The organism is Nostoc sp. FACHB-152 (assembly GCF_014697475.1).
Taxonomy (GTDB): Bacteria; Cyanobacteriota; Cyanobacteriia; order Cyanobacteriales; family Nostocaceae; genus Nostoc_B.
In genome coordinates, this window is sequence record NZ_JACJRV010000060.1 from 1 (window position 1) to 42,972 (window position 42,972).

General features: G+C 40.5%; 39 protein-coding genes. 15 read left to right on the forward strand and 24 right to left on the reverse strand.

Going from position 1 to position 42,972, the window contains the following annotated elements; translation table 11 throughout:
- Window positions 1-193: 193 nt before the first annotated feature.
- The 15 genes from H6G76_RS26950 to hsdR all read right to left on the reverse strand — a co-directional run bounded on the left by H6G76_RS26950 (window position 194) and on the right by hsdR (window position 11,415).
- Window positions 194-742 carry a Uma2 family endonuclease gene (locus H6G76_RS26950; protein WP_190708023.1) on the reverse strand — a complete coding sequence of 183 codons (549 nt, stop codon included), beginning with the start codon at window positions 740-742 and terminating at the stop codon, window positions 194-196.
- A 379-nt stretch (window positions 743-1,121) separates the two neighbouring features.
- Window positions 1,122-2,642, reverse strand: a complete 1,521-nt coding sequence (locus tag H6G76_RS26955) for a restriction endonuclease subunit S (protein ID WP_190708026.1) — start codon at window positions 2,640-2,642, stop codon at window positions 1,122-1,124.
- A gap of 117 nt (window positions 2,643-2,759) precedes the next feature.
- Window positions 2,760-2,936 carry a hypothetical protein gene (locus tag H6G76_RS26960; protein WP_190708029.1) on the reverse strand — a complete coding sequence of 59 codons (177 nt, stop codon included), beginning with the start codon at window positions 2,934-2,936 and terminating at the stop codon, window positions 2,760-2,762.
- Window positions 2,937-2,953: 17 nt separating this feature from the next.
- The gene (locus H6G76_RS26965; RefSeq protein WP_190708032.1) at window positions 2,954-3,352 is read right to left on the reverse strand and encodes a type II toxin-antitoxin system VapC family toxin; all 399 of its coding nucleotides are present in this window, start codon (window positions 3,350-3,352) and stop codon (window positions 2,954-2,956) included.
- Window positions 3,349-3,600, reverse strand: a complete 252-nt coding sequence (locus H6G76_RS37310) for a DUF2281 domain-containing protein (protein WP_242056532.1) — start codon at window positions 3,598-3,600, stop codon at window positions 3,349-3,351. Before H6G76_RS37310 ends, H6G76_RS26965 begins: the two co-directional genes overlap by 4 nt.
- Before the next feature lie 31 nt (window positions 3,601-3,631).
- The gene (locus tag H6G76_RS26975) at window positions 3,632-3,847 is read right to left on the reverse strand and encodes a hypothetical protein (protein WP_190708035.1); all 216 of its coding nucleotides are present in this window, start codon (window positions 3,845-3,847) and stop codon (window positions 3,632-3,634) included.
- Between the two features lie 14 nt (window positions 3,848-3,861).
- The gene (locus tag H6G76_RS26980; RefSeq protein ID WP_190708037.1) at window positions 3,862-4,263 is read right to left on the reverse strand and encodes a type II toxin-antitoxin system VapC family toxin; all 402 of its coding nucleotides are present in this window, start codon (window positions 4,261-4,263) and stop codon (window positions 3,862-3,864) included.
- Complete coding sequence (locus tag H6G76_RS26985) at window positions 4,260-4,520, reverse strand: DUF2281 domain-containing protein (RefSeq protein WP_313934840.1); 261 nt, start codon at window positions 4,518-4,520, stop codon at window positions 4,260-4,262. The genes H6G76_RS26980 and H6G76_RS26985 overlap by 4 nt, the downstream gene beginning before the upstream one ends.
- 30 nt (window positions 4,521-4,550) lie before the next feature.
- Window positions 4,551-4,955: a PIN domain-containing protein gene (locus tag H6G76_RS26990; protein ID WP_190708042.1), complete on the reverse strand. Its 405-nt coding sequence runs from the start codon at window positions 4,953-4,955 to the stop codon at window positions 4,551-4,553.
- Window positions 4,952-5,194, reverse strand: a complete 243-nt coding sequence (locus H6G76_RS26995; protein ID WP_190708046.1) for a DUF2281 domain-containing protein — start codon at window positions 5,192-5,194, stop codon at window positions 4,952-4,954. The genes H6G76_RS26990 and H6G76_RS26995 overlap by 4 nt, the downstream gene beginning before the upstream one ends.
- Before the next feature lie 51 nt (window positions 5,195-5,245).
- A complete protein-coding gene (locus H6G76_RS27000) occupies window positions 5,246-5,656 on the reverse strand; it encodes a type II toxin-antitoxin system VapC family toxin (protein ID WP_190708049.1) in 411 nt (136 codons plus the stop codon).
- Window positions 5,653-5,883, reverse strand: a complete 231-nt coding sequence (locus H6G76_RS27005) for a DUF2281 domain-containing protein (protein WP_190708052.1) — start codon at window positions 5,881-5,883, stop codon at window positions 5,653-5,655. Before H6G76_RS27005 ends, H6G76_RS27000 begins: the two co-directional genes overlap by 4 nt.
- Window positions 5,884-5,953: 70 nt before the next feature.
- Complete coding sequence (locus H6G76_RS27010) at window positions 5,954-7,423, reverse strand: N-6 DNA methylase (protein ID WP_190708055.1); 1,470 nt, start codon at window positions 7,421-7,423, stop codon at window positions 5,954-5,956.
- Window positions 7,424-7,551: 128 nt separating this feature from the next.
- Complete coding sequence (locus H6G76_RS27015; protein WP_190708058.1) at window positions 7,552-7,932, reverse strand: endonuclease domain-containing protein; 381 nt, start codon at window positions 7,930-7,932, stop codon at window positions 7,552-7,554.
- A gap of 153 nt (window positions 7,933-8,085) precedes the next feature.
- The gene (hsdR, locus tag H6G76_RS27020) at window positions 8,086-11,415 is read right to left on the reverse strand and encodes a type I restriction-modification system endonuclease (RefSeq protein WP_190708061.1); all 3,330 of its coding nucleotides are present in this window, start codon (window positions 11,413-11,415) and stop codon (window positions 8,086-8,088) included.
- A 655-nt stretch (window positions 11,416-12,070) separates the two neighbouring features.
- Here hsdR and H6G76_RS27025 point away from each other — a divergent pair.
- Window positions 12,071-13,051 carry a CHAT domain-containing protein gene (locus H6G76_RS27025; protein ID WP_242056533.1) on the forward strand — a complete coding sequence of 327 codons (981 nt, stop codon included), beginning with the start codon at window positions 12,071-12,073 and terminating at the stop codon, window positions 13,049-13,051.
- Between the two features lie 124 nt (window positions 13,052-13,175).
- Complete coding sequence (locus tag H6G76_RS27030; RefSeq protein WP_190708064.1) at window positions 13,176-14,168, forward strand: hypothetical protein; 993 nt, start codon at window positions 13,176-13,178, stop codon at window positions 14,166-14,168.
- A 74-nt stretch (window positions 14,169-14,242) separates the two neighbouring features.
- Here the strand turns inward: H6G76_RS27030 and H6G76_RS27035 are convergent, their stop codons facing one another.
- The 3 genes from H6G76_RS27035 to H6G76_RS27045 all read right to left on the reverse strand — a co-directional run bounded on the left by H6G76_RS27035 (window position 14,243) and on the right by H6G76_RS27045 (window position 19,328).
- On the reverse strand, window positions 14,243-15,742 hold the full coding sequence (locus H6G76_RS27035) for an ABC transporter substrate-binding protein (protein WP_199337546.1): 1,500 nt from the start codon (window positions 15,740-15,742) through the stop codon (window positions 14,243-14,245).
- 32 nt (window positions 15,743-15,774) lie between these two features.
- Window positions 15,775-17,433 (reverse strand): serine/threonine-protein kinase, encoded by a 1,659-nt coding sequence (locus H6G76_RS27040; RefSeq protein ID WP_190708067.1) that lies wholly within the window; start codon window positions 17,431-17,433, stop codon window positions 15,775-15,777.
- 173 nt (window positions 17,434-17,606) lie between these two features.
- A complete protein-coding gene (locus H6G76_RS27045; protein WP_190708069.1) occupies window positions 17,607-19,328 on the reverse strand; it encodes a trypsin-like peptidase domain-containing protein in 1,722 nt (573 codons plus the stop codon).
- A 754-nt stretch (window positions 19,329-20,082) separates the two neighbouring features.
- On the opposite strand from H6G76_RS27045, the gene H6G76_RS27050 reads away from it, so the two are divergent.
- Entirely contained in the window at window positions 20,083-20,973 is an 891-nt protein-coding gene (locus H6G76_RS27050; RefSeq protein ID WP_190708071.1) for an alpha/beta fold hydrolase, read from the forward strand.
- A 250-nt stretch (window positions 20,974-21,223) separates the two neighbouring features.
- Window positions 21,224-22,243: a serine/threonine-protein kinase gene (locus H6G76_RS27055; protein WP_190708073.1), complete on the forward strand. Its 1,020-nt coding sequence runs from the start codon at window positions 21,224-21,226 to the stop codon at window positions 22,241-22,243.
- Here H6G76_RS27055 and rimM read toward each other — a convergent pair.
- Both rimM and H6G76_RS27065 read right to left on the reverse strand, forming a co-directional pair.
- The gene (gene rimM / locus H6G76_RS27060; protein WP_190708075.1) at window positions 22,226-22,888 is read right to left on the reverse strand and encodes a ribosome maturation factor RimM; all 663 of its coding nucleotides are present in this window, start codon (window positions 22,886-22,888) and stop codon (window positions 22,226-22,228) included. The genes H6G76_RS27055 and rimM overlap by 18 nt on opposite strands.
- A gap of 61 nt (window positions 22,889-22,949) precedes the next feature.
- Entirely contained in the window at window positions 22,950-24,233 is a 1,284-nt protein-coding gene (locus tag H6G76_RS27065) for a valine--pyruvate transaminase (protein WP_190708078.1), read from the reverse strand.
- A 307-nt stretch (window positions 24,234-24,540) separates the two neighbouring features.
- Between H6G76_RS27065 and H6G76_RS27070 the strand changes: the two genes are divergently transcribed.
- Window positions 24,541-25,650: an S-(hydroxymethyl)glutathione dehydrogenase/class III alcohol dehydrogenase gene (locus H6G76_RS27070; RefSeq protein ID WP_190708081.1), complete on the forward strand. Its 1,110-nt coding sequence runs from the start codon at window positions 24,541-24,543 to the stop codon at window positions 25,648-25,650.
- Between the two features lie 743 nt (window positions 25,651-26,393).
- Complete coding sequence (gene clpB / locus H6G76_RS27075) at window positions 26,394-29,012, forward strand: ATP-dependent chaperone ClpB (RefSeq protein ID WP_190708083.1); 2,619 nt, start codon at window positions 26,394-26,396, stop codon at window positions 29,010-29,012.
- A gap of 181 nt (window positions 29,013-29,193) precedes the next feature.
- On the opposite strand, the gene H6G76_RS27080 is transcribed toward clpB, so the two are convergent.
- Complete coding sequence (locus tag H6G76_RS27080; protein WP_190708085.1) at window positions 29,194-30,027, reverse strand: Rpn family recombination-promoting nuclease/putative transposase; 834 nt, start codon at window positions 30,025-30,027, stop codon at window positions 29,194-29,196.
- A 110-nt stretch (window positions 30,028-30,137) separates the two neighbouring features.
- On the opposite strand from H6G76_RS27080, the gene menB reads away from it, so the two are divergent.
- Window positions 30,138-30,971, forward strand: coding sequence for a 1,4-dihydroxy-2-naphthoyl-CoA synthase (gene menB / locus H6G76_RS27085; protein ID WP_190708088.1), 834 nt, complete (start codon window positions 30,138-30,140; stop codon window positions 30,969-30,971).
- A 214-nt stretch (window positions 30,972-31,185) separates the two neighbouring features.
- Here menB and H6G76_RS27090 read toward each other — a convergent pair whose 3' ends face one another.
- Window positions 31,186-31,500, reverse strand: coding sequence for a hypothetical protein (locus tag H6G76_RS27090; RefSeq protein WP_190708091.1), 315 nt, complete (start codon window positions 31,498-31,500; stop codon window positions 31,186-31,188).
- An 889-nt stretch (window positions 31,501-32,389) separates the two neighbouring features.
- A complete protein-coding gene (locus H6G76_RS27095) occupies window positions 32,390-32,932 on the reverse strand; it encodes a DUF721 domain-containing protein (RefSeq protein ID WP_190708093.1) in 543 nt (180 codons plus the stop codon).
- A 140-nt stretch (window positions 32,933-33,072) separates the two neighbouring features.
- Here H6G76_RS27095 and H6G76_RS27100 point away from each other — a divergent pair, with 140 nt between their 5' ends.
- From H6G76_RS27100 to uvrC, 8 genes are all read left to right on the forward strand, one after another.
- Complete coding sequence (locus H6G76_RS27100) at window positions 33,073-34,323, forward strand: hypothetical protein (protein WP_190708096.1); 1,251 nt, start codon at window positions 33,073-33,075, stop codon at window positions 34,321-34,323.
- A 153-nt stretch (window positions 34,324-34,476) separates the two neighbouring features.
- On the forward strand, window positions 34,477-35,184 hold the full coding sequence (locus H6G76_RS27105; RefSeq protein ID WP_190708099.1) for a PspA/IM30 family protein: 708 nt from the start codon (window positions 34,477-34,479) through the stop codon (window positions 35,182-35,184).
- A gap of 168 nt (window positions 35,185-35,352) precedes the next feature.
- On the forward strand, window positions 35,353-36,138 hold the full coding sequence (locus tag H6G76_RS27110) for a PspA/IM30 family protein (protein ID WP_190708103.1): 786 nt from the start codon (window positions 35,353-35,355) through the stop codon (window positions 36,136-36,138).
- Window positions 36,139-36,312: 174 nt separating this feature from the next.
- The gene (locus H6G76_RS27115; RefSeq protein WP_190708106.1) at window positions 36,313-36,648 is read left to right on the forward strand and encodes a co-chaperone YbbN; all 336 of its coding nucleotides are present in this window, start codon (window positions 36,313-36,315) and stop codon (window positions 36,646-36,648) included.
- Between the two features lie 68 nt (window positions 36,649-36,716).
- The gene (locus H6G76_RS27120) at window positions 36,717-37,916 is read left to right on the forward strand and encodes an LL-diaminopimelate aminotransferase (RefSeq protein ID WP_190708109.1); all 1,200 of its coding nucleotides are present in this window, start codon (window positions 36,717-36,719) and stop codon (window positions 37,914-37,916) included.
- A gap of 233 nt (window positions 37,917-38,149) precedes the next feature.
- Window positions 38,150-38,512, forward strand: a complete 363-nt coding sequence (locus H6G76_RS27125) for a hypothetical protein (RefSeq protein WP_190708111.1) — start codon at window positions 38,150-38,152, stop codon at window positions 38,510-38,512.
- Window positions 38,513-39,319: 807 nt separating this feature from the next.
- Window positions 39,320-39,742 carry a response regulator gene (locus H6G76_RS27130; RefSeq protein ID WP_190708113.1) on the forward strand — a complete coding sequence of 141 codons (423 nt, stop codon included), beginning with the start codon at window positions 39,320-39,322 and terminating at the stop codon, window positions 39,740-39,742.
- Between the two features lie 363 nt (window positions 39,743-40,105).
- A complete protein-coding gene (uvrC, locus tag H6G76_RS27135) occupies window positions 40,106-41,986 on the forward strand; it encodes an excinuclease ABC subunit UvrC (protein WP_190708114.1) in 1,881 nt (626 codons plus the stop codon).
- A 16-nt stretch (window positions 41,987-42,002) separates the two neighbouring features.
- Here uvrC and H6G76_RS27140 read toward each other — a convergent pair whose 3' ends face one another.
- The gene (locus H6G76_RS27140; protein ID WP_242056534.1) at window positions 42,003-42,947 is read right to left on the reverse strand and encodes a hypothetical protein; all 945 of its coding nucleotides are present in this window, start codon (window positions 42,945-42,947) and stop codon (window positions 42,003-42,005) included.
- Window positions 42,948-42,972: the final 25 nt, after the last annotated feature.

Sequence of the window (42,972 nt, forward strand, 5' to 3'; positions counted from 1 at the left end):
TTTTGGCGTAAATCTAGGGAATATGCTTTCACTTTTATCCTTAATTAAGATACACAGCTTTATTTGATTGAGTGTACTTCATTAGATAGGGAAACGCTATAAGGGTGTAAGGGTGTAAATAACAGTAGAGTTGAATCCTTGACTTTGATGTATTTCATGACCTTAAGGCTTAAATTGTATCAGCCATACTTCACTAACCTAGCAAACGAGCAACTTCAACCACTATACTAGGCAACGCCAGTGGAGTTAACGTACCTGTAGAAACGCGCACAACTGACTGATATTCTCCATTCTGTGCATTTCGATGCACCCACAACTGGGTATTGACTATATCCAATACCCAATAATATTGAATCCCGCCTTTGGCGTAGAGCTTGGCTTTTTCGTCTAAATCGTAAGCTATTGTAGAATTTGATACCTCAATTAGCCAATAAATGTCCTCTGGTTCAGGATGGCGTTCATCGTAGCGAGATTCTGGGGGAACCACTACGCAAATATCGGGTTGTGGTTCACCATACTTGGGCAATGTAATTGGTGCTGCTGAGAAGATGACGGCACTATCGCCTAGCAATTGTTCTAGATACTTCACACCTCGTCGATACGTCGCTCGATGAATCGGCAGTTCTGGAGCCATTTCTAAAACCTGCCCATCAATCAATTCTACCTGTCGCCCTGCCAGCAAACCGCTTGCGATCATCCGATGATAGTCTTCTACTGTCCAGTGGATGAGTGTTCTGGTCATGGTAACTGTGTAATGGCTTGGCTCTCTTCATTGTAGTTTCGTAGGGTGCGCTCTAGACACACGGAAATAACAAATGCGTTGGCGTAGCCCGCCGTAGGCATCGCCGAAATAACAAATGCGTTCACCGAAATAACAAATGCGTTCGCCGAAATAACAAATGAGTTCGCCGAAATAACAAATGAGTTCGCCGAAATAACAAATGAGTTCGCCGAAATAACAATTGCGATCGCATGATTGCAACAATTTAGCTTTATCACGCCAGCGTAACGCACTACAAATCTTTGGGAGATGAAGTTTTTTTGACTTGTATGTATACCTTAGCTTTGGTAAGGGGAGGGGTGTACCTCATTTACTTGCGAAACGCTGTATCTCTATCCTTTTATAGTCCTGGTATAGTTCCTTGACCTTCGACTGTCTTGCGCTTGCGCTTACTTGTACGATCGCTTTTTGGTTTGCTGTTGTTTAATTTTTCCCGTTCGGCTCGGATTCGTGCTAGTAATACTGATGCAGGTTCATCATCTGGGTCTTGGGGGACGAGTTCACCCCGGAAAGCTTTGGCAAGGATGGATTGATCTATTTGTTCTAAATTTGCTTTGGCTTTCTGATATTCTTGTTCAACATTCTCAATAGCTTGGAACAGATTTTCTATTCTTAAAACAATTTCTTTTTGTTCAGAATGAGTAGCAACAGGTACTTTAATTCTACTCAATGCTGTAAGGCTAACTAGGGGTTGAGAAGTACCTGTAGATAGTTCCGTAGCTTGTTCAAATACAAAGTTTGACCTTAATGCGTATAGTAAGTAAATAGGATTGATTAGGCTACATGGCTTCAATAATGCCATATTTCTCTGGAAATAAAATTCAATATCAGTATCAATTAATGCTGGAATACCATAAGAACCAACAACAGAGTATAGTATGTTTCCTCTCTGTGGTTTTTTGTATTCTGGAATAGCTTTGTAATAATCCTCAGATACCCGTCGCGTATTACTAAAATCTAAATTGCCAGTACGGATGTTTGTGATATCTAGTAAGGGTATTCCTTCAGGAACTTTAGGGATCACCTGATGATCTCCGTCAGTAATAACCTGACATATATTTGATAAACTAGACCATATCCAATTATTAGGTAGAGAAAATAAATCAGGAAGTTCATCCACGTTTCTCTTTTTTCTCTGCAAAATCTCTTCTTTTATCCTCTCCAGCAAAACTGAAGCAGGTTCAACATCTGGGTTTTGTTCGCGCCAATCTGCTGTTAAATCGCCTCGGAAGGCAGCAGCGAGAACTGATTGACGGAAGCGATCGCACAACTGAGGTATACTGTCGAGTGCTTCCTTCGCTTTTTGAGTGCGATCGTTCAACTCCTCAATTTTGGTAACAATCCGCTTTTGCTCGTTGAGTGGTGGAAGAGCAATAGAGCCATTTAATAGCTTTGTTGGAGAGGTATGTGTAACTAAAGTTCCTGTAGCTGTTGTATCAACGTGTTTCTTAAAATCAGGATTAAGAATACCATATCGTAAATATTCACGACAAATTTCATTCAAAAACGGAACTACTAATCCTATTCGCTGATTGTGTAACACTACTTCTTCACTACGTAGAATTGCGGCAACACCAAGAATTAACTTCTTTTGCGATAAATCAGTCATCACAACGAGTAAGTCGCCATTATTCAAAATCCACTGTTTATCGTAGGAGCCACTCAAACGAACAACTCTTTTGTTTAAAAAGTCAAGCTGACCTTGTTCCGTAAAGTTCCCTGGAGTTAGAACAATAGGGCCTGTTTCACCAAAGTCTTCTGATTTGAAAGCGTAGCCATGACGAATTTCACAAACGTCCCCTAACTTTATGTAAATCCAACCTTCAGGCAATTCTGTTAATTCGTCAATAATGCCAACCAATTCCGTTAATCCTCATCCTGTCCTAAAAACAAACCTTCTAAATCCTGATACCCACTAACAACACGCACAATTTCAACACCTTCCTCACGTAGAAGCCTTTAAGCCTACAAATGTTAATCATTCGCCAGCTTGAGTGCGTTTTTGTTGCAGCTTTTCGCGCAACCTTTCAAATACATCTTTTACATCCAGTATCTCACCCCGTTCAGCCGCCTCAATTCCCACCTGAATTTTCTGCTGTAATTCCTTAAACTTTCCTTTATATAACTGTTCCCATTCGTCAAATGACAATTTCATTTCTTTGCTCAACTTTCTTACTCCCAATCTTCAATCTGTAACCCATTCACTCTACTAAACTCACGTACATTATGCGTCACTAAAATTAAATTATTTGATATTGCAATAGCAGCAATTTGTAAATCATAAGGGCCAATCGGCGTACCATTAGCTGCTAACTCAGCCCGAATTGTTCCAAAAATCGTAGCTGCTGCATCATCAAAAGGTAAAGATATAAAATTATTGAGAAATGCTTCCTGTAAAGCCAAAGTCCTTACAGGATTATTACTACGCATTGCACCGTATAATAGTTCACCTTTCACAACTGAACACACAGCAACATCTTGCGGAGATAGCATGGTTAATCGTTGTCGCACACCAGACATAGGACGATTTAGATAAACAATGCAAGCATTAGTATCTAATAAATAAATCAATCTAACTGCTCCCTTTGTTCATACTCCCCTTGGGGATATCTTTGAATAGGGTCATCAGCTAAACAACCAGCCGTTTGTTCAAAAAAACCTGGAGGCCAGCCTTTACCTTTAAGCGTAGGATTTTGAATTTCTTCTTTCCCTTGGGACTTGATTCTGAAGTGAAGAAACTCCACAAAATCTAAAACTTCTTCTTGTTTATCTTGAGGAAGAGAACGCCAGTGTGTTAATAATTCTTGCTCTGCACTCATTACTATTCACTCACTAAGATTACTCATGTTTCTATTCTAAAGTTCGCATCCCCACGGAAGAACTCACAGCCTCTGCTGCTTCTTCACCTTCCAGCAATATCATCTTTTCGCGCAACCTTTCAAATACATCTTTTGCATCCAGCACCGCACCCCGTTCAGCCGCCTCAATTCCCACTTGAATTTTCTGCTGTAATTCCTTAAATCTTCCTTTATACAAGTGTTCCCATTCGTCAAATGACAATTTCATTTCTTTGCTCAATTTTATTGCTCCCAATCTTCAAGTTGTAACCCATTAACTCTACTAAACTCGCGTACATTATGCGTGACTAAAATTAAATTATTCGCTATTGCAATAGCAGCAATTTGTAAATCATAAGGGCCAATAGGTGTACCATTAGCAGCTAACTCAGCCCGAATTCTTCCTGCTATCCTTGCCCCTTTTGCATCTAAAGCTAGAATAGTAAATTGACTAAAAAAACGTTGCAATATTTCTAAATTTCTCTCTTGTTGAAGACTACGGTAAGCCCCATAGTACAGTTCTAATTGGGTGATTGTAGAAATTAAAATATCTTCTGGTTCTTGCGATGCCAAACGATTTGTTACCGCAGCACTACTATTATTGATTAAGCGGATACAAACATTTGAATCAAGCAGATAACTCAAAATAGAGCCTCCCTCGTTTCATATTCTCCCTGCTCTGGTCTTTCTAAGGGTTCTCCTACCCAACCGCCAATCACCTCTTCAAAAAAACCTGGCATCCAGCCTAATTTTTCTGGTGATTTTTGCTCAGTTTGACCTTTTTTGTCAAAATCGTTCTTTTGTGATTTAAACTGTAAAAACTCAATAAAATTTAAAACCTCCTCCTGTTGTTGAGGGGTTAAACTTTGGATAATTTCAAAAATAGATTTTTGCTTTTCCACGGATTGAGGCATAATTAAAAATCCTCCTAATTAATCAAAAATAGAAACTACAGTAATCCCAGTAACGCGGTGCATAGGTTTTGTTCTTTTCTCGGTTGTGATTAATTCCTCTGCACTAACTGACATCGCCGCAGCTACATGAAGCGCGTCCATAGCTGCTAAACCATACTGAGAAGCAATTTGATAAGCCTCTTGAACAATATAGATCAAATCATTTGCCCAGTAAGTAACATCACCAAAAAACTCTTCATAGAATTGCGCTTCTTCTGTTTGCTTGTTATAAATCGCTTTGGGGCTGACCTCCAATTTAACAAATTCACTAGACGCAAATTCTCGTTCGGAATCTTCTAATATTTCAAGGGCTTTATCAGCAATTGCACCAACCCCACTTGCTGCACTGAGTAGCACTCCTGAATCAATATATGTTATTTTCATTCTTCACTACCTTGTAACCCACCTCTGCGGCTGGCAAGTTCTTTTTCTATTTCATCTTTATTTAATAAAGGCTTACCAGAAGCAACAATTTTAGAGCGAAGTTCTCGTAAGCGTACTCCCAAGGGAAGTTTATTTGCAGAGTTTTTTAAATGAAGAAATTCTACAAAATCTAAAACTTCCTGTTGTTTATCTTGGGGAAGAGAACGCCAGTATGTTAATAATTCTTGTTCTGCACTCATACAATTTCTTCTCTTTTTTCAAAATCATCTTTAATAATCAACAATCTACAGTTACATAGGTACTTTTTGATATCCAGCTTGAAAAAAGTGTTTATCAAAAGTTAATACTAATTGAATATTTAAACGATTCATAACTAAAAATGAAATACAATCAGTTAAAGAATAAGATTTATCATCATGTTGTTGGAAGTATTGCCAACCTTCAAAAAACAACGCTTCATCAACCTGAACTATATCAACAATTGCGCTATTAATTAGACGATTTCCTACCTCAACCGCTTTATCATGACGATTGCGACTATTGAAAAAAGTTACTATTTCATCAAATACATAAGATGAAATTACCAGTTTTGGCGAAGATTTTATTAAGCCTTGCCAATACTGTGTTGCAATTTGGTGATACTGCTCATCTACTAATTCAAGAGCAATTATAAAACTCGTATCTAAAAACAGAATTGTCATGAGTCAGAAGTATAAATATATAAATCATGATTTTCTGCTGCATCAGTAACACCAAGTTTAATTGGCTGAGAACCTAAACCTAAAATAGGATCTGATTCTGGCAAAGATTTTGTAGTATTTTTTTCCTGAAATTTTTTGTATAAAAACTCTGTAAAATCTAAAATTTCTTGTTGTTTTTCTAACGGTAAAGCTTCAAGTTTTTCAAGTACAGATTGTACAATGCTCATAATATATAATCCTCTCAATTCACATAAATTATATTCATTTTCTCGATTTTCTGCCTTCTATCTCATATTTCTATTCTAAAGTTGGCATCCCCACAGAAGAACTAACAGCCTCTGCTGCTTCTTCCCCTTCCAGCAATATCATCAAGGCTTCCATCTCCTTGGTTGCTATTCGCAGTTTCTCCATAATCTCAGCAGCAATCACTTCTGGCTCAGGTAAATTATCGCCTGATTGCAAACTTTCATCCCGTAACCAAGAAATATCCAGGTTTTCATTACGTTTTTCAATATACTCCCGCGTAAAGCAGCGAAAACGCCCATCTTCACCCAAATCTACACGGGGACTATTGCCATTGGGGTCATCGCCATAGCATTGCTCAAATTGGGAGAAATGCTCACGAGTTAAAGGATAACGCTTACCAAAACTGGGCATATTGGTTCGCATATCATAGAACCAAACTGCCTTGGTGTTGCCTTTCTCGGTTGTGCCACGTTGGAAAAATAAAACATTCGTCTTTACACCCTGGGCATAAAATATACCTGTGGGCAACCGTAAGATTGTATGCAAATTACACTTATTCATCAAATCAGCCCGAATCGCTCGTCCTTGTCCATCCTCAAACAGTACGTTATCGGGTAAAACCACAGCCGCCCGTCCCCCTGGCTTGAGTGACCTGTATATGTGCTGCAAAAACGCCAATTGCTTGTTTGAGGTGGGAAAAGTGAAATCATCTCTGGAAGGTAAACCACCACCTTTTTTTGTGCCGAAGGGCGGATTAGTAAGAATTACATCGGCTTTGGCTAATCGCTGTCCTGTTGGAGAAAGAGTATCACCTAAATCAACTGCCCCCTCGATTCCGTGTAACATCATATTCATCAACAGCAAGCGGTGAGCATCCTGCACCAACTCCATGCCATAAAACGCCTGATGCTGCTGAAAAGATTGCTGGGCTTCTGTCCATTCAAAGGGATCATGGTATTGACGAATATAGCGATCGCCTGCAATCAAAAAACCCCCTGTACCCGCAGCAGGGTCTTGAATCAATTCTCCTGGTTGCGGCTTGATCAGGGCAACCATGCAATCAATCAAAGGTCTAGGGGTAAAATACTGTCCCGCACCAGATTTTTTCTCATCGGCATTTTTCTGGAGTAACCCTTCATACAAATCGCCAAACTCATCTCGATGCTCGGAAAACCAGTCAAGTTCGTCAATACTGGTGACTAACTTTTTGAGAATGCGCGGTTGTTTGAGAGAAGTTTGAGCATTAGCAAAAATCGCCTGTACTCGCTGCGAAGAATCCTCAGAACCCAACATGAGTAACAGCGACCTGTAAAATGTTAGCTGTTCAACTCCATCCCTACTAACCAAATCAACCCAGCGATAACCCTCTGGTAATTGCTTTTCCGCTCCCGTCTCCTGTGCCATCTTCAAAAATAGCAGATAGGTTAATTCTGTAACATATTGTAGGTATGTAACACCATCATCGCGGAGAACGTGGCATAGATTCCAAAGCTTTTGAACAATATCGGAAGTGGCTGGCATATATATAAATTTATGGCGTTTATACAAGTCAAATTACCCCCCTTAATCCCCCCTTGGAAAGGGGGGAAATTGTCCCCTCCCCTTTACAAGGGGAGGGTTAGGGTGGGGTAATTCGAGGAATGGTAGGCTTAGGGTGGGGTAACTTCCCTCAACATACAAATAACTTCCCTAATTTTATCCACCACACCATCAATATCTTGATAAACTTCCTGATTAGTAAATCTCAAAATCCTCGTACTTTTTGATTCTAAAAATACTTGGCGATCGCGGTCATATTCGGGGACTCCATCTTGATAGTGACTATCACCATCGATTTCTATAGCAAGCCTCAATTCCGAAGAATAAAAATCAATCACAAATCTTTCAATACTGTATTGTCTACGAAATTTACAGCTTTCAATTTGTTGATTTCTCAGCTTTGCCCAAACTATTTTTTCTGCTAGGGGCATATTGTTTCTAAGAGTTTGTCGTTTGGGCTTTTCTGAGGCTTTATTATAAAGCTTTGTCATCAATGTTTTTATATTCTTTGACCTGCTTATTGTTCCCCAAATTTCCCCCCTTTATCCTCCGTTATAAAAGCTATCGTATACACACAAGTCGAATTACCCCCCTTAATCCCCCCTTATAAAGGGGGGAAACTGAGTAATCTAATTCCCTCCCCTTTACAAGGGGAGGGTTAGGGTGGGGTAATTCCAAATGCTTTCATGAATCTGGCTCACAATATTCTCTAAATCTCCGCCAAAAACCTTATTAAGCCTTTCAAATCCGCCACCTTGGTTTTTAAATTCCCCTTTATCCAACGCTCCCCGATCAACGATTGTTTCCGCTTTCAGCTGTTTCCCAATCCGTTCTAACCATTGGCGTTGCGGAGGAGTCCAAGGTTGACTTGCCAGAATTTTCTTCATAGCTCGATCCACTCGTTCTGCATAAGGAATCAAAGCATCACCCAAAGTAGCCTGACGGATAAAGCCAATGATGGAAGCAGCAATATCCTCATTGGTCATTTCTCGCCATGCAGTTTTGATGTTAGTTTCTGTATATCCTGCTGTATCTAGTAGCATTCGCAGTTCCTTGAGTTGCGCTCTAGTCAACTCACGAGGACGCTGTGTAACAACTATTAAAGCGGGAATCTTGTTCATGTTCTCTAACAAGAAAGCTCTAAAGCTATCTAAATAATCTTCTGGACGTTCAGCATTGCCGTAACCCCTTTCAATTGCAACTAACTCATCAGTATGGCGGGAAACCAATATTGGTGCAGTTCCACCATCTCGACGATCCAGAATTTGGGCAATTGCTTTTCTTTGTTCCCACCATTGTTTTACCTGCTGTGGTGTACTTTGCTTGAGATGGGAAACCATATTTGATAATGGCATTCCGGCGATCGCTTCTAACTGTTCTTGACTGTTAGGGCTTAAATGTCTGCGTTTGCGCTGAATTTTCGCCAGTAGTTGGTTAATGACTATTTCTAAAGCATCAGGATTTTTGGCAGTTTCTAACTCTTCCACCAATTGAGTAAAGGAAATATTGGGGTTAACCACAACAGGTTTCATACTGGAAACAGGTGCGATCGCTTCATATAATCGCACTGCGTCGAAAATTCTAAACACCTCTTTGCCAATATCATGACAGAGACGAGTTGCCCTACCCAACATTTGCTCGTAGAGAATGCGGGAATTGACGCGACGAATAAACACTAAATTACAAATCGCGGGAATATCAATTCCTGTGGTGAGTAAGTCTACGGTAACAGCCACCTTGGGATTAACTTCATTGCGAAACTTACGAATCAACTCTAATGGCTTATCTGCATTGCCTGTAATTTTGACAATTGCATCATCCTCCACACTGCCATAGATAGACTGAAACGCTTGTTTAAGTTGGTTAACCACAATATCTGCATGACCGTCGGTAGCACAGAAAATCAACGTTTTTTCTGGCAGTGATGGATCAATATGCTGGGCTAATGCTTCACAGACAACTCGGTTAAAATCTTCTGTAATCACTTTGCGATTAAACTGTTCTACCTCAATTTTTACCTCATCAGGCGCATGAACTAAGTCAAGTTGCCCAGTTTGGGGATTGAAAAATTCCATCTGCTCACCAGGATTCCAAACCATCCCCTCATCAGATAACTTTGTCCTAATCTTGAAAGGTACTTCATGGTCAATTAACCAGCCATCTATCACAGCTTCTCGATAACTGTAGATGTAAACAGGTTCACCAAAAATTTGGGTGGTGTGCAGTGCAGGAGTTGCAGTTAAACCAATTTTTACAGCGTCGAAATGCTCCAACACTCGACGGTATTTTGAGACGTAATCGTTAAAATCCCGAAACTCTAGTTCGCGATCGCTTAATTCTCGATCCAGTAAATAGCCTCGGTGACACTCATCCACCACAATGCAATCATACTGGTCTGGTGTAATTACAGATGCAGTATCGGATGGGTAGAGAACTCGTTTAACCATACCTTGCACCGTGGCAATATGGATTTTAGTATCTCTGTCGGGTTCTGTGTCTTTTAACCCTTTAATCTCGAAGATATCAGCAAAGCTTTGCAGATTCTCCATGCGAGAATCTTTAAAGGCATTGTCAGTTTGTTCCCCCAGTGCGGTGCGATCGACCAGAAATAAAATGCGCCGAAATCGCTTGGTTTTGAGTAAGCGATACACCAAAGCAATACAAGTTTTAGTTTTGCCTGTGCCTGTTGCCATTGCTAACAGTAATATCCGTTGTTCCCTTGCTAAAGCAGACTCTACAGCTTGGATGGCACGAATTTGATAATCACGCAACTCTAACCCATAGTTAAAACCTTCCTGGGTTAAGCGAGTGTTTGCCTGGTCAATATCTTGAGCTAAAGCATCTAATAACCCTTGCGGACTGTGCCATGTGGGAAGGCATACCCGCAAATTAGTTGGACGACGTAAATCACAAAACCAAATGCCACTCTTGGTCTGAAGTTGCTGCAAATATGGTCTACCGTTGGTGGCAAATACAAACGGCACTTTGTAGTTTTGCCAAGGGCCACCACAAAGAATTTCTCCGGCAATTTGAAAACCTTCACTGTAGCGTTTGGCTTGGTTCAATGCTCCTTCAGAGACATCCTTACTCTGACGCTTGGCTTCCACTACTCCCACAATCTGCAAACCACAGAATAAGGCATAGTCAGCGCGTCCATTAGCAGTGGGATATTCTGCGATCGCTAAATTTCTGCCTTTGTAAGGACGAATACCATTTTGATAAGTCAATTCTTCGGAATCTGCTTCCCATCCAGCAGCACGTAATTGAATATCAATCAGTCGGCGTGTCTCTCTCTCATCCAGTAGCACTCCACTTTCAGCGATTTGGGCTTGAGCGATTGTCTGCTGTATTGTTTGCTGGGACTGGTTTTGAGCTTGGGCTTGAATTTGGGCTAAATGTTGTAATACCTCCTGCACTTTGGCTTGGGCTTCCCGTGCCAAATCTTCGGCAGTGCTGCGCCGTTGTGCTTCAGTTTCCGCAGTTGCTAAATATTGTTGCGCTTCTTCTCGCAAGCGTGCTAATTCTGCTTTGAGTGTCTCTGTCTCTATTTTTGGGTCAGGTGGAGGAATAAACGCACCTGGATCAAAATTGCGCCCTCCACCAAAAGCGCGATGAAACCAAATCCCTAACGCACGAGCATATTTCAGCCCACTTAATGCTGTGCGGTGATTGCAAGAAAGCTCATGAGTCGCCTGATTACCAATTTTTCGCAACTCATGAAACAGACGATCTACTTCACCTTTAATTAAACCGCGATCGCGCAACCGATTGAGTAAATCAATCTGCCGTTCATCTGCTACCTCATAAAGTCCAATATTAGCTGCTGCTAACTGTGCCAGTAATTCACCAAACTGCCGCAACTTAATTAAACAAGTATTTGGGTCATCAACAAAATATCGCTCTGCTAAAGCACCCAAGCGCACAAGTTGTCGATCGTGGACTACAAGAAATGAGAAGTTTAACGATTCTGGCATATTGGCTTCGAGAAAAGCACCCTAATGATAGTGTTTAGAGTTACTTATAAAACCTAAGTAACTCTAATGCAGCATTATCAACTTACAGTTATAACTTCTCCGTTTTATCCTGCACAGACTGCACTGGGTAATTTATGATGGCTGAAACCCTGCTACAACTTAGTATCTATGATTGTGCAGTATGGGTTGCGAATTAACTCTTTGCAAATATTGACCCTGCACTAGATAATTCCTTATATACCAAGACTTTTGGCGACTAAAAGCAGACTGTGAAGCGTGTGCAGGGTGAACGAGGAAATTTTAACAGGGTGGGGATTCATGGATAATAGATTCGATTAATCCTCCTAAATCATCTCGTCTCAGTCCAAGAATCACAAAACCGCTTCTAGTTTTAACTTTTTCCAGTTTTCCCCGTCCCAGTTCGATAATCTCTCGGCTAAAATCCTTGTTGCCACAAGGTTTAGACCGAGTTTTATGGTAATAAATACAATATTGTTTATTAGTAGAGTTAGCGGGATTATAATCATTAAAGCTAAGGAAAAGGTTTTTAGCGAAACTTCAGAAATTAAGTATTACAACAGTGTTTACTGTACAGAGTTCTTAACTTAGAGAATTTTGTATCCTCATTCTGAGCTAACTATTAAATAAATTAAAAATGGAACCAGAAGTTTTTTTGGAACAAAAGGACGTTGTACCTTTAATAAAAGCTCTGTCAAAAGTACTAATGCAAAGAAATACTGCTAGCGATCGCCAAGGTCTTCTGGAGGCTGCTGATATTAAACCAGCGTTGATTGGTAACTTAAGACTTGAATCACAACCCAATATCTTGGCACAAGCTTTAGTCGCAGAATTTAAAAGATATCGTGTTGACAGCAGAGACTTAGACTATCATCCAATGGTTCGTCTTTTAGGTTTCTTGTGTGATTTTGAGGAAGACTATCCCTCATTATCAGAACAGGAACTCAGTCTGTTCAGGCGGCTTTTTGAGCAAGGTCAGAATAACTTACAAGCTTTTAAAGAGCATAGTCCGATTGGTAAAATAGAGCCTCCCCAAAATGCTCAAAAAATCGCTAAAAAAACTACAAGAATTTTATTCTTAGCAGCCGACCCTAGTGATGCTTCTAGATTACGTTTGGGTCAAGAATTACGAGATATTCGAGAAAGACTACAACTTTCTGCTCTACGCGATGCATTTATTCTCGAAACTCTTACATCAGTAAGACCTAGAGATATTAGTCAAGCTTTTTTAGACTTCAAACCTAATATTGTCCATTTTTCAGGACATGGAACTGAGGCTGGTGAACTGTGCTTTGAAAATAATTTAGGTGAAGTTCAACCAGTCACACCCCAAGCACTGGCTGCATTGTTTGAGTTAGTTTCTCATGAAGTTAACTGTGTTGTGATGAATGCTTGTTATTCTGAGTTGCAAGCACAAGCTATTGCAAAGCATATTTCCTTTGTTGTGGGAATGAATAAAGCTATTGGTGATCAAGCTGCTATTACTTTTGCAGTAGGCTTTTACAAAGCACTCTGTGCAGGGGAATCTCCTGAAAGAGCCTTCCAGTTTGCCCGTGTAGAGCTTCAACTCGAAAATATTCCAGAAGAGTTAACCCCTGTTCTTCATCAAAAAATCTAACCTAAATTTATTATGAAGCGAGCCAAGCTCGCTTCAGTTCCAAATAAAGCAGCAAAATTGGTAGTATTATAAAAGTTTTTTAAGCAGCAGAACATTCACAGTAGAGCAATTGTGATTATAAAAAATGGAATTTCTTAAACCCCAAGAAGCAGCAAGACTTCAACGAATTCTAACCAATACTTTACGGTTAGAAACTGCTGATGAGCGAAGAAACTATCTCACAATTTGTGGTTTAGAAGAATATCGTGGCAGAATTCAGTTTGATAAAACTTTAGAAAACTTTGTAATTAGTGTTTTAGCAACTCTTTCTAAGGGTTATATCGTCAGAGATAGTGCAAGAGTACTATCGTTAGTTGTTTTTTTGGAATATACTCTCGAAAGTTACGAAAATAGTTTATCTCCACAAGAATTAGAATTTATTCAACAGGTTATTAATAAGTGTCAAGATAGAGAGGAATCAAAGAGACAATCTGCATCCAGAAGCCCTCAACAACCGACTAAGCCGATTTCTTCTCAATCACAAAATAAATCGCCAAATATTCAACAGCCAACAAATATTACACCGCGAACAACAGCACCAGTCAACAATAAATCCACATCAACACCGCCAGTAAACAGCAAATCTCAATCAGCGTCGCCAGCAGTAACTACTAGACCAACATCAACAGGACGACCATCTCCTACTCGACCACCTACTTTCACCGTAAATTCTGCTGTTGATGTTGGTAAAAAAATATGGTTTATTCTCTTACCTATTGTAATTCTTTGGTTCTTTGTGGGAGCAGCTAATAAATCATTTCTAGACGCATCTAACAATGCACAAAGCCTAAACACTTTGATTATCTGCGGTTCTGTTGGCGGTTTAGCCAGTGGTTTAGGTGGATGGATAGCATGGTGGCGTGTAGCATTAGCACGTCGTCCGATTCATTGGGAGCAAGCTCTCATGTCCTCAATTATTGGACTTATTGGTGGTGCTATTACTTGGGCTGGCGTTGGAAACGTTTTAAGTAATGGAGGTATTTTCAGTGACCATACACCAACTATTGGATTATTTTTTGGCTTAATTGTGGTAACAGGAATTTTTGGCTGGCTCAGTTTTAAACTATCCAGAACATAGGCTAACAAATAGTATATACAAAAATTTATTAGTGAAAATTATTGATATTTTTGGTCTAAGTTCTTTTAAGATAATTAACGTATAGGCACAAACTCATAGCCAGTGGCTGGACTTTTACGAGGCCGAATTTCTACTAGTTGAATTGAACCATTGCGATCGCCAGAAGATAAAAACTTAATCACCCCAGATGCACCTTTAGCAAAAAAACCTGTTCCAGAGAGCGATTGTTTAACACCAGAGCGAGTAGGATCACGCTCAAGTGCTGTTATTAAGGCTTCTGCCGCATCATAGGACATTGCAGTGCGCCAATTGACTTTACCTTGCCAAAGTTCTTGAGATTTGCGAGCAAAATCTGAATTAGGGTTAGCGTCAAGTTGCCAAGCAACTGCCACTACTAAACCGACTGCTGTGTCAGCACCATCTGTTAATATTCTGGATGCGTACATATCATCACCTCCAAGAAGGCTTAAGCGTTTTTTGTTAGCTTGAAGTACTAGCAATGCTTTATCGAGCATCGTACTGTCAGTTGCGAACATTAGTACCTGTGTTCCCTTGGCAACTGCCTTTTCTACACTATTACGCGCACTAAAATTAGAATCGGATAAGTCAAATTCTAAGTCTTGGTCAACTTGTCCACCATTGGCAACAACTTCCTCCACAAATTGAGACTTAAGAGAGCGACTATATTCAATTTGAGAATTATAGAAAACTGCTGCTTTCTGCTTTTTCAGCTTATTAAACATCTGTATAGCTAATGTCTTTGCAGCGATCGCATCACTAGGAACTGTACGAAAAACATAGGGGCTAGAATTTGATAGTTTTGCAGATCTACTAACAGGAGAAATTGCCACTAATTGCCCCGTATTATACTGTTCTTTTGCTGCTAAGGTTGCATCACTCGAAAAATGACCTATTACACCTAGCACTTCTGGTTTTTTCACCAACTCTGAGGCAATCTGTTGAGCAATTTCTGGCTGATTGTCGTCATTAGCAATTAATACTTTTAAAGGTATGCCATTAATACCTCCAGCCTCATTAACTTCAGATTGAGCTTGAGCTACTCCCCGCAAAATTTCTAAAGCACCATTTCGGTTACTGTCAATTGGTACTACTACTGCGATCGTGTATGAGTCTTGATTATTGATTTGAGAATTATTTAGATAAATTAACGTTTCCGGAGCATTTGGATATATGCCGATTGCAGTTTGAAATTCATTAGCCGCTTGTAAATAATTCCCTGCGGCTATTTCCTCCACTCCTTTGGTTTTTGCAGTCTGAAAATCTTGACTTTGAATCCCTGGTGCTTCTTGTGTTACTAAAATTTTCTCACCAAAACTCAGTCGTTTCTCTATAGGGTTTGGAAGGGTTGAGCTAGGAGAAGATTCAGGTGTTGCAGTGAGGGTGCTTTCTGGTGTTGATGTCTGTGTTGTTTCCGGTGTTGCCGTAGAAGTATATAAATTATTATTTGAAGCTGATAAGCTTGTGTTTTCAATTACTTTTACAGATATAGCACTAAAAACCATAACTGCTGTAGCAATTGCTAGTGGTGTAAAATGCTTACTAATTTTCTCCACAGTCATCTACCCAGTATAGTAAGTTTAAAATTTTATTCTTGATAAGTTTCAAAAATACCAGATAAAATTATGAGAATAAATGCCAAAGCTCCAGCAAAAAGAGCTAATAAAAATACCACTAATATTACTGATTGTATTGATTGTTGAGTGCTTGATAAAATACCACGCGGCCAAAATAAAAACGTAACAGCTGACGAGAATACAGTAATACCAAAAATAGCAGACCTATCTGATTGTGGAATGTATTTAGCAAAATAACCAAATATTAAGCATCCCAAAATAATTAACCAAAATGTAGTACCAAGCCAAATTATTCCTATCATACTGGTCAGGAAAATAACCAATAACCAACTGCCCGATCCAAAGATTGCTGCTTGACGCAATAAATAAACATAACTCAACTGTAAATCTTTTGGTGATGGTGACGGATCTATGTACGAAACTACGCTGTTTGCTTTCTCAGGAGGCTGTAAGGAGGCTTGCGTTAGCTGAGGTTCGTTAACCGGAGTTGCAATTGGCGGTCTTGAGACTTGGGTTGGTTGCGGTTCGTTAACAAGAATTACAGGTGGTAAAGAAATTTGGGTTGGTTGCGGTTCGTTAACAAGAATTACAGGTGGTAAAGAAACTTGGGTTGGTGACGGTTCGTTAACTGGGACTGGGCTTGGCACTAAGGAGTCTGGAGTTACCTGAGGTTCGTTAACCGGAGTTGCAATTGGTGATATTGAGACTTGGGTTGGTGACAGTTCGTTAACTGGGACTGCATCTAGCGATGAAGATACTTGGTTTGGGTGAGATCTAGCGATTACTTGTCCTGAGGGAGTTACTACCGAGTTTAGGGATGGTAGAGAAAATCTGGTTATTAGTGGCTCAAGGGCGGTTAAAGCCTCAGTAGCAGATTGGTAGCGGTCTTTGAAGTGATAGCGCACCATTATATCCAGGATAGTGTTTAACTCTTGACTAATTTGCGCCCAAGGTTGCCAGATAATCTCTCCCGTCTGAGGGTCTTCTTGAAGCTGAGTTGGATTTAAGCCCGTCACGGACTGGATAGCAATAATACCTAAAGCATAAATATCACTATTAGGTCGAGGGTTTCCTCTCCCTTGTTCTGTCGGCATATAACCTGGTGTACCAATCGCAATAGTTGCGTTGACATTCATCTGTCCAGGAGTTAACATTTGAGTCCGAATTTGTTTAACTATGCCAAAGTCAACCAGTACGAGTTTATTGTCCTGGCGGCGACGAATAATATTATCTGGCTTGATATCTCGATGGATTACCCCAAAGCTATGAACAAATTGCAGAATGCTTAAAACTTCTTGGAGCATCTGGCAAACTTTGCTTTCTGGCCAACGTTGACCCGGTAAAAGTTCATGGGTCAGGGGAAAGCCATCAATCCAGTCTTGAACTAAATAGAATTCCTGATGTTCTTCAAAGTAAGCTAAAAGCCGAGGAATCTGGTCATGTATGCCTAGTTTTTCCAAGGTTTGAGCTTCAGTAAGAAACAGACGTGTAGCATTTTCCAAAAATTTTGGGTCACTACTGGCTGGCACAAGATGTTTAACAACACACACCGGATTGCCTGGACGGCGTGTGTCTTCTGCAATATAAGTTTGGCCAAAGCCGCCTGCTGCCAAGCTGCGAACTATCAAGTAACGATTATCTAGTAAATCGCCAGGTTTGGGTGCTTTCATAATCGTTTTGGCAACATCAACAATTGATCATGGATTGAGTTATGGGCGTTGCATAATCTATGGGATGAATTGAGATTTTTGAGTATAACTAAAGTTACATTCTTAGCATCTTTGGGCGAGATAAAATTCATTCCATTAATCAGCAACGCCGACTGCAACTTTATGTTGTCTAGCTAGGCAACAGACTCTTTGCTAGTAGGACTTTTATAGATTAAAGTAACTTGATTTTCAGGGTCTAAGCCTATTTTGAGATGATCCCCATCTTGAAGAAGATGTCCTTCCTGGGGGTTGATTGGTGCATTGTTGATCCAGATGCGGTTTGTGCTGAGTTTTGTACCGTCACCGTCGTAAATGCGATAATTTTGTCCTTCCTTTTTTAAAACTGCATGATGCCAAGAAAGAACATTCCATGCAGGTTCAGTTAGGTCTATATTTGACCAATCGCGATCGCGTCCTATTTGATAGCGTTCTCCTTGGAGATTCAGCCTCTGCACTCCACCTTGGGGATTTCTCAATTCTAAATAAGTGCTGCTGCGTGTACCTAAACCACTCATGACTGTTGCTGGTCGGTAGATATTGCTCACAGAACCAGAAACTACCTGCAATGATGGTGCGCGTTCTACTGGTTCGACTACAGTTGGTTCTTGTATTTCATGTGTCGGCTCTTGTAGATATTCTGTTGATTCTATTATTTCGGTTGAACCAGCAACATTCCGTTTTCGTAAGTTTATAAACAAGAGTACTGCCGTTGTTCCTGCCAGAAAAGCACCAATTGCCAATAACCAGGGAGTGTAGTCAGTTTTCGCCGATACATCTGCAATTTTTTCTTGGCTGTCACGAATGAGTTGATCTATCTCTGAGTGCTGCTCAAAAAGACCTTTAACCGCCTCAAACTTTGCTTTTGCGGCTCTATAGTCTTCTTTCCAATATAATTCCAGACCGTCACGATAAAGAGGATCAATCCGGCCTTGCTCATTGACAGTGCCAGAGCGTCTAATATATTCCTGAATTGTGTTTGTAGGTATAGCAAAAGGAATAGAGGTTCCTCCATAGTCTCGACCAGTAAGTGTCATCATCATACCAACCACTTCGCCTCTGTCATTCAGCACAGGACTACCTGAACTACCAAGAGCAGCTTGTACATCAATTTGCAGAACTGGAGCGTTGTCTTTTAACTTTTTCTTAGTGCTAGAAACCTTACCTTCATTGACAGAAGCTTCAAATCTTGACGACGCTTTAAGTTCATCACCAAGATCCGCAGCAGAGGGGTATCCAATAACCAATACATTATCTAACAACTGCACCGTATCAGAATTTCCTAACTTAAGAACTGGTGCATTTTTGGTTTCAATTTTAATAATTGCAACGTCCTGGCTTCCTGTTGGTATGCCTATCTCTTTTACTTTAAACGGAAAAGAATCTTGGGTATTTGGAAGCAATACATAATTATAAAACTGGAAATTATCACTTTCCTCATTTAACGAGTTTTTGATCTTTTGTACTATCTTCTCGTCTACCTTTTTAAAGTCTTCTTTGATCTGCTTAGCTATGTCATCGGCTACCAGATCTTTACATCCGTCTGGTGTATTTTTAACTTTGTCTACTATTTCTACTACATTTGCATTAGTCGCTATGTAGCCATTGGAATTCACAAAAAAACCGGAACCGACATTACCATTGAGAGATGTATAATACTTACTACTTTGCTGACCAGTATTTTTATCAATGCCACTATGTTCATAGCGACCATAGCAACCAGCCTTAATACGTACTACAGATGGCTTTGAGTACATTCCAAGTTTTTGATTTAAATCTGGTTGAGAATTTTGAGCAAAGGCAATTTGAGCAGGAATTAGAATAGGAGCAATGAGAAAGGCAGCCAGATTTTTTAGCATTGTATCTATACCCTGTTTGTGATGAAGAAAAACCCTACATTTAAACCTCAACAGCCGAATCAGATTTTACGCAGACAAACGCTTTAATTTTTTAAATATGTCTTAATATGTGTCTGAGAATACAATTACAGGCAATATATTTATTATCATTCATCTAAATATAGTCAAGAAAATCAATATTCTCCTGCCAATCGGCATTAACAGAATTTAATTGCACCTAACCAGAATGAAACATAGTCTTGTGCAATGCATAACCTATGTTTTGATTAATATAATAATAGGAGTTTACTCATTAATTAAACTGCTTATTTAATAATTGATTTACTTTTAATCTCTTAGTAAGTAGCCTGATTTTACCATCATTTATGCGTTATGTTCAGTATAAATATGTTCAGGCTGCATATATAAGTAAATTTAGACTTTCTTAATTCACATCTTGCATCAAGCGACTGAAGTCGCGGCTACACAGACAAAACCCTTGATTTTATGTTAGTCCGCGCAGGTGGTCACTGAGCTTGTCGAAGTGCGAACACGCGTTTGTATAGCCGCGAATTTCATAAGACTGGGGTAAGGTGCAAGATGTGAAATAACTGTTGCGTTACGCAGTTGGTGTAACCGTAACAAATATCACCAGTAACTCCAAACAATGTCGCAGGAGTATTTCAAATTCAATGACCTAAAAGTACTAATGTGTCCAAAACGTTTAAACGTTAGAGACAATACTATATGGAATAATACTTTACGAATATTAATAATGACTGGAACCACACAGCAGTTACCTTCAGCTACTTTAGATAAATTCCTTTGGACTTGGCAGGGTCACAAAATTCAATACACTGTCATGGGTGTAGGAAAGCCTTTAGTGTTAATTCACGGTTTTGGGGCTTCTATTGGACACTGGCGAAAAAATATTCCTGTGTTAGCTGATGCTGGCTACCAAGTTTTTGCAGTAGATCTTTTGGGCTTTGGTGGTTCAGATAAACCGCCTTTAAATTACTGTGTAGAAATTTGGGTAGAACTGCTGAAAGATTTTTGGACGGCGCATATTCAAGAACCTGCGGTATTTATCGGTAATTCTATTGGCGCACTCCTGGGCTTGATAGTCTTGACAGAATATCCAGAGATGTCTGCTGGGGGCGTTTTAATTAACTCGGCGGGTGGGTTGAGTCATCGGCCCCATGAATTGAACCCGCCATTACGTATTGTAATGGCAACTTTTAACCGAGTTGTACGATCGCCCCTAACTGGTAAATTTGTCTTTAACCGTATTCGCCAGAAACATCAAATTCGCCGCACACTCTATCAAGTTTACCGCGATCGCACTGCTGTCACTGATGAATTAGTAGATCTACTTTATACACCATCATGCGATCCGGGAGCGCAACAAGTGTTTGCATCTATTCTGACTGCACCTCCCGGCCCAAGTCCAACGGAACTTTTACCCAAAGTGCAACGTCCATTATTAGTGATTTGGGGTGCCGACGACCCCTGGACACCCATCACTGGGGCTAAGATTTACGAAGAGGCGTGTGAGAATGGCAAAGATATCAAAATTGTTCCCATTCCTAATGCTGGTCATTGCCCCCACGACGAAGTTCCAGATATTGTCAACGCCCAAATCATTGATTGGTTAACACAAGTCTGAAGTATGTAGACGCGTAGCGGCTTACCGCAGGCTAGTATGAAGTCTGAGTGTTACAGCATTTTTCGGTTGGGTGCAGTACAAGTAAATAGGGGCGAGAGGCTAGAGGTTAGGGGTTAGAGAAATGTACCTCACTGGGATGAAAACTGCTGTAATTACTAATTTCAGACTTCATAATTCATACTTTATTTGCTGGGTGAGTACCTTTTATTTTTAATTGCACCTTGACAAAATCAAACTCAGGTGGTGTGTAATGGAGCTTGATGTGCGTAATAAAGGGAAAATTCCCGTAACCTACTATCCAGATTTCTCAGCGCAAGGCTATGAAGTTGTTCGAGAATTAGGACGGAACCAGGAAGGTGGTCGTATTACTTACCTGGCTAGGGTTTGTAACTCTCACAAGCTAGTAGTAATTAAAGAGTTCAGCTTTGATATTACCGCTACAGACTGGTCAGGTTCCAAAGCTTATGAGCGAGAAATTGAAATCTTGCAGCAACTTGATTATCCTCGTATCCCCCGCTACATAGATTCGTTTGTCACCTCAGTAAGTTTTTGTCTAGTACAAGAGTATAAGAATGCTCCTTCTTTAGGGACAAAACGCGATTTTTCCCCAACAGAAGTTAAGCAGATAGCAATATCAATTTTGGAAATTTTGGTGTATCTGCAACAGCAAATTGACCCAATTATCCATCGAGATATCAAACCAGAAAATATTTTAGTGGATGAGCAACTAAATGCTTATTTGGTTGACTTTGGTCTAGCTAGTAGACAGAGTGCAGAAATTGCTTTTAGTACATTATCCACAGGAACTCCTGGTTTTGTACCGCCTGAAGAACAATTTGGTTATGCGCTGACGCAGGCTTCAGACTTATATAGTTTAGGGGCGACATTGATTTGCTTACTTACCAATACCCATACAGGGGATATTAGTAAGTTAATTGATCATGGCGATCGCTGCCAATTCCCTAAATTATCAAACCAGCTACATCCCAGTTTTCGGTCGTGGTTGCTGACAATGGTGCAACCTAACTGGAAAGACCGCTACCCTAATGCAACAGTGGCTTTAGCAGCACTTGAACCAATTCCGGTTATGGGGAACGCTAGTTTAATTGAAATTTTATTTGCTGCTATCCAGTTGAAAAAACGAACCGCAATGCTAATACTTGCAGTTCTGGGAATGTTAGCAGTAGCAGGTACAACTTTAGTATTTTCTCAGCAGGGTGGTGCAGCCCAGCAATTAAAAGAAAGCAATTCTTTAATTAATTTCCAATAATCCCGGAGGCGGTGTAATTTCAATCCTACGGGCTTGTAAATCTACTACTGGTGCAATCTCTCGAACAAAAGGAATTAACACTGTTTTTTGTCCTACCCTGCGGGAAGCCACTGGCGCGTCTATGTCCTTTGTCATTTGTTCTTTGTCATTAGTCACTAATTGCACTTCTAATAAATCATTGCCAGCAGGGATGACATCTACCACATTACCCAACAATTCCCCAGACTCTTGGAGAAAAACTGCCAAGCCAATCAAATCCACAACATGATATTCATCTTCTCCTAATTCGGGGCGATCGCTTGCTGGTACAAATAATTGACAATTACGTAATTCTTCAGCTTGGTTACGATTCTCTACGCCAGCTATTGTAATTACATATAAATTCTTGCCATCCAAGTAACGGCCATCTAATAATTCTATTGGTTGCGGTTCTGTCTGACCAGGACGCAACAACCAACGTGTTCCCGGTACTTCAAAGCGTTCGGGAAAATCAGTTTCAGGATAAACTCTTAATTCTCCAGCCAACCCTTGAGGTGCAACAATTTTCCCAATTGTTAACCAGTCATCTAAATTAGGGAGTTGGGAGTTGGGAGTCGGGAGTGGGGATTTTGCTTCAGCTTTGCTATTCTTCTGTTTTTTTGTCATTGGTAATTTGTTATTCGTTACTAGTTTTACTCCCCTCTGCTCCCCTGCTCCCCTGCTTGTATTAAGCACTCACAGCCGCACGCTGATAAACTTGTTCTGCTGCTTTGGCTAATCTTTGCATACCAGACACGATTTCATCATCACTGCCAGTCAAGCTAATGCGTACACATTGATGCTTGTGTTGCCATTCTTCTTTCAAACCAGGGAAGAAGGTACTACCAGGAACGACAATGACACCGACTTTTTTCAGTTCTTGGTAAAATTCCCAATCAGTGATGGGTAAATCTTTCAGCCACAACCAAGCAAAGATTGCGCCTTCGCCACGGTGGAGGAACCAAGGTAAATCTTTAGGCATGGAAGACTCTAGAGTATTTTCTAGAACTGTAAACTTCTTCTGGTAGAAGGGACGGATGACTTGTTCAGATATTTGTACCAGACTACCAGAGTTGATAGCACGAGATGCGATCGCCTGTCCATAGCGTGAGGGATGAATGCACATATTTGTCTGGAAGCACTCCAGAACTTGAATCAAATTTTCATCACCGATAGCTACACCGATGCGTTCTCCTGGTAATCCTGCTTTGGACAAACTCATACAATGAATAATGTTATCGCCAAATACTGGCTGCATATCTGTAAAGTTTAACGCCGGGAAGGGAGGCGCATAAGCTGAATCAATCAATACAGGTACATCATAAGCAGCAGCTAAAGCGGCGATTTTTTTCACCTCATCCTCGGTCATTACGTTACCTGTGGGGTTGCAAGGACGAGAGAAAATAATACAGCCAGTATTTTCTGACACCGACAATTGGCTAAAATCGGGGCGATATTTAAATTTATGGTTAGCCGCATCAATATCTAGAGTTGGTTTGTAGGCGACTAAAGCCTCTGGATACAAGCACACACCACCATAGCCTGTGTAGTCGGGACTTAAAGGTAAAACAATTTGTCTGAGTTCACCGTTACTGGTGTAGCCACCAAAAGCATTAGCAGCGTAGAAATAGAGAGTTTGGCTGCCAGGAGTGATTAAGATATTGCGTGGGGTTAAGCTTAAACCATAGCGTTTGTTGAAATCATTTGCGATCGCTTCAATTAATGGCCCGTACCCCTGACTGGAACCATAGCGACAAACAACCTCGCCATATTCTGAACTAGCCAAAAGTTCTGCCGTTGCATCTCGCCACAACTGTTCTACCTCTGGCAAAATTAACGGATTTCCGGCACTCAAATTAATTAATTCCCGCCCCTCACTAGCTTGCAAGGTTTCGATAATGTCCTTCATAATCGCGCGTACACCAGTTAGGTTGGACATTTGAGCGCCAATTTTAGTTAGGGCAGGGTTCATAAGCTTTGTAAAATTAGGAATAGAGGAAGGGGTTGACAAAATCAAAAAATTCATGCGGCGGATAGATATCATCTTCCAGATTTGCCGCCTGTAACTAATGTACCAATCTCACCAGAAAATGCAATTTTAGTTAACGTCTAGTAATTATAAAAAATCTTTTTGCAACCACCCTCCGATATAAACTAATACTGTGTTCCTCAATAGAAGCAAGGGAACAGGCAGAGAAAAAACAGGCTTATCTGAAACTGGATTGCAATATAAACTCATAACAGTTTATTAATGCAACTGGATACAGGAGAGCTACGGCGTGGAAGTTAAAGCAGCAGTCGCTTATGGTGCGGGTAAGCCGTTAACTATTGAAACGGTTCAATTATCGGGGCCACAAGCTGGAGAAGTTTTAGTTGAAATTAAAGCCTCTGGAGTTTGCCACACCGATGCTTATACCCTTTCGGGTGTTGATCCTGAAGGTTTGTTTCCCGCAATTTTAGGGCATGAAGGTGCTGGTGTGGTAGTCGAGGTGGGTGCTGGTGTCACCAGTGTCAAACCAGGAGATCATGTAATTCCCTTATACACCCCAGAATGCCGCCAGTGTGAATATTGTCTCAGCCTCAAAACCAATCTTTGTCAAGCCATTCGCTCCACCCAAGGACGCGGTGTAATGCCTGACGGTACTAGCCGTTTTAGTATTGGTGGCGAAATGATTCACCACTACATGGGTACATCTACGTTTGCTAACTATACAGTCTTACCAGAAATCGCCGTTGCTAAAATTCGAGAAGACGCACCCTTTGAAAAGGTTTGTTACATCGGTTGCGGCGTAACCACAGGTATTGGTGCAGTTATTTATACAGCTAAAGTCGAACCAGGTGCAAAAGTTATAGTTTTCGGCTTAGGTGGTATTGGCTTAAACGTCATCCAAGGAGCGCGGATGGTAGGAGCCGATATGATTGTGGGAGTAGATATTAATCCCAGTAAACGCGCCTTAGCCGAAAAGTTCGGCATGACGCATTTTGTTAACCCCAACGAAGTCGAAGGTGATTTAGTTAGTTATTTAGTTGATTTAACAAAAGGTGGTGCTGACTACAGCTTTGAATGTATTGGCAATGTCAAAGTTATGCGTCAAGCCTTAGAATGCTGCCATAAAGGTTGGGGTGTCAGCGTAATTATTGGTGTAGCTGGTGCAGGGCAAGAAATCAGCACGCGTCCATTTCAACTAGTCACTGGTAGAGTGTGGAAAGGTTCAGCTTTTGGCGGTGCGAGAGGACGGACAGATGTACCGAAAATTGTTGATTGGTACATGGATGGGAAGATAAATATTGATGATTTGATTACCCATGTCATGCCCATTGAGCAAATTAATGATGCCTTAGACTTGATGCACAAAGGTGAATCGATTCGCAGTGTCGTGACATTTTAATGGCTAAAACTTACAAAAGAACTCTCTAAAACTCTTATTTCTCTGTGAACTCTGCGCCTCTGCGGTTCGTTTCTTAGCGAAAGAATTCGCGGCTACACAAACAAAGTCCGCCTACGCGGACTAAATAATAGTCTTACTCAACAGCCTAGAGATTAAACACGACTTTTCCATTGCCGAAATCATCCTCGACTCCCCATAAAAAGAGTTGCAGAACTCCATTAAAGAACCTTTGAGCTTCATTAATGAGCCTCAGAACTCCATTAAAGGAGTTCTGAGCTTCATTAATGAACCTCAGAACTCCTTTAATGAAGACAAAAGCCTCATTCACAAAACCTAAAAATTAAACATTCAGTAGACTTCTTGCAAAAATATTTTTACCCTACCCTAACTCTGACTTTTCATGGGATCTGAAAAACCCCTCTCCAAACCTCTCCCCTATACGGAGAGAGGCTTTGAATGTTACCCCTTCCCTACGAGGGAAGGGGGTTAGGGGGTTAGGTTTCAAGTTCTATAATTAACGTTTTATCTGTGTAGACGCGATTTCTAACCGCCCATTTCTTTGCCGTAATTACCGAAAATACCAGCGAAGACCGATGAAATTTATAAATAGTTAAGGTAATACTACTGGATAAAGACGTGAATACCGATCCAGGCAGTTGCACTCCTCTTCATACAATAACGATATAGAACAAAAGTGAAACTTTTTCTGCGCTTCATGTCTGGAGTGGTTATTTAAACAGCCTATGCAACCTACTAACCCTAATCAATTTACAGAAAAAGCTTGGGAAGCGATCGCCCACACACCGGATATTGCTAAACAATATCAACAGCAACAAATTGAAAGCGAACACTTGATGAAAGCCCTGTTAGAACAAGAAGGGCTAACCAGCAGTATTTTAACTAAAGCGGGTGTTAATCTCCAAAAACTCCGCGATCGCACCGATCAATTTATCCAACGTCAGCCAAAGGTTTCTGGTAGCAGCAGTTCTGTCTTTTTAGGACGCAGCTTAGACACATTACTAGACCGGGCTGATAATTATCGTAAAGAATTTAAAGACGAATATATTTCTATTGAACACTTATTGTTGGCTTACGCCAAAGATGACCGCTTTGGCAAAGGTCTACTCCAAGAATTCGGTTTAGATGAAGGCAAGCTGAAAAATATTATTAAACAAATTCGAGGGAACCAGAAAGTGACCGACCAAAATCCAGAAGGTAAATACGAAGCACTGGAAAAATATGGGCGTGACCTCACAGAAGCGGCGCGTAAAGGTCAACTCGATCCAGTAATTGGGCGGGATGATGAGATTCGTCGTACCGTGCAGATTCTCTCACGCCGCACCAAAAATAACCCCGTGTTGATTGGGGAACCTGGTGTTGGTAAAACTGCGATCGCGGAAGGATTAGCCCAACGCATCGTGGCTGGGGATGTTCCTCAATCTTTAAAAGACCGCAAACTCATCGCCTTGGATATGGGTGCTTTGATTGCGGGGGCAAAATTCCGGGGTGAATTTGAAGAACGTCTCAAAGCAGTCTTAAAAGAAGTTACCGAATCTGGCGGCAATATAGTTTTATTTATTGATGAAATTCATACCGTTGTTGGTGCAGGTGCAACCCAAGGCGCAATGGATGCGGGTAACTTGTTAAAACCAATGTTGGCGCGGGGTGAATTGCGCTGTATTGGGGCGACAACTTTAGATGAATATCGCAAATATATTGAAAAAGATGCTGCTTTAGAAAGACGTTTCCAACAAGTTTACGTGGATCAGCCCAGCGTTGAAGATACAATTTCAATTTTGCGCGGCTTGCGCGAACGCTATGAAAACCACCACGGCGTGAAGATTTCTGATAGTGCTTTAGTGGCTGCGGCGCAACTTTCGGGTAGATATATTAGCGATCGCTTTTTACCAGACAAAGCCATTGACTTAGTAGACGAAGCCGCCGCGAGACTCAAGATGGAGATTACCTCCAAACCAGAAGAACTCGACGAAATCGACCGTAAGATTCTCCAATTAGAAATGGAGAAGCTATCTTTGCAAAAAGAAAGCGATGCGGCTTCTCGTGAACGGTTGGGAAGGCTAGAAAAAGAAATTGCCGATCTCAAAGAAGAACAAAGAACCCTAAGTACCCAATGGCAGTCTGAAAAAGACATTATTAATAAAATTCAGGCTGTTAAAAAAGAAATTGAACGGGTTAACTTAGAGATTCAGCAAGCAGAACGCGACTACGACCTCAACCGCGCTGCTGAATTAAAATACGGCAATTTAACAGACTTGCATCGCAAACTCGAAGTAGCCGAAAGTGAACTAGCCAACGCCCAAAGAACTGGTAAATCCCTGCTGCGGGAAGAAGTCACCGAATCTGATATTGCCGAAGTTATTTCTAAGTGGACAGGAATCCCCATCAGTAAGTTAGTGGAATCTGAAAAAGAAAAACTACTGCACTTAGAAGATGAACTACACCGCCGCGTAATTGGACAAAATGAGGCCGTTACAGCCGTTGCGGATGCCATTCAGCGATCGCGTGCAGGACTCGCTGACCCCAATCGTCCCATTGCTAGCTTTGTTTTCTTGGGGCCGACTGGTGTAGGTAAAACCGAGTTAGCGAAAGCCTTGGCGACATATATGTTCGACACCGAAGAAGCACTGGTGCGAATTGATATGTCCGAGTATATGGAGAAACACGCAGTCTCTCGCTTAATTGGCGCGCCTCCTGGCTACGTCGGTTACGAAGAAGGCGGACAACTTACCGAATCAATCCGCCGTCGTCCTTATGCCGTGATTCTCTTCGACGAAATCGAGAAAGCACACCCCGATGTTTTCAACATCTTCCTGCAAATTCTCGATGATGGTCGCGTCACCGATGCCCAAGGTCACACTGTGGACTTCAAGAACACGATTATCATCATGACCAGTAACATCGGTTCGCAGTACATTCTTGATATTGCTGGAGATGATTCTCGCTACGACGAAATGCGCCATCGAGTTATGGAAGCCATGCGGAATAGCTTCCGGCCAGAGTTCCTCAACCGGATTGATGAAGTTATCATCTTCCACAGCCTGGATAAGAAAGAACTGCGTTACATTGTGCAGTTGCAAGTACAAAGATTAAGAGATAGATTGAGCGATCGCAAGATTTCCCTCAAACTCTCCGATGCTGCCCTTGATTTCTTAGCAGAGGTAGGCTACGACCCAGTATTTGGGGCGCGTCCACTAAAACGGGCGATTCAACGCGAGTTAGAAACCCAAATTGCCAAAGCCATCTTACGCGGCGAGTTTAACGATGGCGACACAATTTTTGTTGATGTGCAGAATGAACGTCTGGCCTTTAGCCGTTTGCCTGTGGAAGTATTCAGCAGCTAATTTCAGATTATTTCATTAAAAAACGCAAAGGTTCGCCTTTGCGTTTTTTTGTAATTAAAAGTTGACACAACTATTACTCTTACCTCAGTTCGGGTTAAGACGATTTTGCTGCTAGTTATACGAAGGAATAGGAGTTTCAGCCAACGATAGAATCATGGTTACAGCTTATCCCGAACTCACGTTACTCTTGTTTTTGAGAGTTTAACCATCCTTCCAAATCTGCGATCGTCGAAAAATCTAGCAAAGCCTCAGCTAAAGCTTCTATCTGTTCTAGCGACAAAGCCTGTATTTGGGAAAGTAATACACCAGAAATTGTCCCTAATTTACGATTTAACTGTCGAAAAACTAGTGTTTGACCTTCTTCTTGCCTTGCTTCTTCCTTTGCTTCTCTAATAGCCCTTGGTTCTTCTGTAATCAGTCCCAACATTGCGGCAATCTCCTCTCGACTTAGGTTAGAAAACTTGTAAAGTATTATCGTGGCAATTAAATCTATTATTGCCTGTTCTGATTGTTGCTGTGCTTGCTCTACTAAATACCGCGCGGCTTCCACTGTTTCTGCTTCAGGAATTGTAGTCAACAGCATCAAACCCAATCCCAAAGGTTGTTGTCGTAAATCACCCAATTCATCTAAATAAATCCGCTTGACTTGACCACTCTCCAACAAAGCGCGGTGAATTATCCAGTTGGAGGGTTCCAAGCTGCGAGAAGGAAATATCAGCACTCCAAACCAGTCATCATAACGGATAGCATTGCGATAAAGAAACAAAAACAATTCGCTAAAAAAGCGATGATATAAATCTTCGTCCTTTTGAAACTGCACTTCAGCAAAGAAGACAACTTTAGATGCTGCATTAGCAGGTGGAAGGAATACGCCGTCAATGCGAAACGCTGTTTCTTTAATTTCCACCGATTCAAATTGATAATTGGCTGCTTCTGGCGGTGGTTGGTCTACCAATTCAAACAGCAATCCTGGAAATTGCTGGAACAATTTATAGAAGATGGTGTCGCGGCGCATTTACCCTGTTAGTCAAAAATCATCCCTGATTGTACTTGAGAGACTAAATTTTAGCGATCGCTTCCCAGTCCGCGATAAAATTCTCAAGCACAATCGCGCAATTCATTCTCATGCAAGTTAACTGGCAACCTGTCAAAACTTACGAAGACATTCTCTATCACAAAACTGATGGCATTGCAAAAATTACCATTAACCGCCCTCACAAACGTAATGCTTTCCGTCCAAAAACTGTGTTTGAACTTTACGACGCGTTTTGTGATGCCCGTGAAGATACAAGTATTGGCGTAGTTCTATTTACAGGCGCAGGCCCTCACACTGATGGCAAATACGCCTTTTGTTCTGGCGGTGACCAAAGTGTGCGCGGACAAGCTGGTTATGTAGACGATGCTGGAATTCCACGCCTGAACGTGTTGGATTTGCAACGCTTGATTCGTTCTATGCCAAAAGTAGTTATTGCCTTAGTAGCTGGATATGCGATTGGTGGTGGCCACGTTTTACATTTAATTTGCGACCTAACGATTGCTGCTGATAATGCCATTTTTGGACAAACAGGCCCGAAAGTCGGTAGTTTTGATGGTGGTTTCGGTGCTAGTTACCTCGCCCGTGTTGTTGGGCAGAAAAAGGCGCGAGAAATTTGGTTTCTCTGCCGTCAATATGATGCCCAGCAAGCCCTAGAAATGGGTTTAGTGAATTGTGTCGTGCCAATTGCACAATTAGAAGCAGAAGGTATTCAATGGGCGCAGGAAATCTTACAAAAAAGTCCGATCGCAATTCGCTGTCTGAAAGCGGCCTTCAACGCTGACTGTGATGGACAAGCAGGTTTACAAGAACTTGCGGGGAATGCAACTTTACTGTATTACATGACAGAAGAAGGTGCAGAAGGAAAACAAGCCTTTTTAGAAAAGCGATCGCCCGATTTTCGCTCCTTCCCTTGGTTGCCTTAAAATGGCTAAAATCGCACCTTTGGAACGTATCAATTTTGGTTTGGGTAATATTTTTATATTTGTCTAAAAAAGCCTTGTTATGTAGATTTTTTCTACAACCCCAAAATTGGTATTAGGTGCGATTTTTTGAGATTTCAAGGTTTACAGCACTAGAAATTTTCAAAGTAAATTTTTTCTTAAAATACTACAAACTAAGCTCACTAAAAAATACTAGCTAAATTAGCAATGCTTTAGCTTCAGCTTCTTCAGGCGTAAGGCTAACTATTTCTTCAACAGGCACAACATTTATATTATCTGCCACAGCAGCCAGAGAGTGAGAAGTCTCTAAAACTGGTGTTGCATCTGGCAAACTCCAAGAATCTTCCAATTTCTCCCAAGAAGGTGCAAAAGGCGGTAGGGCCAAAGAACAAGCTTTCCAGCTTGCTTGTACTGATGCACCTAACTGCTGGCACGTTCCACCACGGCGGCCTTCTGGCTGGTAATGACGGCAATATCTACAGGCTGATGTAAAAAAATTAATCGGTTTCATATGATTTTATTTTTATTGCCGTTTAGGGCTGAGTTGCATCTTTATATTTTGCTTCTAGATATAAACACGGATTTTTGCCAACAAATCATTATTTGCTCTGTGTTCTAGCGATCCCAACATCAAAATAAACTTTAGGATGTTTTTAGAATCTTGTTATATTTATCAAAGATTGCTAGAGCAAGTACATACTAATTTTTAGTTCAAAATTGCTAGGGATCAAGCTTAAAACTCAAACTTTGGATTTGACAGGAATTTTAATTTATACTTTAAACTAGACTAATATCGCTATTCAACGATAAAACATTGTATATATTGTAGCTAGCCAGAAAAAAATTGCCACCAAAATTTACTGAGATATTACTAGCCAAAACTTATCTAGATATAAAGCCACTATTTCTGAAAAATAGCCGGAATTTTCCTATTTTAAAAATCAAGTAGGATTTCAAAACTTGTAAGCAGGAAAAACTTAGACTTCTTCCTAGATTAGGGCAGCCTATTGCCAAAGCAAAATTAACTCAGATTTTTTGTAACCAACAACAGTCTAGAGATAGATGTTCTAGCTTTGTAATATCTGAGGCTTCAGTTATTTTGTATTTAATTGCTTAGGTATTTCCGTTAGGTAAATCAGCTATATCTAACGAAAAATTACCTTGTTTATACGTAGCGTTCAGCCAAATTTTAAATTATTTAGGTAAATGAATACCTAGACCCCTGATTACTAATTTCTAACTGTTTTTTGACCAGCTACTAATTCACCCTAAATTTCTTAATAATTTCGCAATTAGGTCTAAGAAGACATAGCGACAATAGCAATCTTATCAACAGTTTACTAATTTAATCAAAAAATATTAATTAAGATAAATATTAATTACAAAACCAGTTTGATTGTTCAAAACTGCTTAGAGGCACAAATAGCACAAACTTGCCAACGTTGAAGTTCACCAATAGGAGTAGGAGATTGACATTGGGGACAAAGAGGTAAACCCTGCGATCGCACTTGCATCTTTTGCGCCCAGGAACCAAAAGCAGACTGAGCGTCTTCTAGTGAGCTTAACTTATCAGATCTGTCATTATTCACATTACCCAAGTAACTGGGATGTTCCTGTGGCGAACCTGTTAGTGGTTGTGGCTGATTAGAGGGATGTTGCCAACCAGCAGTAGAAAACCGAATATCTGCTAAGGGTGTAGGCAGCTTTTGATTTAACTTTAAAAGTATAGTTTGGCGTTTAAAAGTCAAATTTTGCGCCCAAGCAGCACCAGAAGTTGCAACCCGCAAAACATCACGCTGAATTACCAAAGGTTGGGTATGAGTAGCGGCTACTGCGCCAACCACTTCGGCCCAGCACTGAAGTACCTTTTGTAATGGTTGCTCTTGCCATCTGGCTTGCTGTTCCAGAACGCCTAAAATATCATTGATTGATTTAAAAGACATCCTTAATTAAAAGTGCTGAGTGTGGAGGGCTGAAATTCAAGATATTTCAAGAAAGTCTATAGTGATCAGAAAATTTTCGCTAGTATTAGCACAAATTATCTCAAGTCAATCTCACAGTCTAGGTTTAAGGCATACGGGCAATGAGTCAAAACTCGCCGATAGATTCCGGTATTCAATTGTCTAAAACAACTGGGTTGAAGCCAGCACTAGCCGCAGCCTTGGCTAGCTTGGAAGTGCAGCTAGATCAAGAATTGGCTCGATACCGCCGTGCGCGCATCGCATCCAAGACAGCCCATCAACCCCGTACAGGTGTTTATATCAGCAGTCTAGCTCAGGAAGCTAAAGAAATAACAGCCTTAGCAGGGCTTGGGCTACCAATAGCCGAAGTTAAAACTAATGTACTGCCTAGGCCTATACCCGAATCTTCTTTAGAGAAACCAGCATCAGCCACAGCGAACATCGAAGAAGGGCAGAAGATTCAGCACCCACCGTCTACAGATTCTCTTCAAGAAGCACACATTCCTCTGCCATCACCCCAGTCTACCGGCAGCATAGTACCTGCTAAAGTTAAGGCTGCTCAAAGTGAAAACCTCATCCAGCCAAACGAAACGCCTACTCACCCAGATGATTATTTAGAATCGAGTGAAGCTTTGCTGCGGAGTTTAACAGATGAGCAACAACAAACAAAACCGCCCAGCAATTATAACGACAGTCTGCTGTCACCTTTAGGGATCGGCTCTATGCTGCTGTTGTTAATGGCTAGCCTCACTTTAGGGTATGTAGTGTTTAATCCTAAAAGTTTGCCACAGTTGAGTTTAGACAAGATATTTAACAACAATTCTGCTTCTAATTCCAATAGCACTGAGACTCAAGGTTTTGAACCTACGTCCCAACCTGCTGCTGAAACACAACTGACCCCTATACCCAAGTATCCTAATTTAGCGGCTCAGGAGTTTCCAGAAGTTAAAGACCCCAACGATATAGTTGGATTACAGCCTAAACTTCAATCAACCCCGGTAGCACCTGTTAATCAACCTGTGGTGATTCCTACCCCAGTCGCCAGCCCACTACCAGAATTACAACCAGTACAGCCAGTACAGCCACTGAATCTCCCTTCTATTGCGACAGCAACACCTTTGCCACAACTGACAACCACTGCACCACAGATAAATGCCGAAATCACACCCGCAGCAGATGGGTTTTATCATATCGTGATTGATAATCAAGATGCTCGTTCTCTAGTTACTGCACGGCAAATCGTTCCGGATGCTTATTTATCAAGCGACCAAAAGTTGATTTTTCTAGGTGCTTTAAAAACTAAAGAGCAAGTTCAACAAAGGTTACAAGAGTTACAAGCTCAAGGGCTGAAAGCGCGAGTGCAACAGCCATAATTGACAAAAATTTACGATAGGATGAATCAACAGAAGGCGCAAAAGTTTAGAGGTGTGGAGGTGTGAGGGTGCAAGGGTGTAAAGGAAGAAAGTTTATTATTTATACCTCCTGCCTGTTGCCTGTTGCCTGCTAAGAATGAATGGAGAGCCGATATGGACTTAATCAAGCGTATCCTGCGGGTGATTCGTGCTAACCTTAATAGCCTGATCGGCAGTGCAGAAGATCCAGAGAAAATTTTGGAGCAAGCCGTCAGCGAAATGCAAGACAATTTGGTGCGATTGCGACAGGGAATAGCACAAGCGATCGCTACCCAAAAACGCACTGAACGACAGGCTATTGCTGCCAACTCTACCGCCGAAGAATGGTATCGTCGCGCCCAACTCGCACTTCAACAAGGTAATGAACCTTTAGCACGGGAAGCCTTAACTAAACGTCGAGCTTACCAAGAAACTGCCACATCCCTCTCTAATCAAATAGGGCAACAAACCGAAATTGTAGAACGCCTGAAAAAGGATATGCGATCGCTAGAGTTGAAGATTTCTGAGGCTAAAACCAAAAAAGATATGTATATTGCCCGCGCGCGTTCTGCGGAAGCATCTTATAAACTCCAGGAAATGCTGAGTGGCGTTTCTACGACTAGCAGCCTCAATGCTTTTGAACGGATGGAAGAGAAAGTTTTCCAGATAGAAGCAAAATCGGAAGCTATTGCCCAATTAGGCAGCGATGACCTACAAAAACAGTTTGCATCTCTAGAATCTAGCAATGATATTGATGCTGAATTAGCAGCAATGAAAACCCAAGTGCAGCATGAGTCAGAAAAGACATCACCACAGCAATTACCTAAGGCTCAAGAGCCTTGAAAACTAGTCAATTGCTCTAACCAGGGTATATCTTAACAATATAAGAGGTGTCGGCCTGTACCGAACCAAGCCGGAAAGATTACATTGAAATAAGAAACTATTAAATAAATAGTAAAAACCTTAACCGTCCAATCAAGCACCTAAACTGTAAAAGGAAAAACAAGGATTATGGGATTATTTGATCGTATTAAGCGAGTAGTCGGTGCAAATATCAACGACTTAGTAAATAAAGCTGAAGACCCTGAAAAAATGCTAGAGCAAGCCATCCTGGAAATGCAGGAAGACTTGGTACAGTTGCGTCAGGGAGTAGCTCAAGCGATCGCCGCCCAAAAACGAACTGAAAAACAGTACAATGATGCCCAAAATGAAATTAATAAATGGCAGCGCAACGCCCAATTAGCACTGCAAAAAGGTGATGAAAACCTAGCACGTCAAGCCTTAGAACGTAAAAAAACTTATAACGACACTAGCGTAGCTCTTAAAGCTAGCTTAGATCAGCAATCAACTCAAGTAGAAACCCTAAAACGTAACTTAATCCAGCTAGAAAGCAAACTTTCGGAAGCTAAAACCAAGAAAGAAATGCTCAAAGCCCGGATTACTACCGCCAAAGCTCAAGAACAACTTGAGGGTATGGTACGGGGTATGAATACTAACAGTGCAATGGCTGCATTTGAGCGGATGGAAGAAAAAGTCCTGATGCAAGAAGCTCGCGCCCAGTCAGCAGCAGAGTTGGCAGGTGCAGATTTAGAAAGCCAATTTGCCCGCTTGGAACAGGGAAGCGATGTAGATGATGAATTGGCAGCATTAAAGGCATCACTGGCTCCTGCAAGCCCACCTAATCAGAACTTACTACCACCAGAGCAAACTACTCCACCCCAAACTACTTCAACCCAACCTAATGAAGTAGTTGATGCCGAATTAGATTCTTTACGTAAGCAATTGGATCAATTGTAAAATTTGGTAAATACTAAATGTGAGCTAGTCCCACGCCTGTAGGTTGTGGGATTTTGCTTCGGTAGTCAATAGTCAATAGTTAAATGACAAATGACAAATGACTATGGACTGTTGACGACTTTGGGATAGAGTATTTTGTGTGCCAATGATTGATGTCAACTAATGGAGACTGCAATGAGTAAGGGTGTAATCACCATCACTGATGCTGAGTTTGAAACCGAAGTTTTGAAATCTGAGCAGCCTGTATTAGTTTACTTTTGGGCTTCTTGGTGTGGCCCATGTCAATTGATGTCGCCACTGATTAATATAGCTGCTAACAAATACAGCGATCGCCTGAAAGTTGTCAAAATGGAAGTTGACCCCAACCCTGTTTCTGTTAAACAGTATGGGGTTGAAGGTGTACCAGCCTTAAGGCTAATTCAAGGAGAGCAATTATTAGAATCAACTGAAGGCGTAATTGGCAAAGATAAGTTACTCAGTCTGTTAGATACGCATTTGAATAAAAATTAGTCATTGGTCATTAGTCATGAGTCGTTAGTAAATGGCTAATGACAAAGGACAAAGGACAAAGGACTAATATGCAATTTGCACAACGTTTACAACCCCTGCAATCTAATGTATTTGCCGATATGGACAGAGCCAAGGCGGCGGCTCTGGCGGTCGGGCAAGAGTTAATTGATTTATCGCTGGGGTCTTCTGATTTACCTGCTGAAAGTCACGTGATTGAAGCGATCTCTCAATCGCTGCATGACCGTAGCACCCACGGTTATCTGCTGTTTCATGGTACACAAACCTTCCGCCAAGCTGCGGCTCACTGGTATGAGCAGAAGTTTGGCATCAAGGTTGATCCAGAAACAGAAGTATTGCCGCTCATCGGTTCCCAAGAAGGTACTGCTCACTTACCACTAGCTTTACTGAATCCAGGCGATTTTGCCCTGTTACTCGATCCAGGTTATCCCTCCCATGCGGGTGGAGTTTACTTAGCTAGTGGGCAAATTTACCCTATGCCGCTATTGGCAGAAAACGATTTTTTACCTTTGTTTGCTGATATTCCTGCGGCTGTTGTGGCTCAGTCGAAAATGATGGTATTGAGCTATCCTCATAATCCCACTTCAGCGATCGCTCCTTTATCGCTTTTTCAAGAAGCCGTGGCTTTTTGTCAGCAACATAATATTGTCTTAGTTCACGATTTCCCCTACGTAGATTTAGTATTTGAAGAAATTAGGGGAGTAGGGGAGAGTTTTTCTCAGTCTCAATCTTTAGTACCGTCAGTTTTACAAGCTGATCCAGAAAAAAGCGTCTCGATTGAATTTTTCACCCTTTCCAAGTCTTACAATATGGGCGGCTTCCGGATTGGGTACGCCATCGGTAATGCTGAGTTAATCAAAGCTTTACGACAAATCAAAGCCGCAGTTGATTTTAATCAGTATCGGGGCATTTTAAATGGAGCGATCGCTGCCTTGACAGGCCCACAAGCAGGGGTAGAACATACAGTTGCTACCTTCCGTAAACGTCGTGATGCTTTTGTGAAAGCTTTACATCGCATTGGTTGGCTGGTTCCTAGCCCTAAAGCCACAATGTATATTTGGGCTAAGTTACCTTCACCTTGGCAGCAAAATTCTATTGAATTTTGTACTCAGTTGGTCAAACAAACGGGTGTAGCGGCTTCTCCCGGTGCTGGGTTTGGCAAATCAGGAGAAGGATATGTCCGTTTTGCACTAGTACATGAACCACCTTTGTTAGAAACTGCCGTTGACAGAATTGCCGATTTTCTGTAATCCAAAAAATTAAAATTGCTGGCTCAAAATCTTAACCCTGGTACTATGTCTAATTTATGAATTCTTGATTGTAAAATTACCAGAATTTTATAAGTTTATACCTGTGTAACTCTAGTTTCACGTTAGACTACAGGGAAATTACTTAAGGTGATAGTAGATAAATTATAATTTACTCAAAAAAGTAGATTTACTATTACCTAAAGTTCAAACCCAAAATTAACTAATCTAGGTGCATGGTCAGCAATCTTGTAAAAATTAGGATCTTTGCTACTTCTTTGTCAGTAATTGCCGCTTTAGGACAATATCCTCTGCTAGCACAAACTTTCCCAACAAACTCAGATTCAATCGAACTTGAAACCACTGATGATGGAATTGAAGGCGGAGAAAATACCTTACCCAACAGCATTATTAAACAGACTGGTGGTATAAGTGCTGCTCCCGTAGCCAGCTATGCGGGGGCAGTTAGTAATCAGCACACTAGACTTAACAATGCATCTCCTCCCAGACGCAAAATCCCAGAACCATCAGCACTAATTGGACTAATGGCGATCGCTAGTTGCGCGGCTATACAGCAGCGAAAAACTAAAAAAATATAATCTTTATATCTATCCATATGCACTAGGTTTTTATCTAGTAGCTTTTTCAGGCTAAAAGTTACTGATATTGATGAATAAGTCTTAGATTGAATATGTATCGATAATAAACGTATTGCTAATAACGTTTTTGAAGTAGATAAAGTTCTAATTATACCTAAATTGTAAGTCAAAATTTAAGCCAATACGGTTCAGTTTGTAATATCTTCTTTCTCTTTACGTTCTTTGTGTTCTACCCTGCGATTACTCCAAAGGATAACTCGTATTGCTAAAGCAGAACCCGAAGGGTAGAGTAGCTGCGGACTTGTCTATGCGGTTCATTAAAACAATTGACTTTAACCAAGAGTTTGGGACTTAACTGAAATATATTTGGCTAAACAACGCAAGTTTAAAAACTATCCAGTTAAAATGCCGATTTTCAATCTACTAAATAACTAAAGAAGCAGAATTGCTTCTTTTTTTATACACTCTTAATATTTAATCTGTATTATTACTGTTGTTTTATACTTATTATTAAGTATTAATTTAAGTAGATTTACTTTAGAATTAGCAAAAAGTAAACTTTTTATAAAAATTTGAGGTTAGATGCTACTAAATCTGCAACAAATATAAATTTATTGTTAATTTTTTCCTAAAAAGTACAATAACATTTTTTATTCAAAGTCATACAAGAGTAAAATTTGGTTGACTATTATTAAAAAATATTTTAATTTAAGTAAAACTCAAGGATTTTATTTAGATGATTAAAAAATTTCTGTATTCATTGTATGAACACAATTGTAAATATTTGCAGAAAATTAGTGATAACAAATGACATCACATCTCCTGAATCCAGCCACACAATTGTATAAACATGAGGCAAAAAAAGTTTTACTAATTGAAGATAATGACGTAAATAGAATGTTGTTATGTGATTACCTTGTTTACTGTGGTTACAACGTCAAAAGTCTATCAAATGGTAACGCTTTTTTCTCAACTATAGAAAATTTTCTGCCAGACTTAATGTTGTTAGATTTGAAATTACCTGGTGTTGATGGATATTGGTTGTTAGAACAAATTCAGCAACACTCTGATTTAGCTAAAATACCAATTATTGTAGTTTCAGCATTTGCCTTTAAAGCTGAGAAAGAACGGGCGATGAATTTAGGCGTTCGTAGTTACTTTGTTAAACCAATAAATTTAATACATTTAACTAAGGCAATTCAAGAAGAATTAGCTTGTTGTTGTATTTAAATTATTTAAATCAATCTATTTTGCTCAAGCAGGATAAGTTCTAAAAAAACTAATATTTTTTGATAAAATATAAACAATCTGTGCAATATATGTATAGGTTAGAAACAGGCACAGATAGTGATTCCGAGCAAGATACAGGAATCCGGTTTGATTACTGAACATACTTGTGTAGTCAGGCAATAGGAAATAGGCAACCCAAAAAGGCAAGTAACAATGTACTGATTTTTTTCAAAAATCAAATACTAGTCCTATATGTTTTTGCAAGTAAATTTTGAATTTTATTCAAAAGCGAAATTCACACAAAAAGTTTATTTATTCTTAAAATAGAGATAGGTAAAAACGTAAGATTACCTATTTATAGTTGTGACAACATCAGCTCAAATACTACCACTGGTTAAAGATCCAGAACGATTAGAAAGTCGTCTAGCTGAAATCCCACCGGAACCAGGAGTTTATTTCATGCGGGATGGCAGCGATCGCATTATATATATAGGTAAATCCCGTAAGTTGCGATCGCGTGTCCGTTCCTATTTCCGCGAAGGTTACACTAAAAGCGAGCGCATCGCTACAATGGCTAGACAGGTGACAGAAATTGAATTTATTGTCACCGACACCGAAGCCGAAGCCTTGGCTTTGGAAGCCAACTTAATTAAGCAGCATCAGCCATACTTTAATGTACTACTTAAGGATGATAAAAAATATCCTTATGTCTGCATCACTTGGTCAGAAGACTATCCGCGCATATTCATCACTCGCAAACGCCAACTAGGTAAAGAAAAAGATAAGTTCTACGGGCCTTATACAGATACAGGTTTGTTACGCGAAATCTTACGCATTAGTAAGCGCATATTTTCGCTGCGACAACGACCGCAACCCCTATTCAAAGACCGACCCTGCTTGAATTATGATATGGGGCGTTGTCCTGGTGTGTGTCAACAACTGATTTCACCAGAAGAATACCGCAAAACTGTGCAAAAAGTGGCAATGGTCTTCCAAGGTCGGACTCAGGAATTGATTGATATTTTAACCGAACAAATGCACAAAGCCTCTGAGGCGTTAAATTTTGAGTCGGCAGCGCGGATACGCGATCAAATTTCTGGGTTAAAATCTCTGACGGCGGATCAAAAAGTCTCCTTACCAGATGATACAGTTTCGCGGGATGCTATAGCCCTAGCAAGTGATGGTCAAAATGCTGCCTGTATTCAATTATTTCAGATTCGGGCTGGGCAATTAGTAGGACGCTTGGCGTTTGTCGCTGATGCACACGCTGAACCAGGTGCTATTCTACAACGCGTTTTAGAGGAGCATTATCAAACTGCGGACGCGGTAGAAATTCCCGCCGAAATTTTAGTACACCATGAGTTACCCGATGCTGAAATCTTGGCCGATGTTTTAAGTCAGCGTAAGGGAAGAAAAGTAACAATTGTAGCTCCGCAACGCCAAACTAAGGCAGAATTAATTGAGATGGTAGAGCGTAATGCCCAATACGAATTGCAAAGAATGCAAAAATTGGGCGATCGCAATACGCAAGCAATGCAAGATTTGGCTGATATTCTCGATTTACCCGACTTACCCCACCGCATTGAAGGTTACGACATTTCTCATATCCAAGGTTCAAATGCGGTAGCATCCCAAGTTGTGTTTATTGATGGTTTACCGGGTAAGCAATATTATCGTCATTACAAAATCAAAAATCCCACAGTCACAACTGGACACTCAGATGATTTTGCCAGTTTAGCTGAAGTCATCCAACGCCGTTTTCGCAAGTATAGCGAAGATCCACAAATGCAACGCGCCGGAAATCCTGACTGGCCTGATTTAATTATGATTGATGGCGGTAAAGGCCAGTTATCATCCGTCGTGGCTGTATTGCAAGAGATGAACTTGTTAGAAGACTTGCGGGTTGTGAGTTTGGCAAAACAGCGTGAGGAGATATTTCTACCAGGAGAGTCACACCCTTTACAGACTGATGCAGAACAACCAGGAGTACAATTACTGCGACGCTTACGGGATGAAGCGCATCGGTTTGCCGTGAGTTTCCATCGTCAACAACGCAGTGATAAACTGAGGCGATCTCGTTTAGATGAAATACCAGGATTGGGACATCATCGACAAAAGCAACTGTTAGGACATTTTCGCTCAGTCGATTATATTCGCCAAGCTACCCCTGCACAACTAGCCGAAGTTTCGGGAATTGGGCCACGGCTAGCGCAAGAAATTTACGATTACTTTCATCCCTCTTGAAAAAGCTGAATTTCTTTTATTCATCATTCATTAATCTGCCTAAAATCTCATTCCACTTCTCTTTGTGGATTTTTTGTAGTTCATTATCCGACGCTATCAACTGAGAATATCCCTCAATAAAATCAGTGATGGACTCGATTAACCTTAAATAGTATTTGATTGTCGGGATAATTCCATTCAGGATTACCTGACAACCATGTTCAGATGAAATTTGTGTAATCAGGTTGTTAATTTCTTCTCCTTCTGATTGCTTAATACCTTTTGAAGCAAAAATATAATATCTTCCAGGATTATATTTAATAATCTTTTCTCTAGCACGATAAACAATGTGTAAAATTATTTCTTGACCATGTTTTATTTCTATAGCTTCAACCAGATGATTATTTTGATCAAATATTTCAATATCTCCCGCAGTCCTAGAAGTTCTATCAGAAGCTGTATGACTGCCTAGCTTTCCAAGCTTACATGAACTATATCTAGATATTTCTCTAATTAAAATCTGATAAATAGCATAGAAAGCAATAACAGGCAATTTTGAACCACCAAGAGTTTTATATTTATAGTTAAAATGCTCCTCTAAAGCATCTATTACACTTTTTATATTTAACTTTTCATGATTTGTTAATTTAATAATTTCAACTATATTTTTATCCTTATTTAAATTTATCAATTTAAGCAGAAATTTTAATATATATTCTGCCTTTTCAGGATTTTGCTGTACAAAATCAAGAATATTAAGAAATGCTTTTTTTAAAGACTTAGGGGTGATTCTGCCTTCATATTGTAATGTATAAGGATAGGGGAGTTCTAAAGTACGAGTTAGCCAACCCGCTTCCTTCATTGCTGGTAAACCCAACTCTGTTAATGTTGGAGTGATATATTTTTGGCTCTCCCAGACTAGATATGATAAATTAGTAGCAGAAATACCAATTGAGTAGAATTCTTCTTCTAAAATTATCAAAGTTAGTTAAACCATAAGCTCTTCT

What these genes read in the sequence shown, in the direction of transcription:
- H6G76_RS26950 (WP_190708023.1), bottom strand. Translation starts at nt 742, where the DNA reads ATGACCAGAACACTCATCCACTGGACAGTAGAAGACTATCATCGGATG.
- H6G76_RS26960 (WP_190708029.1), bottom strand. Translation starts at nt 2,936, where the DNA reads ATGAAATTGTCATTTGACGAATGGGAACAGTTATATAAAGGAAAGTTT.
- H6G76_RS37310 (WP_242056532.1), bottom strand. Translation starts at nt 3,600, where the DNA reads ATGAGTGCAGAGCAAGAATTATTAACACACTGGCGTTCTCTTCCTCAA.
- H6G76_RS26975 (WP_190708035.1), bottom strand. Translation starts at nt 3,847, where the DNA reads ATGAAATTGTCATTTGACGAATGGGAACACTTGTATAAAGGAAGATTT.
- H6G76_RS26990 (WP_190708042.1), bottom strand. Translation starts at nt 4,955, where the DNA reads ATGAAAATAACATATATTGATTCAGGAGTGCTACTCAGTGCAGCAAGT.
- H6G76_RS26995 (WP_190708046.1), bottom strand. Translation starts at nt 5,194, where the DNA reads ATGAGTGCAGAACAAGAATTATTAACATACTGGCGTTCTCTTCCCCAA.
- H6G76_RS27000 (WP_190708049.1), bottom strand. Translation starts at nt 5,656, where the DNA reads ATGACAATTCTGTTTTTAGATACGAGTTTTATAATTGCTCTTGAATTA.
- H6G76_RS27005 (WP_190708052.1), bottom strand. Translation starts at nt 5,883, where the DNA reads ATGAGCATTGTACAATCTGTACTTGAAAAACTTGAAGCTTTACCGTTA.
- H6G76_RS27010 (WP_190708055.1), bottom strand. Translation starts at nt 7,423, where the DNA reads ATGCCAGCCACTTCCGATATTGTTCAAAAGCTTTGGAATCTATGCCAC.
- H6G76_RS27015 (WP_190708058.1), bottom strand. Translation starts at nt 7,932, where the DNA reads ATGACAAAGCTTTATAATAAAGCCTCAGAAAAGCCCAAACGACAAACT.
- hsdR (WP_190708061.1), bottom strand. Translation starts at nt 11,415, where the DNA reads ATGCCAGAATCGTTAAACTTCTCATTTCTTGTAGTCCACGATCGACAA.
- H6G76_RS27025 (WP_242056533.1), top strand. Translation starts at nt 12,071, where the DNA reads ATGGAACCAGAAGTTTTTTTGGAACAAAAGGACGTTGTACCTTTAATA.
- H6G76_RS27030 (WP_190708064.1), top strand. Translation starts at nt 13,176, where the DNA reads ATGGAATTTCTTAAACCCCAAGAAGCAGCAAGACTTCAACGAATTCTA.
- H6G76_RS27040 (WP_190708067.1), bottom strand. Translation starts at nt 17,433, where the DNA reads ATGAAAGCACCCAAACCTGGCGATTTACTAGATAATCGTTACTTGATA.
- H6G76_RS27045 (WP_190708069.1), bottom strand. Translation starts at nt 19,328, where the DNA reads ATGCTAAAAAATCTGGCTGCCTTTCTCATTGCTCCTATTCTAATTCCT.
- H6G76_RS27050 (WP_190708071.1), top strand. Translation starts at nt 20,083, where the DNA reads ATGACTGGAACCACACAGCAGTTACCTTCAGCTACTTTAGATAAATTC.
- H6G76_RS27055 (WP_190708073.1), top strand. Translation starts at nt 21,224, where the DNA reads ATGGAGCTTGATGTGCGTAATAAAGGGAAAATTCCCGTAACCTACTAT.
- rimM (WP_190708075.1), bottom strand. Translation starts at nt 22,888, where the DNA reads ATGACAAAAAAACAGAAGAATAGCAAAGCTGAAGCAAAATCCCCACTC.
- H6G76_RS27065 (WP_190708078.1), bottom strand. Translation starts at nt 24,233, where the DNA reads ATGAACCCTGCCCTAACTAAAATTGGCGCTCAAATGTCCAACCTAACT.
- clpB (WP_190708083.1), top strand. Translation starts at nt 26,394, where the DNA reads ATGCAACCTACTAACCCTAATCAATTTACAGAAAAAGCTTGGGAAGCG.
- H6G76_RS27080 (WP_190708085.1), bottom strand. Translation starts at nt 30,027, where the DNA reads ATGCGCCGCGACACCATCTTCTATAAATTGTTCCAGCAATTTCCAGGA.
- menB (WP_190708088.1), top strand. Translation starts at nt 30,138, where the DNA reads ATGCAAGTTAACTGGCAACCTGTCAAAACTTACGAAGACATTCTCTAT.
- H6G76_RS27090 (WP_190708091.1), bottom strand. Translation starts at nt 31,500, where the DNA reads ATGAAACCGATTAATTTTTTTACATCAGCCTGTAGATATTGCCGTCAT.
- H6G76_RS27095 (WP_190708093.1), bottom strand. Translation starts at nt 32,932, where the DNA reads ATGTCTTTTAAATCAATCAATGATATTTTAGGCGTTCTGGAACAGCAA.
- H6G76_RS27100 (WP_190708096.1), top strand. Translation starts at nt 33,073, where the DNA reads ATGAGTCAAAACTCGCCGATAGATTCCGGTATTCAATTGTCTAAAACA.
- H6G76_RS27105 (WP_190708099.1), top strand. Translation starts at nt 34,477, where the DNA reads ATGGACTTAATCAAGCGTATCCTGCGGGTGATTCGTGCTAACCTTAAT.
- H6G76_RS27110 (WP_190708103.1), top strand. Translation starts at nt 35,353, where the DNA reads ATGGGATTATTTGATCGTATTAAGCGAGTAGTCGGTGCAAATATCAAC.
- H6G76_RS27115 (WP_190708106.1), top strand. Translation starts at nt 36,313, where the DNA reads ATGAGTAAGGGTGTAATCACCATCACTGATGCTGAGTTTGAAACCGAA.
- H6G76_RS27120 (WP_190708109.1), top strand. Translation starts at nt 36,717, where the DNA reads ATGCAATTTGCACAACGTTTACAACCCCTGCAATCTAATGTATTTGCC.
- H6G76_RS27125 (WP_190708111.1), top strand. Translation starts at nt 38,150, where the DNA reads ATGGTCAGCAATCTTGTAAAAATTAGGATCTTTGCTACTTCTTTGTCA.
- H6G76_RS27130 (WP_190708113.1), top strand. Translation starts at nt 39,320, where the DNA reads ATGACATCACATCTCCTGAATCCAGCCACACAATTGTATAAACATGAG.